Annotated in this window: 55 protein-coding genes, 1 tRNA gene and 1 other RNA gene (2 of these 57 running past the window's edge); 19 read left to right on the forward strand and 38 right to left on the reverse strand. The window is 42.7% G+C overall.

The annotated features are described in order from the left end of the window. Window positions 1-648, reverse strand: the start of a protein-coding gene (locus P255_RS08920; RefSeq protein WP_004900159.1) for a DUF445 domain-containing protein. The gene continues 669 nt to the left of window position 1, outside the view; the window shows 648 of its 1,317 coding nt (coding positions 1-648); the start codon lies at window positions 646-648; its stop codon lies beyond the left edge, outside the window. Window positions 649-964: 316 nt separating this feature from the next. On the opposite strand from P255_RS08920, the gene mrdA reads away from it, so the two are divergent. Both mrdA and rsmD read left to right on the forward strand, forming a co-directional pair. Further along, on the forward strand, window positions 965-2,989 hold the full coding sequence (gene mrdA, locus P255_RS08925; protein WP_004900155.1) for a penicillin-binding protein 2: 2,025 nt from the start codon (window positions 965-967) through the stop codon (window positions 2,987-2,989). A gap of 2 nt (window positions 2,990-2,991) precedes the next feature. Then, the gene (gene rsmD, locus P255_RS08930) at window positions 2,992-3,543 is read left to right on the forward strand and encodes a 16S rRNA (guanine(966)-N(2))-methyltransferase RsmD (protein WP_004900150.1); all 552 of its coding nucleotides are present in this window, start codon (window positions 2,992-2,994) and stop codon (window positions 3,541-3,543) included. Here rsmD and P255_RS08935 read toward each other — a convergent pair. From P255_RS08935 to P255_RS08980, 10 genes are all read right to left on the reverse strand, one after another. Next, the gene (locus P255_RS08935; protein ID WP_004900148.1) at window positions 3,538-3,774 is read right to left on the reverse strand and encodes a hypothetical protein; all 237 of its coding nucleotides are present in this window, start codon (window positions 3,772-3,774) and stop codon (window positions 3,538-3,540) included. The two genes, rsmD and P255_RS08935, sit on opposite strands and share 6 nt — an antisense overlap. Window positions 3,775-4,014: 240 nt before the next feature. Beyond that, window positions 4,015-4,590, reverse strand: a complete 576-nt coding sequence (locus tag P255_RS08940; RefSeq protein ID WP_004900142.1) for a HupE/UreJ family protein — start codon at window positions 4,588-4,590, stop codon at window positions 4,015-4,017. A gap of 10 nt (window positions 4,591-4,600) precedes the next feature. After that, on the reverse strand, window positions 4,601-5,215 hold the full coding sequence (ureG, locus tag P255_RS08945; protein ID WP_004900139.1) for an urease accessory protein UreG: 615 nt from the start codon (window positions 5,213-5,215) through the stop codon (window positions 4,601-4,603). A gap of 51 nt (window positions 5,216-5,266) precedes the next feature. Continuing rightward, the gene (locus P255_RS08950; protein ID WP_004900136.1) at window positions 5,267-5,932 is read right to left on the reverse strand and encodes an urease accessory protein UreF; all 666 of its coding nucleotides are present in this window, start codon (window positions 5,930-5,932) and stop codon (window positions 5,267-5,269) included. Next, window positions 5,919-6,401, reverse strand: coding sequence for an urease accessory protein UreE (gene ureE, locus P255_RS08955; protein ID WP_004900133.1), 483 nt, complete (start codon window positions 6,399-6,401; stop codon window positions 5,919-5,921). The genes P255_RS08950 and ureE overlap by 14 nt, the downstream gene beginning before the upstream one ends. A 67-nt stretch (window positions 6,402-6,468) precedes the next feature. Next, window positions 6,469-8,169: an urease subunit alpha gene (ureC, locus tag P255_RS08960; RefSeq protein ID WP_004900131.1), complete on the reverse strand. Its 1,701-nt coding sequence runs from the start codon at window positions 8,167-8,169 to the stop codon at window positions 6,469-6,471. Window positions 8,170-8,185: 16 nt separating this feature from the next. Continuing rightward, window positions 8,186-8,635, reverse strand: coding sequence for a GNAT family N-acetyltransferase (locus P255_RS08965; RefSeq protein WP_004900128.1), 450 nt, complete (start codon window positions 8,633-8,635; stop codon window positions 8,186-8,188). Continuing rightward, the gene (locus P255_RS08970; RefSeq protein WP_004900124.1) at window positions 8,632-8,943 is read right to left on the reverse strand and encodes an urease subunit beta; all 312 of its coding nucleotides are present in this window, start codon (window positions 8,941-8,943) and stop codon (window positions 8,632-8,634) included. The genes P255_RS08965 and P255_RS08970 overlap by 4 nt, the downstream gene beginning before the upstream one ends. A 14-nt stretch (window positions 8,944-8,957) precedes the next feature. Next, on the reverse strand, window positions 8,958-9,260 hold the full coding sequence (gene ureA, locus P255_RS08975; protein ID WP_004900122.1) for an urease subunit gamma: 303 nt from the start codon (window positions 9,258-9,260) through the stop codon (window positions 8,958-8,960). Window positions 9,261-9,359: 99 nt separating this feature from the next. Then, complete coding sequence (locus tag P255_RS08980) at window positions 9,360-10,241, reverse strand: urease accessory protein UreD (RefSeq protein ID WP_004900119.1); 882 nt, start codon at window positions 10,239-10,241, stop codon at window positions 9,360-9,362. A gap of 417 nt (window positions 10,242-10,658) precedes the next feature. Here P255_RS08980 and P255_RS08985 point away from each other — a divergent pair, with 417 nt between their 5' ends. Continuing rightward, window positions 10,659-11,885: a GGDEF domain-containing protein gene (locus P255_RS08985; protein WP_004900115.1), complete on the forward strand. Its 1,227-nt coding sequence runs from the start codon at window positions 10,659-10,661 to the stop codon at window positions 11,883-11,885. Window positions 11,886-11,894: 9 nt separating this feature from the next. Here P255_RS08985 and sthA read toward each other — a convergent pair whose 3' ends face one another. Next, window positions 11,895-13,310 carry a Si-specific NAD(P)(+) transhydrogenase gene (gene sthA, locus P255_RS08990; protein ID WP_004900113.1) on the reverse strand — a complete coding sequence of 472 codons (1,416 nt, stop codon included), beginning with the start codon at window positions 13,308-13,310 and terminating at the stop codon, window positions 11,895-11,897. 196 nt (window positions 13,311-13,506) lie between these two features. Here sthA and lipA point away from each other — a divergent pair, with 196 nt between their 5' ends. Continuing rightward, a complete protein-coding gene (lipA, locus tag P255_RS08995; RefSeq protein WP_004900111.1) occupies window positions 13,507-14,520 on the forward strand; it encodes a lipoyl synthase in 1,014 nt (337 codons plus the stop codon). Window positions 14,521-14,677: 157 nt separating this feature from the next. Here the strand turns inward: lipA and rapA are convergent, their stop codons facing one another. The 5 genes from rapA to P255_RS09020 all read right to left on the reverse strand — a co-directional run bounded on the left by rapA (window position 14,678) and on the right by P255_RS09020 (window position 21,252). Further along, complete coding sequence (gene rapA / locus P255_RS09000) at window positions 14,678-17,515, reverse strand: RNA polymerase-associated protein RapA (RefSeq protein WP_035365141.1); 2,838 nt, start codon at window positions 17,513-17,515, stop codon at window positions 14,678-14,680. Between the two features lie 102 nt (window positions 17,516-17,617). Further along, window positions 17,618-18,262, reverse strand: coding sequence for an RluA family pseudouridine synthase (locus tag P255_RS09005; protein WP_035365146.1), 645 nt, complete (start codon window positions 18,260-18,262; stop codon window positions 17,618-17,620). A 165-nt stretch (window positions 18,263-18,427) separates the two neighbouring features. Further along, entirely contained in the window at window positions 18,428-19,726 is a 1,299-nt protein-coding gene (gene hemL, locus P255_RS09010; protein ID WP_004900102.1) for a glutamate-1-semialdehyde 2,1-aminomutase, read from the reverse strand. 36 nt (window positions 19,727-19,762) lie between these two features. Then, the gene (thiE, locus tag P255_RS09015; protein WP_004900101.1) at window positions 19,763-20,374 is read right to left on the reverse strand and encodes a thiamine phosphate synthase; all 612 of its coding nucleotides are present in this window, start codon (window positions 20,372-20,374) and stop codon (window positions 19,763-19,765) included. A 122-nt stretch (window positions 20,375-20,496) separates the two neighbouring features. Next, on the reverse strand, window positions 20,497-21,252 hold the full coding sequence (locus P255_RS09020) for an OmpW/AlkL family protein (RefSeq protein WP_004900099.1): 756 nt from the start codon (window positions 21,250-21,252) through the stop codon (window positions 20,497-20,499). 420 nt (window positions 21,253-21,672) lie between these two features. Between P255_RS09020 and P255_RS09025 the strand changes: the two genes are divergently transcribed. After that, a complete protein-coding gene (locus P255_RS09025; RefSeq protein ID WP_004900098.1) occupies window positions 21,673-23,097 on the forward strand; it encodes a CYTH domain-containing protein in 1,425 nt (474 codons plus the stop codon). A 59-nt stretch (window positions 23,098-23,156) separates the two neighbouring features. Here P255_RS09025 and P255_RS09030 read toward each other — a convergent pair whose 3' ends face one another. Next, window positions 23,157-23,789, reverse strand: a complete 633-nt coding sequence (locus P255_RS09030) for a hypothetical protein (RefSeq protein WP_004900096.1) — start codon at window positions 23,787-23,789, stop codon at window positions 23,157-23,159. A gap of 107 nt (window positions 23,790-23,896) precedes the next feature. Between P255_RS09030 and P255_RS09035 the strand changes: the two genes are divergently transcribed. Further along, window positions 23,897-24,292, forward strand: coding sequence for a DUF3144 domain-containing protein (locus P255_RS09035; RefSeq protein ID WP_004900093.1), 396 nt, complete (start codon window positions 23,897-23,899; stop codon window positions 24,290-24,292). Between the two features lie 69 nt (window positions 24,293-24,361). Here P255_RS09035 and P255_RS09040 read toward each other — a convergent pair whose 3' ends face one another. The 9 genes from P255_RS09040 to P255_RS09080 all read right to left on the reverse strand — a co-directional run bounded on the left by P255_RS09040 (window position 24,362) and on the right by P255_RS09080 (window position 35,596). Then, entirely contained in the window at window positions 24,362-27,154 is a 2,793-nt protein-coding gene (locus P255_RS09040) for a M16 family metallopeptidase (protein ID WP_004900091.1), read from the reverse strand. 164 nt (window positions 27,155-27,318) lie between these two features. Continuing rightward, window positions 27,319-27,906 (reverse strand): nicotinamide riboside transporter PnuC, encoded by a 588-nt coding sequence (gene pnuC / locus P255_RS09045; protein ID WP_004900089.1) that lies wholly within the window; start codon window positions 27,904-27,906, stop codon window positions 27,319-27,321. 66 nt (window positions 27,907-27,972) lie between these two features. After that, entirely contained in the window at window positions 27,973-29,133 is a 1,161-nt protein-coding gene (locus P255_RS09050; protein WP_004900088.1) for an acyltransferase family protein, read from the reverse strand. A 79-nt stretch (window positions 29,134-29,212) separates the two neighbouring features. Then, the gene (pgaD, locus tag P255_RS09055) at window positions 29,213-29,626 is read right to left on the reverse strand and encodes a poly-beta-1,6-N-acetyl-D-glucosamine biosynthesis protein PgaD (protein ID WP_004900084.1); all 414 of its coding nucleotides are present in this window, start codon (window positions 29,624-29,626) and stop codon (window positions 29,213-29,215) included. Window positions 29,627-29,659: 33 nt separating this feature from the next. Then, window positions 29,660-30,916, reverse strand: coding sequence for a poly-beta-1,6-N-acetyl-D-glucosamine synthase (pgaC, locus tag P255_RS09060; RefSeq protein WP_004900079.1), 1,257 nt, complete (start codon window positions 30,914-30,916; stop codon window positions 29,660-29,662). 13 nt (window positions 30,917-30,929) lie between these two features. Beyond that, entirely contained in the window at window positions 30,930-32,924 is a 1,995-nt protein-coding gene (gene pgaB / locus P255_RS09065) for a poly-beta-1,6-N-acetyl-D-glucosamine N-deacetylase PgaB (RefSeq protein WP_004900077.1), read from the reverse strand. A gap of 457 nt (window positions 32,925-33,381) precedes the next feature. Next, window positions 33,382-33,720 (reverse strand): FKBP-type peptidyl-prolyl cis-trans isomerase, encoded by a 339-nt coding sequence (locus P255_RS09070; protein ID WP_004751143.1) that lies wholly within the window; start codon window positions 33,718-33,720, stop codon window positions 33,382-33,384. A 173-nt stretch (window positions 33,721-33,893) separates the two neighbouring features. Continuing rightward, a complete protein-coding gene (locus P255_RS09075) occupies window positions 33,894-34,421 on the reverse strand; it encodes an acyl-CoA thioesterase (RefSeq protein WP_004751141.1) in 528 nt (175 codons plus the stop codon). Window positions 34,422-34,603: 182 nt separating this feature from the next. Then, entirely contained in the window at window positions 34,604-35,596 is a 993-nt protein-coding gene (locus P255_RS09080; RefSeq protein ID WP_035365150.1) for a patatin-like phospholipase family protein, read from the reverse strand. Between the two features lie 133 nt (window positions 35,597-35,729). On the opposite strand from P255_RS09080, the gene P255_RS09085 reads away from it, so the two are divergent. Then, window positions 35,730-36,524 carry a YdcF family protein gene (locus tag P255_RS09085; RefSeq protein ID WP_004900072.1) on the forward strand — a complete coding sequence of 265 codons (795 nt, stop codon included), beginning with the start codon at window positions 35,730-35,732 and terminating at the stop codon, window positions 36,522-36,524. 151 nt (window positions 36,525-36,675) lie between these two features. On the opposite strand, the gene eat is transcribed toward P255_RS09085, so the two are convergent. Next, window positions 36,676-38,070 (reverse strand): ethanolamine permease, encoded by a 1,395-nt coding sequence (gene eat, locus P255_RS09090; protein WP_004900069.1) that lies wholly within the window; start codon window positions 38,068-38,070, stop codon window positions 36,676-36,678. A gap of 235 nt (window positions 38,071-38,305) precedes the next feature. Between eat and P255_RS09095 the strand changes: the two genes are divergently transcribed. After that, window positions 38,306-39,316: a phosphotransferase enzyme family protein gene (locus P255_RS09095; RefSeq protein WP_004900067.1), complete on the forward strand. Its 1,011-nt coding sequence runs from the start codon at window positions 38,306-38,308 to the stop codon at window positions 39,314-39,316. A 243-nt stretch (window positions 39,317-39,559) separates the two neighbouring features. After that, window positions 39,560-40,597, forward strand: a complete 1,038-nt coding sequence (gene qhpR, locus P255_RS09100) for an AraC-like transcriptional regulator QhpR (protein WP_155756916.1) — start codon at window positions 39,560-39,562, stop codon at window positions 40,595-40,597. Window positions 40,598-40,969: 372 nt separating this feature from the next. Here qhpR and P255_RS09105 read toward each other — a convergent pair whose 3' ends face one another. Further along, entirely contained in the window at window positions 40,970-41,983 is a 1,014-nt protein-coding gene (locus P255_RS09105) for a zinc-binding alcohol dehydrogenase family protein (RefSeq protein WP_004900062.1), read from the reverse strand. Window positions 41,984-42,079: 96 nt separating this feature from the next. On the opposite strand from P255_RS09105, the gene P255_RS09110 reads away from it, so the two are divergent. Then, a complete protein-coding gene (locus P255_RS09110) occupies window positions 42,080-42,469 on the forward strand; it encodes a winged helix-turn-helix transcriptional regulator (RefSeq protein ID WP_004900060.1) in 390 nt (129 codons plus the stop codon). A gap of 50 nt (window positions 42,470-42,519) precedes the next feature. On the opposite strand, the gene P255_RS09115 is transcribed toward P255_RS09110, so the two are convergent. Next, window positions 42,520-43,863 (reverse strand): aspartate aminotransferase family protein, encoded by a 1,344-nt coding sequence (locus P255_RS09115; RefSeq protein WP_004900058.1) that lies wholly within the window; start codon window positions 43,861-43,863, stop codon window positions 42,520-42,522. A 185-nt stretch (window positions 43,864-44,048) separates the two neighbouring features. On the opposite strand from P255_RS09115, the gene P255_RS09120 reads away from it, so the two are divergent. Next, window positions 44,049-44,825, forward strand: coding sequence for a DeoR/GlpR family DNA-binding transcription regulator (locus P255_RS09120; RefSeq protein WP_004900056.1), 777 nt, complete (start codon window positions 44,049-44,051; stop codon window positions 44,823-44,825). On the opposite strand, the gene P255_RS09125 is transcribed toward P255_RS09120, so the two are convergent. The 5 genes from P255_RS09125 to coaD all read right to left on the reverse strand — a co-directional run bounded on the left by P255_RS09125 (window position 44,822) and on the right by coaD (window position 47,702). After that, a complete protein-coding gene (locus P255_RS09125; RefSeq protein ID WP_004900052.1) occupies window positions 44,822-46,279 on the reverse strand; it encodes a sensor domain-containing diguanylate cyclase in 1,458 nt (485 codons plus the stop codon). The two genes, P255_RS09120 and P255_RS09125, sit on opposite strands and share 4 nt — an antisense overlap. Before the next feature lie 145 nt (window positions 46,280-46,424). Continuing rightward, window positions 46,425-46,501: transfer RNA gene (locus P255_RS09130), tRNA-Met, on the reverse strand. A 62-nt stretch (window positions 46,502-46,563) separates the two neighbouring features. Continuing rightward, an RNA gene (gene rnpB, locus P255_RS15080) (RNase P RNA component class A) lies at window positions 46,564-46,919 on the reverse strand. Between the two features lie 20 nt (window positions 46,920-46,939). Further along, complete coding sequence (locus tag P255_RS09135; RefSeq protein ID WP_004900047.1) at window positions 46,940-47,209, reverse strand: YfhL family 4Fe-4S dicluster ferredoxin; 270 nt, start codon at window positions 47,207-47,209, stop codon at window positions 46,940-46,942. Window position 47,210: 1 nt separating this feature from the next. Beyond that, window positions 47,211-47,702 carry a pantetheine-phosphate adenylyltransferase gene (coaD, locus tag P255_RS09140; protein ID WP_004900045.1) on the reverse strand — a complete coding sequence of 164 codons (492 nt, stop codon included), beginning with the start codon at window positions 47,700-47,702 and terminating at the stop codon, window positions 47,211-47,213. Between the two features lie 146 nt (window positions 47,703-47,848). Between coaD and smpB the strand changes: the two genes are divergently transcribed. The 8 genes from smpB to P255_RS09180 all read left to right on the forward strand — a co-directional run bounded on the left by smpB (window position 47,849) and on the right by P255_RS09180 (window position 55,862). Continuing rightward, window positions 47,849-48,325, forward strand: coding sequence for an SsrA-binding protein SmpB (gene smpB / locus P255_RS09145; protein ID WP_004751126.1), 477 nt, complete (start codon window positions 47,849-47,851; stop codon window positions 48,323-48,325). A 301-nt stretch (window positions 48,326-48,626) separates the two neighbouring features. Further along, on the forward strand, window positions 48,627-49,826 hold the full coding sequence (locus P255_RS09150; RefSeq protein WP_004900044.1) for an SfnB family sulfur acquisition oxidoreductase: 1,200 nt from the start codon (window positions 48,627-48,629) through the stop codon (window positions 49,824-49,826). Between the two features lie 10 nt (window positions 49,827-49,836). Continuing rightward, on the forward strand, window positions 49,837-51,060 hold the full coding sequence (locus tag P255_RS09155) for an SfnB family sulfur acquisition oxidoreductase (RefSeq protein WP_004900040.1): 1,224 nt from the start codon (window positions 49,837-49,839) through the stop codon (window positions 51,058-51,060). Then, entirely contained in the window at window positions 51,060-52,448 is a 1,389-nt protein-coding gene (locus P255_RS09160) for an LLM class flavin-dependent oxidoreductase (protein ID WP_004900039.1), read from the forward strand. The genes P255_RS09155 and P255_RS09160 overlap by 1 nt, the downstream gene beginning before the upstream one ends. Before the next feature lie 24 nt (window positions 52,449-52,472). Further along, entirely contained in the window at window positions 52,473-53,309 is an 837-nt protein-coding gene (locus tag P255_RS09165) for a MetQ/NlpA family ABC transporter substrate-binding protein (RefSeq protein WP_004900036.1), read from the forward strand. 2 nt (window positions 53,310-53,311) lie between these two features. Continuing rightward, on the forward strand, window positions 53,312-54,142 hold the full coding sequence (locus P255_RS09170; RefSeq protein WP_004900034.1) for a MetQ/NlpA family ABC transporter substrate-binding protein: 831 nt from the start codon (window positions 53,312-53,314) through the stop codon (window positions 54,140-54,142). 12 nt (window positions 54,143-54,154) lie between these two features. Beyond that, entirely contained in the window at window positions 54,155-55,222 is a 1,068-nt protein-coding gene (locus tag P255_RS09175) for a methionine ABC transporter ATP-binding protein (protein WP_004900032.1), read from the forward strand. Then, on the forward strand, window positions 55,203-55,862 hold the full coding sequence (locus tag P255_RS09180; protein WP_004900028.1) for a methionine ABC transporter permease: 660 nt from the start codon (window positions 55,203-55,205) through the stop codon (window positions 55,860-55,862). The genes P255_RS09175 and P255_RS09180 overlap by 20 nt, the downstream gene beginning before the upstream one ends. Window positions 55,863-55,975: 113 nt before the next feature. Here P255_RS09180 and P255_RS09185 read toward each other — a convergent pair whose 3' ends face one another. The 3 genes in view from P255_RS09185 to rluD are tightly spaced (at most 44 nt apart) and all read right to left on the reverse strand, a layout consistent with a single transcriptional unit that may run on beyond the window. Further along, entirely contained in the window at window positions 55,976-56,536 is a 561-nt protein-coding gene (locus P255_RS09185) for a flavodoxin family protein (RefSeq protein WP_004900025.1), read from the reverse strand. A gap of 44 nt (window positions 56,537-56,580) precedes the next feature. Then, on the reverse strand, window positions 56,581-57,321 hold the full coding sequence (pgeF, locus tag P255_RS09190) for a peptidoglycan editing factor PgeF (RefSeq protein WP_004900023.1): 741 nt from the start codon (window positions 57,319-57,321) through the stop codon (window positions 56,581-56,583). Between the two features lie 40 nt (window positions 57,322-57,361). Continuing rightward, on the reverse strand, window positions 57,362-57,671 hold the end of the coding sequence (rluD, locus tag P255_RS09195; protein WP_035365153.1) for a 23S rRNA pseudouridine(1911/1915/1917) synthase RluD. It continues 743 nt past the right edge of the window; only the last 310 of its 1,053 coding nucleotides appear in the window; its start codon lies off the right edge, out of view — the gene reads right to left on this strand; its stop codon occupies window positions 57,362-57,364.

Genomic DNA, 57,671 nt, shown 5'->3' on the forward strand with positions numbered 1-57,671 from the left:
CCAGACAATCATCTGAAATAGACCAAAGACACAGCCAATTAAGGCACTAATGTGCCAGATAAAATTAATCTCTTTTTGTCCAACTTTTAGGAACATACGCACCATGAGTTTGCGATCTGCTTCCATTTGGCGAACGACCATTTCTCGCATATCGACCAGCGATTCGACATTGTAGGTCAGCTCCGTGACCAAATGCTCAAGTACCGCAGGTAACTGTTTATGTGCCTGCTCATAAATACGGCGGCGAATTGAATACGGAATATTTTCCCAAAGTACGGGATTACGCTCCAGCATAATCTCATCAATCAGATTTTCCAGTTCATGGTTAACCTGTTCTCCAATGACTTTGGCCATTTCTTCAGGATCCATCGCCTCAAGAAATTCACTCAGAGAACCAATTTTTGTCAGGGTGTTGTCAGTAATAATTCCAGAAATACGTCCAGCTTTACGTGGCACAATGCCCTGCCAACCGATGGGCAGATTGCCGACATGAAAACCCCAAAACTGGATTGGATAGAACACCATTTTTAGTGCCATCCACACATGTGCCCATGTTACAAATGCAGTCACCGGGATAATACTTATTATCGCCCAATGATCTGGACGATGCATAAAAACTTGCCACAAATGACTAATAAATTCGAACATGAATGCTCTCGTACGCTATAACTTCAGGTGTTCAATAGAGAAAGGCTATTTTGAACGAATACAATTGCTTAAAATATACCAAATTTGTAAGACCGAGATTTGACTGCTTTACAAGGATGATTTTTTAATGTTGTTCTGCAATGCACTGTAGCAGATTTTCACTATTCACTGTAGCAACATTGAGCAAAAAAATTGCTGTCAAATCAGCCAAACTACAAGTTTTACACAGAATGCGTAAAATACTTGCGACTTTCATTCTCATGTTGAGTTAAAATAATCCGCCTTTATTCTCCCATGGCTCATTGACGACACGAATATGAAGCAGCATCTTCCCTTAAAGAATGTTCAAGAAGAAAAACGCCTTTTTCGTAGTCGCATTTTCATCGCCATCGGTATGGTGTTCTTATGTTTTGGAACATTGATTGCCCGCTACATCTATTTGCAGATTTTTCATTATCAAGAATTTCAAACCGCTTCTGATAATAACCGAATTCGCTTACAACCACTCCCTCCTGCACGTGGTTATATTTATGATCGCAATGGCATTTTACTTGCCGACAATTATCCCGTGTTTACTGCAACACTCAGTAAAGCAGATATTGACGATATTGACGGTACAGTCAAACGCCTGATTCCAGTTTTAAATCTAAATCAGGATGATATTGACCGTTTCAATAGCCGTATTAAAACTGCGAAAAAAACTGAACGGGTCGCACTGAAACTTAACCTCAATGAAAATGAAATTGCCAAATTCAGCGAAGTGAAATACATGTTCCCAGGCGTCAACATTGAAACGCAAATGACGCGTTACTATCCGTATGGGGAACTGTTTGCACATGTGATTGGCTATGTAGGACGAATTAACGATCGAGAATTGAAAAACATCAATAAAGATGTTTACGCAGGCACAAACCTGATCGGTAAAATCGGTATTGAAAAATCTTATGAAGATTTGCTGCATGGTATCCCAGGGAATGAATCGGTTGAAGCCGATGCACACGGTAATGTCCTGCGTCATTTAGGACGTAAAGACCCTGTTCGCGGGAATGATCTGTATTTATCGATTGATTATGGTCTGCAAATGGTTGCTTCTGAGCAACTGGCAGGTCGTCGTGGCGCAATCGTGGCGATGGATCCACATACTGGGGAAATTTTGGCCATGGTGTCTAGCCCGAGCTTCAATCCCAATTTGTTCGTATCGGGGATCAGTTCAAAAGATTATGTTGCTTTGCGTGACAACCTTGATCAGCCTCTTTATAACCGTTCTTTACAAGGGGTTTATCCGCCCGGTTCAACCATTAAACCTGTTGAAGGTTTAGGTGGCATTAATTATGGTGTAATTGACTGGTCAACTGCCATTAATGACCCTGGTTATTTCCATTTACCAGGTGACTCACATAAATTCCGTGACTGGAAAAAAACAGGACATGGGATTGTCGATCTGAATAAAGCCATTCAGGAATCGTGTGACACCTATTTTTATATCCTGTCGAGCCAGATGGGTATTGACCGCATGAATTCATGGATGCGCCAGTTTGGTTTTGGGGAAAAAACAGGTGTTGACTTGCCCAATGAAAGTACTGGTCTATACCCAAACCCAGAGTGGAAACTGCGCACCCGTAAGGCGAAATGGCTCAAGGGCGAAACTATTTCGGTGAGTATTGGACAAGGGGCATTTACCGCAACACCGATTCAGTTAGCAATGGCAACCTCGATTGTCTCCAATCACGGTTACCACCTTATCCCGCATGTGGTCAGCAATACTCGCGGTGCAAAACCGTTCCCCGTGCGTAATGCTCCTGATGGTCGCGTACAATTTAAAGGCACAGATGAGGACTGGGGAAAAATGCGCGATGCCATGGTCAATGTAATTAACTCAGGGACAGGACGTGGTATTCGTACCAATGCGTATCAAATTGCAGGTAAAACAGGGACAGCACAGGTTAAAAGTATTGCACAAGGTAAAAAATATAATGAAGCTTCACTGACGGATCGTCAGCTTGACCATGGTTTATTTGTGGGCTTTGCACCAGCGGACAACCCACAAATTGCGATTGCAGTCATTTTGGAAAATGGTCGGCACGGGGGCGCAGCAGCACAATTAGCACGCCCTGTGTTTGATTACTGGATGCTACAACGCAAAACCAATCCAATTCGCCCAACTACTCACCAGGTTACAGGTAGCCTAATGACCGCAGGGATTCAGCCAAGTCAATTACCAAGCGGTCAAAGCATTTTGCAGGCTGACCCAAATGCTGTACCGAACAAACAAAAACCACAGCAAGGGCAAAAAACCAAACCTGCTGCCACAGCTGCACAACCAGTAGATATTACGGAATAAGCATGAAAAATCAGTTACGTATTATTGGTGGAGAATGGAAACGACGTCAGTTGAGCTTTGCGCCAATTGATGGTTTACGTCCTACCCCTGACCGTGTGCGTGAAACGCTCTTTAACTGGTTAATGTGGGATATTCAAAATGCAGTCGTTCTGGATGTCTGCACGGGTTCAGGGGCGCTAGGTTTCGAAGCCTTATCGCGTGGTGCAGCGCAAGTGGTGATGATTGAACCTGATCGCAGTCAAGCCAAATTCCTTAAAGACAACATCCAGTTGCTCAAAGCTGAAAATTGCCAACTTTATAGCAATACGGCAGAAAATGTTTTACCTAAACTAACTCAAGAATTTGATCTAATTTTTCTAGACCCGCCATATAGCCTAGATTTGTGGCAAAACTTGGCAGAACTTGCGGATGTGCATTTGAAAAACCAAGGTTTGATTTATGTTGAAGCTGATCGTGCGCTAAACAATCTCAAACTACCTGCAACATGGCAACTCCTGAAACAAACCAAAGCAGGTCAGGTTCAGGCTGGTTTATTCCAAAAACAGGTTTCATAGCAGTTCAGTGGTTTCCTCCTGATCAGGCGGATCATCACGGCGTAAATCTTCTATATAGACTGCTTCAAGTCGTGTATGTTGCGGTTCATGCTCACGGTCATCATCGTCATGAAAACCATTATCAATATGTAAAGGTTTTGGCTTGAACGGTTCAGATACAAGATTGAACTGTCTGGGCAATGCTGCATGTGAGTGTGGCACCATACAGCTATTTAAATTCACTAGACACATCAAAACCAATCCAAAAATATTTCATGAGGTTTCACATTCTCTGCAACAACATTGCGCTATTGTTGGGAAAGGTCCGCTAAAAATCTTGATGGGTCATGTAATTTAAAACATGGTTGATCACGAATTTTGAAAGGAATTTATTGTGCTGTATGATGCAATGTGAAGATATGAATGGTTAGGTAAAAGAAGCTAAAGCAAATAAGTGACTTTAACTTCCTATTAATCTCTAAAACGGCTGAATTAAGCCAAGCCGAACAAGCCCACAAGAGCAACTACACCTGCCACAATTTTACGGCCTTGCTCTGGAATATAGCGCTCAAGCAATGCGCCAACACCCAACCCAATAGCATAAAGCAATGCCATTGCAGTCACCATGCCTAGCATCAACCCTGCCCAATGACCCTGTGAACTCAGTTCAGCGCCATGCGCCATGCCATGAAAAATCGCCAATCCCGCAGTTGCCACAGGCATTAAAACACTATGTTTACGCCATAAAGCCACAGCCAACACCAATAACGATGCCACAATGCCATATTCTGCAACCGAAGCACTCCATAGATTTTGCGCACCGACCACAAAACCAATCAGCAATGCCGCCATCAATGCAATTACACCTGACATTTGCCACTGGCGTTTGGTTTTCCATAGCAACACGCCTAAACCCGCTGCCATAGACATATGATCTAGCCCAGTGAATGGGTGGACAAAACCACTTAAAAAACCGAGCTGTGGAAATTCATGCCCTGAATGCGCCATCGCCAACACAGGCAAAGTACTAAGAACGAAGACACTGCTGAGTGTTTTTAAAATTTTCATACCACTCTCCTTATGATTTAAATAAACCTTGCTTTTCAATAAAACTAATAATCTCGGTTAAACCATCTTGGGTTTTCATATTGGAAAATAGGAAAGGCTTATCGCCACGCATACGCTTGGCATCCTGATCCATCACATCCAGATTTGCACCCACCATCGGTGCGAGGTCAGTTTTATTGATAATCAGCAAATCTGACTTGGTAATGCCAGGTCCACCTTTACGCGGAATTTTCTCACCACCTGCCACATCAATCACATATAAGGTCAAATCAGACAATTCTGGGCTAAAGGTTGCAGCCAAGTTATCACCACCACTTTCAATGATGATCAGCTCCAAGCCATCAAATTTCTCACACAAGTCATCGATTGCCGCGAGGTTAATTGACGCGTCTTCACGAATCGCGGTATGCGGACAACCACCCGTTTCCACCCCGACAATGCGCTCAGGATTCATGGCTTGATTGCGGGTTAAAAAATTGGAGTCTTCTTTGGTATAAATGTCATTGGTCACAACTGCCATGTTGTATTTATCACGTAAAGCACGGCATAAATTTAAAGTTAATGCGGTTTTGCCTGACCCTACTGGGCCACCAATTCCAACACGCAATGGGCTACGTTCTGACATCGTTGTTTCCTTCTAAATTTATGGCTCTCGCACTGAACGAGAGAATCTGTTTTATGATCTAAATAATCGTGAATACTGAGTTTCATGCTGCATACTCAGCATGGCATAGTTCGGCAAGGCACTACTTATGTCATGATCTTGTAATTGCATTGCACGTTGTATCGCATCAGGAATCAAGCCATGGATATGCCATAAAATCCGTTGTCCAGCAATCTGTCCAAGTGGCACGGTTTTCACGGCAGCTAACACCTGATTTTCCAGCACTGTAAACGTGTACGCTGTCAAAACATCAACCAGTTCAAGCTCCAAACGCCCGCACAACTGCGCATAGACAGGCACAAAACCAAACTGTTTTTTGACTTGCACTGGAATTTGCAGCACATCTTTAATCCAAGCATTTAAAGAAAATGCCAGTTGCTGCGACTCTGCCAGAAATTCTTTGGTCTCCCGACTGGCACGGTAGATATTTGCCCATACCTCAAACTGCTCTGTATCTGCATAACTCTGCATCAAACGTTGTAACATCGGTAGTTCAAAACGTACCAGCAGCATTTCCAGTACTTCTTCAAAGTACGCTTTACTACTGGCTTCATCCTGAATCAGCCCAACCTGAATCGCACTTTCTACACCTTGCGAATAACAGTACGCACCGACTGGCAGCGCAGTCGAAGACAGGGTCAATAATTTAAGCAGTTGCGCTGCATTAGTGATGGGCATGATGCAAAGCCTTAATCGAGCTTAAACGGTGGTCATGACTATGCTGTGCATATGCCCCACTTTCAGGTTCAAACGGATGCTCAACTTCATTCACTGCCAAGCCCAAACCTTCCACCATTTCCGCCAAGACATGGTCAGGCTCAAAATACAATGCTGTAGGTGTTAGCATCAATGGCACATGACGGTTACCTAAATGATAAGCAGCTTTAAGTAGATCGAACTGAGTGGGTGCAGTCACACACATCAAACGCTCAGCTTTGGCATCCACCCGTAAAATTTCACCATTTGGCGTGGCAATAAATGAACCACTGCGTAAAATGCCAGTCCGTGGCAAGTCTGCACCAATGTCTGTGCCATTGTTTAATGTGGCACGAAAACGTGATTTCTGACGAGTATCAAAACTCAGTTCCACCACCTCAAAAGGCTGTTCTACTGCGATATTGTCAAGACGTTGGGTATAAATTTTCATATCGTCATACTCACTTTCATGGCTTTTGTTCTTGCACAATATTGCAAAGGTTTTTATAAAATCTTTTTTAAAATAAGAAGTAACGCTGTGCCATCGGCAGCACATCAGCAGGCTCACAGGTAAGCAGTTCACCATCGGCACGTACTTCATAGGTTTCAGGATGCACATCCATCACAGGACAGTAACTGTTGTGTTTCATATCCTGTTTGCTGATATGGCGCGTGTTTTTACACGGACTAATCATTTTCTTCAGTTGAAGCTGTTCAGCCACACCCGCATCAATCGCTACCTGTGGCAAGAAAGTCAGGCAGGTACGATGTACACCTCGTGGAAATGCGCCAAACATCAGACGATAATGCACAGGCTGCGGCGTTGGAATCGAGGCATTAATATCACCCATTGGCGCAGCGGCAATCATGCCACCTTTAATGATCATGGACGGTTTTACCCCAAAAAAGGCAGGCTTCCACAACACTAGATCTGCCAGTTTGCCTTCTTCAACTGAACCAATTTCATGGCTTAGACCATGCGTGATTGCAGGGTTAATCGTGTATTTTGCGATATAGCGTTTCACTCGGTTGTTATCGTGCTGGGCATTGTCGCCTTCTAAGCTGCCACGTTGCACTTTCATTTTGTGTGCGGTTTGCCATGTGCGAATAATCACCTCACCGACACGCCCCATCGCTTGTGAGTCCGAAGACATCATGGCAATTGCACCCATATCCTGCAAAATATCTTCCGCTGCAATGGTTTCACGGCGAATACGGCTTTCCGCAAATGCCACATCTTCCGCAATTGAAGGGTCTAGGTGATGGCACACCATCAACATATCCAGATGTTCATCAATGGTATTGACTGTATAAGGACGGGTTGGGTTGGTCGAAGATGGCAAAACATTGCTTTGCCCAATAGCTTTTAAAATATCGGGTGCGTGTCCACCTCCTGCGCCTTCGGTATGGTAGGTATGAATGGTACGCCCTTTAAATGCCGCAAGAGTTTCTTCTAAAAATCCGCCTTCATTTAAAGTATCCGTATGAATCGCCACTTGCACATCATACTCATCGGCAACGCTTAAACAGTTATCAATCGCCGCAGGTGTTGAACCCCAATCCTCATGTAGTTTCAGCCCGATCACCCCTGCTTGAATCTGCTCACGAATCGGGTCAGGCAAACTCAAATTCCCTTTGCCAAGCAGACCAATATTCATTGGCAGGTCATCAATTGCTTGCAACATCGTGCCAATATGCCAGGGGCCTGGTGTCACAGTCGTTGCCGATGTTCCTGCAGCAGGCCCCGTTCCGCCACCGACCATGGTTGTCACACCAGACATCAGTGCAGTTTCTACTTGCTGCGGGCAAATCCAGTGAATATGGGTATCGACGCCGCCAGCTGTCAAAATCAGCCCTTCCCCTGCAATCACTTCTGTGGCTGCACCGAGTGGAATGGTAATATTCGGCTGAATGTCAGGATTGCCTGCCTTGCCAATTTTCCAGATGCGCCCATTTTTCAGCCCCACATCGGCTTTGACAATACCCCACCAATCCACAATCAAGGCATTGGTAATCACGGTGTCCGCTACGTCATCGGCAAGTAATTGAGATTGCCCCATACCATCTCGAATGACTTTACCACCACCAAATTTGACTTCTTCGCCATAAGTGGTGAAGTCTTGTTCAACTTCAATAAACAGCTCGGTATCGGCTAAACGAACCCGATCCCCCACCGTAGGGCCAAACATTTCCGCATAGGCACGACGTGACATTTTCATGATTTTCACCCTAATTTTATTGTGTTGTGGGATAAGTCTTTTTCATGGCAATAAAGCGTAGCCCATGTGCTTCTTTAACATCTTGTACGGTTTCAAAACCAAAACGGCGGTACACCTCTTGTGCAGCACAGCTCGAATTGACGGTAAATTCCTGAATCGGTTGCTGCAAGGCGTGCTGCTCGACCCATTGCCATAACTGCTTCCCAATCCCTTGCGACTGGTGCTGATGATCCACAAAGAAATGCAGCAGATGTGCAGGTTCACGATAAGCAATCACCCCTAAAATGGACTGATCTTGCTCGGCAACAAATGAATGCACTTCAGGATGATGAATAAAGTCCATCACCACTTGCTCAGTAAAATGTGCCAATCCTGATTCATCGACAACGAAATCCTGCATATAGGGCTGAATTAAGGCTTGTATCGCTGGAACATCTTGTGGAGTAGCCTGCCGAATCTGTATCATGAGTCCAGTTTCCCCATGACACGTCCTGCAAAGCCATAGACTTCACGCTTACCTGACAAAGCCACCAATTCGACATCACGGCGTTGTCCTGGCTCAAAACGCACAGCCGTTCCCGCAGCAATATTTAAACGGAAACCTTTGCTGGCTTCACGGTCAAACTGCAAGGCATCATTCGCCTCGTAAAAATGAAAATGTGAGCCGACTTGAATTGGACGATCACCCAGATTACTCACTGAAATTTTTAAAGTGGTACGTCCTGTATTCAGCTCAATGTCTGTGCCCGAGGTCAGTACTTCTCCAGGAATCATGTTTATTCTCCTGTTTAAACAATTGGTTGATGAACCGTAACCAGTTTTGAACCATCGGGAAAAGTCGCTTCAACCTGCACTTCGGCAATCATCTCTGCAATACCCTCCATAACATCATCGCGACTCAGTAAGGTCGTACCATAATGCATCAGTTCCGCTACACTCATGCCATCGCGTGCGCCTTCCAGCAAAGCTGCTGAAATATAAGCAATTGCTTCAGGGTAATTCAGTTTTAAACCACGCGCCTTACGACGCTCTGCCAGCAATCCAGCCGTAAAAATGAGTAACTTATCTTTTTCTGTGGGATTGAGTTCCATATCTCTTTCCTGATTTATTTGTCTTTGATTAAGCAAAATATGTGCTAAAACACAGCTTAACGGAATCGTATGTTTTGAAAATAAGCAATATGACGTAATTTAAGTACGCCAAATGCGCGGAAATTCTTCATCCAGATCAAACCAGTAGCGACGCAAACGTGCTCGAATTGCCGCAAAGGCGTCATGGCATTGCCGCACATCCTGCCCTAGATAACGCGCACTCAACACATCATTCAATAGAGTTAATGTGACAGGCACATTCATACGCACCATCAATTCTCGAATCAGTTCAATCTGCTCTTCTAAAATTACAGTCGCGCGAAACGCTTCAGGTGCAACTGCCCAAAAATTTCCAAGCACTGCTTGGCTGTTCATGCCCAAACACGAAGTTAACCAGCGGTCATTACCTTGAAACTGTAAGCTATCTGCAAGCAATAATTTCCCTGCACGCCATAAACGCAACTGATTATGGTACTGCCCAGTTGAAAAGCTTTCCTGACGTGCCTGACGCCCCAGTACCAGCATGTCCCACCCAATAAAACTTGCCGACTGTGCCAGATGAATGTGCGTTTCTGAATCAGCATTTGCTCCATTAAAGAGCATGGTTTCTTGAGGCAGCCATTCGAAGGTTGCATGCTCATCTACCTGTAAATGAATATGCTGGAAGGCTTGTTTTCCATTGGTTTTATACCACTTCCCTGCGCCAGGTGTGGTCACTAAAGCATGTGCCCGTGCTTGTACTTCAATGTCAAAAGTTAGATGATCACCCCCTGCAATACCCGCAGGTGGATGCACAATAATAGTATGACAAACGCCTGTTTTTTCTGGCCAGAGCATCTTTTGCACCCTAAGTGGGCCATAGTGTTTTCTGTGCACCAAAACGGTTCGTTGCGCTTGTGCAGAAAATTTTAATTCTAAACAGGCATACCAATGTTCAGGTCGCTTTAGTTTTGTAATTAAAGCATTTTGTATATGACTCATATATCTAACTTCATTTCATCTTCTATTTTATAGTGCTAAAACTACGCCAACTTTCAACATTAGACGTTGTTTATAAACTCATTTTTTATTTGTCTTGCATTTCATTAAAATACACGACAGTTTGCTTGAGAAGAAAACAGAGAGAATATAAATAATGATGCAAGACACCAATTAAAATTATGATATTCAACCAAATGGTAAATAGTTTTAATCGATTGATAAATTAAAATAAAGAAATTATTTTAAACCTCACATAATAGATGTTTTAAAATTTAAATGGAAATAAGATTTTATTATTGATACTCATCAGATTTTAAATAAAAAATAATTTATCCACGATTAAAAAAACTCTCATTTACGGCATTATTTTTGTACAATAGCAGTTGTGTAGTGGTTTAAGCTATAGAAATAATATCTATGTTCAATCTCCCTGAATGTAACAATGAAATCATCATTAGTGCAATGCAAGAATTAGAGCGCCGTGCTTTTATCAGTGCGTTCATTTATTTACCTTGCTGGCTCATTATCGCCTTAAACAATCAAGATAATGTTTTTATTCAGGAAACATTTTATAGTATTTCATTTTTCTTTCTCACAATACTCATCTTTCACATCATTTTACACTATCGTTTTAGTCGGCTTTTAGAAAATAATTTTCATCGCGCACGTTTATTGCTTGCCATATTAATTATTATTCCCTGTTTAATGCTTGGCTCAATTTGCTCATGGTGTATTTATCTTCATATTATCTACACCATTACTGTTCCCTTTATTATTATTACTGCGGTGTTATGCACAGCAACCTCATTACTTTTAACCATTGACCCTATATATAAAATCATGGTTCCGCTTGCCATGATTTTGCCTGCATTAACTGCTGTATTGGTGGAAAATTCTTCAGAAAATCTGGTTTTCTTACCTTTAGCAAGTCTGAATATTTTGTATATTATTCGCTCATCTCAACTTAAATGTCGGGATTACTGGCAGGCACTCATTACTTTTTCCTATTTTAAGCAAAAGTCGATCACTTTAGAAAATATGGCTTTTACCGATTTTCTGACTCAAAAACCCAATCGATTACATGCAGACAAACAGCTCAGCATATTATGGGATCAAGCCAAAGCTCAGCAGCAATGTCTTGCATGGATGATGATTGATATTGATAACTTTAAAAATATCAACGATACCTATGGGCACCCGTTTGGCGATATTTGTCTGATGCTGGTTGCAGATGCATTGGACAGTTATAGTCAAAAGGTCAATGGTTTTTTTGCGCGCTATGGCGGAGAAGAATTTGTTTTTATTAAGGTTTGTCGTTCAGGCGCAGAAATTCATCAACTGGCACAAGGCTTAATGCAGCAATCATCAAAAACCCGTATTTGCCATGATGACGTTACGATTAACATTACTTACAGTATTGGGGTATCCAGTTTATGCCCGCACATGACCAGCCAAAATTTCAATGATCTTATCGCGCAAGCCGATCTGGCACTTTATATTGCTAAGCATGAAGGAAAAAATCAGTATCGCTGCTATGGTGAAACACAAGATTATATTGAACAGCAACTAAAAACACCGAATCCGAATGCCACATGTTGTTCAATCGAAAATAAGCAGGGAAACTCCTGTTCCCCTGCTTCTTAAAGCACACGATTAGAATAGACGGTTTAAACCGTTCAATGCTGCAACGCGATAGGCTTCTGCCATAGTCGGATAGTTAAATGTCGTTTCAATAAAATATTTCAACGTATTGTTTGGGCTTTGCATAATCGCCTGTCCAATATGGATAATTTCAGAGGCATTGTTCCCAAAGCAATGAATTCCTAAAATTTCCAAGGTATCACGATGGAACAAAATTTTTAACTCACCAACCGTATCACCTGTAATTTGCGCACGTGCCAAGTGACGGAATGATGACTGCCCTACTTCATATGGAACTTTTTCCTCAGTCAATTGCTGCTCAGTTTTACCAAAGCAAGAAATTTCTGGAATGGTATAAATTCCTGTTGGAATATCAGTTACAGGTTTTACATTTTCTTCGCCGCTCATGTTCGCGCCCGCACAGCGCCCTTGGTCATAAGCTGCCGAAGCAAGCGATGGCCAACCCACCACGTCACCTGCTGCAAAAATGTTTTCAACTTCAGTCTGATATTTTTCGTTGACAGTCAACTGACCGCGGCTATTTGGGGTCAAGCCGACATTTTCCAAACCTAAGCCGTCTGTATTGCCTGAGCGTCCGTTACACCACAAAATTGCATCAGCTTTGATTTTTTTACCACTTTTCAGATGCAATACAATGTGATCATCAAATGTTTCCAAATGATCCATTTGTTCGTTATGGCGAATCAAAACCCCTTGTTCACGCAAGTGATAAGACAAGGCATCGGAAATTTCGGCATCTAAGTAGCTGAGTAATTTGGGTTGGGTATTGATCAGATCAACTTTATGATTCAAACCAATGAAAATAGAAGCATATTCACAACCAATCACCCCTGCACCATAAATAATGATTTTATTAATGGTGTAATCCAGATCAAGAATTTTGTCTGAATCAAACACACGGGGATGGCTAAAATCCAGACCTTGTGGCTGGTATGGGCGGCTACCTGTTGCAATGACCAATTCGTTAAAAACAATGGTTTCTTTAATCCCTTCTGGAGTGAAAACCAAGAGGGTGTTTCTGTCCTGAACATAAGCGCGACCATGAAAAACATCGATGTTATTGCGGTCATAAAAACGAGAGTGGGTTGCAACCTGCTGCTGAATCACACGGTGAGCATGACTGAGCACCTGTTTCATGGTAAATTTTTTCCATTCACCTACTTTTTGAAACATCGGATCACGTTGATAACGGATAATGCTCGATACTGTCTGACGTAATGCTTTACTTGGAATTGTTCCAACATGGGCACAGTTACCACCTAGCTGATCACGCATTTCAACAATCGCAACACGCTTGCCAGATTTGGCAAGTTTCATTGCAGAGCCTTCACCCGCAGGGCCTGAGCCAAGCACGACGGCATCGTATTTGATAAAACTCCCTCTCATGACCTCTTTTTTACGTGACATTCAATGCTCCTTTACTTTCATGTTTAGACCATAGTTTAGCTGAATTCCTAAAGATTTAGTTTATTTCGACCACATATATATTTAATGTCAACATTTATTTTATGAATATCTTTTTCACCCTAAAAGTTTTGCTTTCCGCTATAATTGTGAGCTTAAGCAGTAAAAAGTTCATCGTCAAACAGTGGAAAAGTTGAATATGACCAGTAGCCGTAAACCTGAACAGGGTGTCAAACTTCGTGGCGCAGAGAAAGTCGCTAGAATTCCTGTAAAAGTGATTCCTACTGCTGAAGTACCACGAAAGCCTGACTGGATTCGTGTCAAGATGACGGCACCAGATGAAGTTCAACGGATTAAAACCACATTACGCGCACAAAAACTACATACCGTATGTGAAGAGGCAGCCTGCCCGAACCTGCCTGAATGCTTTGGTGGTGGTACAGCAACCTTCATGATTATGGGTGATATTTGTACCCGTCGTTGTCCGTTCTGTGACGTTGCTCATGGTCGTCCAAATGCACTTGACCCAGATGAACCACGCCATATGGCAGAAACCATCGCCAACTTGGGTTTAAAGTACGCGGTGATTACCTCTGTTGACCGTGATGATCTACTCGATGGCGGTGCTCAGCATTTTGTTGACTGTATTAAAGAAGCCCGTGAGCTTAGCCCAAAAACTTTATTAGAGATTTTGGTGCCTGACTTCCGTGGTCGTATGGATATTGCTTTACGCATTATGACTGAATGTCCACCAGACGTCTTTAACCACAATATTGAAACTGTACCTCGCCTCTACAAAGCCATGCGCCCAGGTTCAGATTATCAACACTCTTTAAATTTGTTAAAAATGTTTAAAGAATACTGCCCAGATGTTCCAACCAAATGTGGTTTGATGGTGGGTATTGGCGAAACTGAAGAAGAAGTGATTTCACTACTTGATGATCTACGTGCGCATGATGTTGACTATGTCACCATCGGTCAATACTTGCAGCCTTCTAAAGAACATGCGCCAATTGACCGTTTTGTAACGCCAGAAGAGTTTGAACGCTATGCTGAGCATGGCCGTAAACTTGGCTTTAAAAATATCTGGTCTGCACCAATGGTACGTTCAAGCTACTTTGCTGACCGTCAATATTACGGCGAACCTGTTCCAGAAGTGCGTCGTAAAGTTGACCCTGCGAAAAAAATTACAGTAAAAACTATCGAAGCTTAAGCTTCGCTGGTTTTTATCTCTGTACAGCAATAAAAAAGCTGAGTCCTGTAAAATACAGAACTCAGCTTTTTTCTTTTAAAGAAAAAACACTTTATCCGACTATGCAATTTTTGAAGAGCAATCTCGAATAAAGAGCTTTTTATTTACAGCACTCATTTTATGGTTTTACAACCACCAAAACCTGAATGGCCTCTGGGCTAATCGACAAGCTATCGAGTAAGCTTAAACCTTCCTGTTGCAGTTTTTGCAAACGCTCAATTTCATCCTGACGGATACTTGGGTTGAACTGTTTCAAATAGCTTAAACGCTCAATTTCGTACTGCCATTGCTGACCATAGTTGCTTTTCGCCTGTTGCTGTAACTCAGGCAATACCGTTTTAGCAATATCAAGTGCTTGACGATAACGTGCTTCAATCACATCGCGACGAGCTTTCACCACTTGACGACAACTGTTGCCATCGAGATGATGCAAATGTGGTCTCAACATCATTGGATCAATCTTAGCTGACAAATCCTGACCAGTTTCACTCAGCAATACACGTACTAGCTGCTGCGGCAAGCTTGCAGGCAAGTTCAATGCCTTCGGTGCAATCACATCGACTTTAAACCAGACTTCAAGCAAGACTGAACCCTGTTTTAAAGCATTAGATTTCAACAACGCGACATTGGTGCTACCAAACGATTGGGTGTTGATCATCTCCATCATACTTTCAATGAATGGATGCTCAAGCGTCAAATACTGTGCATCTTCACGAATTTGCGCCTGATCCCGATAGAATGTCGCAGTCATGCCTTCTTCATCGAGCGTTAAACCTTGAACCTGCATTTGATCCGTTGGTTTAATGATCACTGTCCCATTGCTTTGTTCATCAAAATCAATATTGGTCGATGACATGAAACGCTTGACAAACATTGGTAATGTCGTGTTGTCATCATAGTCTTCAAGTGCCTGCACAATTTCCTGTGCAATCACTGGGCGGCAAGAATTGTACTCAAGCAAGCGATCACGACCAGCCTGTAGCTCAGCTTCAAGCGCTTCACGCTGTACATTGACTTCTTCAAGCAAGTCTTCAAACTTCTGCCCTAAATCTGCAAGTAGGCATTCTTTTAGGTCGACAATGAAGTTTTCTTGTAAAGTCTGCGCTGTCGGTGAAATATTGCTAAAAATATTTAAGGCTTCATTGTACCAGCGGAACATGCGCTCCTGCGCTGTACCTTGCAAATATGGCACATGAATCTGAATACGGTTCTGCTGACCAATACGGTCTAGACGACCAATACGCTGCTCCAGTACATCTGGGTTTGCAGGTAAGTCAAATAAAATCAGGTCACTGGCAAACTGGAAGTTACGCCCTTCTGAACCAATTTCAGAACACAGTAGAATCTGAGCACCATAGCTTTCTTCAGCAAAATAAGCAGCAGCTTGGTCACGCTCAAGCAAACTCATGCCTTCATGGAACATGGCTGTACGTACACCTGCGTGCAAACGTAAAGCACTTTCTAATGCTTCAACCACTGGGCCACTACGTGCAATCAGCAAGACTTTCTTGTGCTTCAAATCTTTACGCAAGATTTCCATGAGCCAAGCCACACGCGGATCAGTTTCCATCCAAGAACCATCGAGCTGATTCTCTTCTGGCCACATCTGTTCACGCAGTTTGCCATCGACAGACCAGTCAGCAGGTGCAACTAATGGTGCAGGCTGACAGTCACGCCCCGGGAAACCCTGAATCGCTTCACGGGTATTACGGAACAAAACGCGTCCTGTACCATGACGGTCCAGCAATTCATGAATGGCTTGATAACGTTGCTCAGGCTGATCTTCAATCCGATGTCCAAGCAAGCCTTCAAGCGCAGTTAAATGCTGCTCGGTCAAGGCTTCATCCGACATGAGTACTTCAGCAATTTTAGCAGTATGCTGATATTGCTCTTCTTCATCGAGGAAACGATCCAGACTGCTAAAACGCTGTGGGTCAAGTAAACGCAGACGAGCAAAATGGCTTTCCACACCCAACTGTTCAGGCGTTGCAGTTAGTAGTAATACACCTGCAGTCTTCTCTGCAAGCTCTTCAACCAGATCATAGCGGTCATTGCCGCCTTCTTCTTCACTCCACATCAAGTGGTGCGCTTCATCGACAACCAATAAATCAAAACCTGCTTCAACGGCCTGTTCACGCAAATCCTCATGGTCAATCATCAGATCGACACTGGCAATAATGCATTGCTCAGTCAAGAATGGATTGAGTTCAGGGTCATGCTCTTTAATAGATGCTGTACGAGTCAGATCAAACAACGAGAAATTCAGATTGAAACGGCGACGCATTTCAATCATCCATTGATACTGCAATGAATCAGGCACTAAAATCAGAATACGCTCGGCACGCCCTGTTTTGAGCTGCTGATGAATGATTAAACCCGCTTCGATAGTTTTACCCAAACCCACTTCATCGGCAAGTAAAACGCGCGGTGCAAAACGCTTACCCACTTCATGTGCGATATAAAGCTGATGCGGAATCAATCCTACACGCGCACCGAGCAAACCACGTAACCGACTGGTTTGCATACTGGCTTGTAACTGTAAGGCTTCAATACGCAAGTCATACCATGCCTTGATATCGACTTGACTGGCAAGTAAGCGATCAAGTGGCTTAGACAACTGAATCTGCGCGCCAATACGCGTTTCATTCAAGGTTTTACGTTCTTGTTCGCCATTGTCTAAAGTGCGTATAGCGTTGTAACGAATCACGCCAAAGCGTTCTTCCAATGATTCAACCAACCACAGGTTACCTTCCTGATCGTAGATTTCATCATTGATATTAAAAATAATTCGAGATAAAGGTGCATTGCTACGTGCATATACTCGTGTTTCGTCACTTTTTGGAAATAAAATGCTGAGGGAACGCTCATCTACATCTATGACAACGCCCAAACCAAGTTCCGTTTCAGTATCGGATAACCAACGTTGACCAATAGCAAACTGTTGCAATTTTTTCACCTTTATTTCAAGTTTGCACTAAAAGCACACTCTGGCTTTTAGCTTCAATCTAAATATTTTCGCACAAAGCATAACAAAACGTCAGGTTATGCTGATGATTTTTTAAAATGGTACAGCACATTCAAAGTTCAACAATTCATCTGTTTTGGGATGATGAAAACTGAGCTGCTGTGCGTGTAGACACAAACGATCAGTCAATTGCTGCTGTTGCTCTGTTGCATACAGGGTGTCTCCGACTATCGGATGTCCCAAGTATTGCATATGTACCCGAAGTTGATGTGAACGCCCAGTAATTGGGGTTAATTTGACACGTGTCACCACTTGACCTGCCAGTTCAAACTGCTCTAACGCCTGCCAATGCGTCAATGCTGGCTTGGAATGTTGTGGATCAACAATATGAAGTGGTGGTCGAGCTGGATCATACACTACAGGAATATCAATCGTTCCTTTACCTGAAAGCGAACCTGCGACCAAAGCCTGATAGGTTTTCTCGGTGTGGCGCTCCTGAAACTGGCGTGAAATTCGGTTTTGCCCCAAGCGGGATAAACCAAAGACCAAAATGCCAGAGGTGTCACGATCAAGACGATGAATCAGTAAAGTTTTCGGTTCTATCGCAAGCAAACGTGTCAGCACGCTATCTTGTAAGGCTTCGCCTTTACCTGGAACACTGAGTAAACCTGCGGGTTTATGGATGACCATAAAATCTTCATCTCGATGAATCAGATGATCGGTTAAAAAATTACTCAAAATTTAATCCCAAGCTGACCACGAAAACAAGCGGGCAATAATAAAAAGCTTACGCCTGAAATACAATAGACAATCTGCAACAAAAGCATAAATTCCTGTTATTTCATCCGAAAGCATCACCAAATAAAAAACGGAATCTCGTGATTCCGTTTTCTGAGCAATGATTTATACCTGTTTCATCTCGGCAAACACTTCTTTTGCTGCCGCAATGGTATAAGCAATATCTTCATCACTATGTGCAGATGAAATAAAACCAGCTTCAAATGCAGACGGTGCAAAATGAATCCCGCGATCTAACATGCCGTGGAAGAACTGTTTAAAGGCGTTTACATCACACTTCAAGATATCATCGAAGCTGGTGATTTCAGTTTGATCGGTAAAGTACAACCCGAACATGCCGCCAATTTGTTCAGTTTTAAGCGCAATGCCCTCTTCCTCAGCCACTTGCTGAAAACCTGCGAGTAATTTCGCCAACTTTGTAGACAAATCAGTGTAGAAATTTTCTTGGCGCAAATGTTTGAACATTTCAATACCTGCACGCATCGCAAGCGGATTACCAGACAATGTCCCTGCCTGATACACACCACCGAGTGGTGCGATACATTCCATAATTTCGCGCTTACCGCCAAATGCACCTACAGGTAAACCCGCACCAATAATTTTACCTAGCGTGGTTAAATCTGGTTTCACATTATAAACCGATTGTGCGCCGCCTAGCGCTACACGAAAACCTGTCATCACTTCATCAATAATAAAGACAGATTTGTGCTCATCGCACATTTCACGAATGGTTTCTAAGAACCCTGCAATCGGTTTCACCAAGTTCATGTTGCCCGCAACAGGCTCAACAATCACCCCTGCAATTTCACCACCAAATTTCGCAAAACAGGCCTTCACTGCTTCAATGTCATTGTATGGCAAGGTAATAGTGTGTTTGGCAAAATCGGCAGGTACACCTTTAGAGGTTGGCTCACCCAAAGTCAGCATGCCTGAACCCGCTTTGACCAACAGTGAATCTGAGTGCCCATGATAGCAACCTTCAAATTTCACGATTTTGTCACGTCCCGTATAGCCACGTGCCAAACGGATCGCTGACATGGTCGCTTCTGTACCTGAGTTGGTCATACGCACCATTTCAATTGATGGCATGATTTCGCAGATCACATCGGCCAATGTGGTTTCATGTACAGTCGGTGCGCCGAAACTTAAACCATCTTGTGCTGCGTCTTGAACAGCCTTCACAATACTTGGATGTGAATGCCCTAAAATCATCGGCCCCCATGAACCAATGTAGTCGACATAACGCTTACCATCGACATCCCATAAATATGCGCCTTGCGCTTTTTCAATAAAAACAGGCGTTCCACCAACACCATTAAATGCACGCACTGGTGAATTAACACCACCTGGAATATGTTTGCTGGCTTGCTTAAAAAGTTGCTGTTGTTTTGCGGAAAGGCTCATAGCATTACTCAAATAGACTGAATGATTTAGGAATGATTAAAATAAATTCGCCCATGCATTCACACGTGCAGGAATTTCAGCGACGGGTCGCGCTAATATATCACTAATCACTGCACATAGGTCTGCACCAGAATCAACCACGACCTGAGAATTTTCAACGGTTAAACCACCAATCGCACAGATCGGCACATTTTTAAACTGTGATGATGCTTGTTTTAAAGTCTCCAGACCAATATTTCCCGCTTCGGGTTTGGTTGATGTTGCGTAGATTGCACCGAATGCGACATAGGTTGCACCTTGAGCAATTGCTAACTCAGCCAGTTCAAGTGAATTGGCACAGGTTCGACCAATAATTGCACCTTCAGCAAGTTGAGCTTTAGCATCGGTAATTTCACCGTCTGTTTGCCCCAAATGTACACCTAAACCAAATTGGGCTGCCAGTTGCAAATTATCATTAATCACAAACGGCGTTTGGTATTTTTCACAAAGCTGCTTGATCTGTTCAACCTCAACAGGCTGATCGCTTCTAGCGACTTTTTTACGGCGATATTGCAAAATTGCCACCTGTCCTGTCGCCAGCGCAGCGTCTAATTTTTCAAGTAATATTTCTAAAGGGTCATCATTGGTAATGAGATATAAACCACGCATATAAACTCTAAATATCAAGCAAATTTGAGTTTAGTGTAACGCTCACATCTCTTAAGCTCAAACTTCCCATAAAAAAACCGAGAAGTTAACTTCTCGGTTTATTGTCTAAATCATGTTAGATATTAGAAACGGTAACCCACACCAAGGTAAGTCACGATTGGATTGATTTCGATTTTACTGCGACCTGTAACCAATGTAGCCCCTGTTGCATTACTAGCAACATCAAGTTTGGCATTAGTACTTAGATGAACATAGCTCACAGAAGCAGTTGCAAACCAGTTTTTCGTAATATTGTAGTCTGCACCGACGAAAGCAACAGGAGCGACAGCGTCATCGATTTTTACGTTACGGATACTTATACCTTTTGACGCAGTATCAGAAACCACTGCAGAGTCTAATTTAAAGTTACTAAAGTGCGCATACATAAGACCTGCACCAACATATGGACGCAATTTATTGTTTACAGCACCAAAAGTATATTTACCTGTTACAACTGGGCTATAAACTTTAACGTCGCCCACTTTACTAAATTTATCTAGATTTAACGCCCCACCTAATAATTGTCCTTTACCTTTAATATCAAAGGTTGGTGGCACGCCTACAATTAATCCCAAACTGACATTGTCATCGACTAAATAATCAAATTTAAACTCAGCAGTATCAGAATCTTTCAATTCAAAACCAGCAGAGGATGTAAATGGTAAATATGGGCCTGTGCTCCCCACTTGAGTAGACACACCTTGTTTAGTCCCTTGCGGCATAATATGTGCCCAACCTGCGGAAACAGCCAAGACTTTGCCCTCTGAAGTCTCAGCATGCGTTGCAAAGCTAACTGCAAATAAAGCAGCTGGAATGAGTGCTTTAGTTAATTTTTTCATAAATTAAGATTCCATCATCATGGTTAAACAGCGATCACGAGGCTTCCAAGCCTTCATCATTTGTTTTTAATATTAGAATAATTACTTTAAATAGCAATACGATAAAGTCAATATTTATTTACCAATAAATCTAAAAGTCATTTTAATTAAAAAAACATATATATTATCAATTGCTTATAAAAGAATACTCATCAGTCGCGATTCTTTTAAATGTTTATCTTTTAAACCTTTAAAAAACCATGTAAGTACTGAAAAAATATACAAAATTAAAATTAGTCTTATGATTTGAGCATAAGCTTATTACAAACGAGCTGAAGGAAGCATAAAAAAATTAGTGCAAATCTGATTTTTTAAATGTTCAACTGAAGCATCTCGGTCTATAGTGACATTATCTTCAAAAGAACTCATAGGGCTTAGCTCATGCATGAAATTGAATTAAAACTACAAATTCCTGAGCAGAAACGTGCTGCAATCGTTAAAGCGTTTGAAACAAAAACCACTCAGCATATTGAGTTACATGCGCGTTATTTTGACACTGCCGACTCAAAACTAGCAGCACATCAGATTGCAATCCGCATTCGTAAAGAAGGAAATTTCTGGGTTCAGACCCTCAAAGGTGCAGGTGAAAATCCATTACAGCGTTATGAACATGAAGTGAACTTGGGAGAATCAACCCAAGCTCCAGAACTGGATCTCAGTGTTTATAAAGAAGAACCACATGCATTAAAATTACTCAAAAATGCCTTGGGTGATGATTTTAATGGACTAATTTTAAAGTTTGAAACGATTGTGCAACGTGCTTACCGTGTTGTGCAATTTAACGACTCCAAGATTGAAATTTGCCTTGACCGAGGCGTTGTACAAAATATTGATGAACAACGTCAAATTTATGAAGTTGAGTTTGAACTCAAGCAAGGACAAATTTCCGACCTGATTCAGCTGACACAACAATGGGTTAAGAAGTATCACATTTGGCTTGATGTTCGCAGTAAAGCTGAACGTGGCAACTTATTGGCCCAAAAATTACAGGTCAGCCCAGCAACCACCGCCTCCCCTGTAAAATATGACAAGAAAGCTCAGCCCGATCTTATTTTAAAACAACTGATTGCGGCTGCGTTACGTCATGCTTTACCCAACTTTGCTGCAATTGCAGATCAGATTGCTGAACCCGCTCATTATTATCAGGCTTATTTGGCGCTGCGCCAACTCGCCAGCAGCTTGCAATTATTTCAGGATTTTGCTCCAGCCGCATTAATTCAACATGTTGCACAGTTACAGCACTTATTGAAGACCACTCATCAAGCATATTTGGCAACAACACTTTACCCTGCAATATTGTTACATGCTGAACATGCAGAGACTGCTGATTTAGAATTACATCACGCCAATCATGTCTTTACGCAAACCGGTTGTACATTATTGGTCTTGGAATTACTGGCATTTAGCTTAAACGGCGCTGATGCCGAGCCACCTCGCAAAGTCAAAAGCAGTATTAAAAAGCAATTTAAACAACAGATTGAACAGTTTACTGCGGATTTTGCAAACTTTGCACAACTCGATGTCGCTGAAAAATGTCAGGTCTTGAGCCATATTCAGTGTTGGGGTGATGCTCTGGCACTCTGCACACCATTTACCATCAAAAAGCACTTGGCGCTTTATGTAGAATTACAGCCTGAGCTGAATGAAAGTCTAGATATCTGGGTTGCGCAGCAACATGCTTATAAATATCTGGTTTCGGCAGAGCAGCAATATTTTGTGTTAGGTTGGCTCGCCAATCAAATTCCTTCACAACAGGCACATTTAGAAATAACCATCAAAAAACTGTTAAAAAAACTAGACGTTTAAAACCACATATTGTGGGTAACAGGCTATGCTGTTTAAATTTGAACAGCATAGTCTTTTGTTTAACGATACTTCCCAAATACTTTCCAGACACCATTATCGGCAAGCGGGTCGCTATAACTATCACTCCGCTGTTTACGTGGTTTTTCCCGTGCATCAAGCACTTTAAAGTGTTTTTCTCCACCGAGAACAATGCCATTGTTATAAAACCGCGTGCGTGTATATTCACTTTGCCCATGCTGAAATACGTAAGTTCTCAAGTCAATAAATTCGCGGTGTGCAACCAAAGCTGCGGTGTCATCACTTTCTAGCCATGTTTTCATTGCCAGCATCTGTTCAGGGTCAAACTGCCCGCATTTTTCTACCAGACTCAGTACTCCCCGAAAAGTTTTGGACTCTTTGGCACGAGTTTTATTAATTCGAATTCGGTCTACATGAAAGAAAAATAACGGTAAATTTAGATGGCTTGGTAAATGAATCGCATCCATCACTTCATCTTGTAAAAACGGTTGGCACAACTGCTGTGCCCGTTCAGTTAACTCACGCCACTGGCTAAAATAATGTTCTGCCTCGGCTTGCGATGCATAATAAATCGGCAAACCTTCAACATGCTCCAGCTGTTCAGGCGGCCAAATTTGCTGACGCAGAAGTTGGATATCTTGTTTTAGATTTTGTATCGCAATTGAATCTTGCATCCATTCGGCTCATCATGCTTAGGCTATTTAAAGATTAAGCCAACTGTTTAGTTTCTGCAAGGCTTTGCCTATAATAGAGGCTGTCATTTTTGTGTTGGAACTTCCCTATGACCCAAAAAATTCAAGCGACGGATATTACTGAAGAAGAAGCACAGAATGCAGTCTTTTTCGAGCGTACCGATGAATTTATCAAATTGGCAAACGATTTTTGTCGCCCTGAAAAAGGTCAAAAGCCTAAACCTGCTGAGTTGCGCGGACAAGTAAGCGCAGCGATGCTTTTCGCAACTGCTCGCTTTAATACATGGGTTGCTGCCAACAATTTTAAAGATGGCAATGAAATGCGTGATGCCAAAGACCAAGTTATGTCTTACTTGATGCAGCAGTTTCAAATGATGCTCGATGACAATTACGATGAGTATTGTGAGCAGTTTGAGAATTATCTACGTTTTCGTAAAAATGAAGATTTCCATACGCATAAACACGATCATGAACATGATCACTGATTAACCCTGTTCGAAATGCAAAAAAGAGCTTGAATTCAAGCTCTTTTTTTATCGAAAGATAGCGCTTTTTTATTTGCCCAATGCTGCTACTTTTAAGTCAGTTTGTTGCTGACCATATTGATCCGCCATGACTTCAACATAATGATCAAGCTGGATATATTTTTTAATGACGCTATCAACATCAGCTTTGTTGAGCCGTGCAATCGCCTGATCACGCTGTTCACGACTCAACATGGTTTTACCGCGTTCAAGTTGACTGTTGAGCATCTGATGAATAATGCGACTATCTTCAAGACTGGTAACACGTTGTTTTAAAATATTGGCTTTTGCAGCAGCAAGCTCCTGTGGAGTAATGCCATTTTGAATCAAGTCCTGCAATACGTGATGCACAGCTTGCGAAGTTTGTGCCGCTTTATTTGCCGTGTAATTTGCTTGAATGGTCAAAACACCTACTGAATCATGTAAATCCAGATTTAAGTCACTCGAAAAACCATAAACTAAATGGTTTTTCTCACGAAGCTCTTGCCCTAAACGAGATGAAAGCTGCGAGTCACCTAAAATATAACTCAAGACTTGCAAAGCAGGTGCATCGGCATCATCTATTCCCACAGGCAATACCAGTAAACCCTGATAATTGCCAAATTCACGCTGCTCTGCTAATGCATGGATTTGCGTTGCAGGATAGCTTTTATATTTAGATGATAAGCGCTGGTAACTCTGTTTCGATGACCATGTCGCAAACTGGCGAGTAATCAAGTCATGCATTTGCTTCGCATTAAACTCCCCAGTCATTGCCAATTCGGCATGATTAAATCCCATAAACTGTCGATACAGTTGTTGAACTTGAGGCTGCGTTACGGCCTGAAGTTGTTGTTTAACTTGTTCAGGCTCAAAGTGATAACGCAAATCCCCTGCCGCATACTGTTCCACTAATCGGGACATGGTTAAGGCTGCCACGGTTTCAGGTTCAGTATATGGTCTGTTCAGGCTAGCCAGACTTTGCGACTTGATCAGATCAAACTGGCTTTGCTCAAAACTCGGGTGCTGCATAATGCCAACAATATATTGAAAATAATCAGCAAAGTGCTGTTTATTGGCTTGAATCTGAATCAGCATCCCATTGTCTTGACTTACCGCAGTTGCCTGTCCATCTGCAGCAATGGATTGATCCATCACCTGCTGCAAGGTTTGCTGATCCGAACCGCGCAACAACAAATAAGCGGTTAAATCCAGTATTTGCCCTTTGTTCCATAACGATTTTTCTGTACCAAAGTTCAGGCTAATCGTGGCATAGACTTTGTTGTCATGCGTAGGCACTGAAAATAAGGCATAACGTAAACCATTCTTAAGCTTGCCACGCTGAATCTGCCGTTCAGTGGTTTGCAAGTGCTGTTTGGAGCGTGTCAGATAATCTTGGATTTCTTGTTGATACTGCTGGATATTTTTAACAGGCTCTGAGTCAGTACTTTGAGTTGCCTGCAAGGTTTTTTTCGGTTGTGATGGCTGAAGCTGCATCGCTTTTTTTTGCGAATCAGGCGTCGGCTGAATATCACCAGAAATACGATGTTGAGGTTGAAAAAATGTATTCAGGCTCTGATTGACCTGTTGTGTTGACAGATTTTGAACTGCCTGCACATCATTAAAATATTGTTCCCAATGTCCATGTGAAGACACTACATAGTCGCTCAGGCGATTGCCCAGTGCCACTGCATTGGTTGCAATACTGTCAGCCTGATTTTTAAATACACTTTTAACACGGTTCAAATCAGCATCATTAAAATGTGCTGGAGTTTCAATATCCTGTGCCAAGTTTTTGGAAATTTTTTGAGCATCTTGGGTTGGTGCATAAATCGCTCCCATAAATACCACATTAAAATCCTGATCAAGCCACGTCGTCGATTGTACCGTCGTGGTCATACCTGTTTCTACCATGGCTTTATACAACTGCCCACTTGGTTGTAACGTATACAAATATGGCGCGACAGTAAGTACAGGCTGGATTTTCAAATTGCGACCATTCAGGTACATATTGACTTTAGCCAGATCACTGCCCTTTTGTACGCTCAACTGGCGCTGCTGAATTTTACTGGCATCCAGTAAAGGGACTTTAGCCATGACAGGTACAGCATGTGCCTGAATTTTGCCAAAGTTTTGCTCAATACGCTGTAATACCTGTGCCTGATCAAATTTACCTGTAATCACCATCACCGCATTATTAGGTGCATACCATTTACGATAAAATTGATTGAGTTCCTTCATCTGAATAGATTTCAGTTCATTCAGATCGCCAATCGGCAAGCGCCCCAAATCGCGATTGCCATAAGCTGCTTTAAACATCTGATCCATGAGTACAGCAAAAGGTTGATCGAGACGCAACTCACGTTCACGGCGCACAGTTTCAATTTCTGAAGGTACAAATTTTTGCTGTAAAACCAGTTTGTCCATGCGCTGTGCTTCAAGATACAGTACTTGATCAATCGCTTTTTGGTCAGGACGAATAATGTTGGTATATTTGGTTGAATAGTAATCCGTGCTGGCATTGGTGGCTAAGGTATACTGATCGAGTCTGCGCTGAAATTCTTCACCTTGCACATCTTGTGTGCCTTTAAATGCCAGATGTTCCAACAAATGTGCTAACCCACCTTTACCCTGTGGGTCATTCAAAGAACCCGTCAAATAAACGGTGTTCATAAACACCTTATTTTCATTATTATTTGGAGCCAAAATCACCCGTAAGCCATTGTCTAGTTGGTACTCATTAATCTGATGCTGACTTCTCACCAATACAGTCTGGGCAAATGTTGCCGTGCTCACCCCAATCAAACACAAGGACCAAGTTAGTTTTTTCAGGCGTATTAACATAAAAAATTGTCCAATCAGGCGAAATGCTGCAGTTCAAGCTGGTTATAGTAGAAAATGTATTGGAAAAATTATAGTGAAGTTTTGCAAAATCAAAATCTTATTATTTTCTATAGATAAAAATTAAAAGCCTGCAAGTTGCAGGCTTTTTATCTAAATGGATTGATTTAGTTCTCAGTAGGCATAAGTTCAGTACGTTGCTGACTTTGTACACGCAACCACTGATGCCAGCCATATGCTGCCATGACGACAAATGCAGCATACAAGCCTGCGGTTAGATACAAGTCCTTGTAAATGAACATCCCCACATAAATAATGTCGACGACCACCCACAGTACCCATGTTGCAATATGTTTACGACTCGTCCAGTACGTTGCAAGCAAACTAAACGCTGCAAGTTGTGCATCCAGCATTGGAACTGCCGCATTGGTAAAATTTTTCAAGATCAGGCCAAAAGCCAGACCCGCAATTGCCGAGATCATCAGTTGTAAAATAATTTTAGAAAAAGCTAATGGCTCAATTTTAATGTCATGATCGACTTGCTTACCTTTCATCCAGACATAGAAGCCATACAAATTCATCACAGAAAAGAAAATTTGCAGAATGACTTCACCATAAAGCTGGTAGGTAAAGAACAAATAGCCATATAAAATATAAGCAAGCATATTAAACGGCCAACACCACATATTGCGAAGAATCGTTAATCCAACGCCAATCAAGCTAATAATGACCGAAAAAATTTCTAGATTTGACATAAACAAACATCACTATACAGCCGAGTTTCGCCAATAAAAGTCTGGGCTAAAAAACGGACACAAAACTCAAGATTTCATGGCCCATTTCGCCAACTTATTACTGATCTTAACAGCCAAACTATCGACGTATTCACTATAAAATGCAGAAGCCAGTAAAATACTGCTCAGGCAAGTCAGCACGGCTAACAGTACAGAAAGATCATAGTTGAATCCCATGCCCATCAACCAATTAAATGCAGGAATACACACCAAATAAATCAGCATCATGTGTAATAAGTAAATTGAAAATGATAATTTACCTAAATAAACCAATGGCTTTTTATCGAAAATATCGGACAGTTGGGTAGACAGTAAAATGCTATAGACAATCAAAATGCCTGAAAAGAAATTACTATAGTCGTAGGTTCTCCAACCTAGGATCTTATATAACCAGTGATAAGCATGACTACTATTATGTGCCCCTGCAAAATATAACCCTGCAAAAAACATTGACCATGCAAAAACAGGTTTAATTTGCCGTCCATACAAGTACATATAAGAGCCAATCACAAAGCTCAGCAAGCCTAAGAAAAAGCGCTCATCATCCCATAAGCCAAGCAGAGGCAAAAGTATTGAGGAAATATAAAACAACGATTTTTTATAATGATAGAGTAGCAATAAAACAAACAAGAGGATTGAGCCAAACAGCTCAATTTGCATGGTCCACAAAACCCAGTTAGTGCTACTTTCAGCAAACAAAAATGCACCTATACTGCCTTCATAAGCTGCTTGTTTCAGGCTAACTTGCTGTGTTGCATAGGCTTGTAACCAATCATTGACTAGATCACTGTTGATATTGGTATAACTGAGTGCTAACCACGCCAAAATACAGGAAAAAAATGCAGGAATTGCCAACCGTGGATAACGCTTGATCGCCATTTCAGTGACTTTTCTGGGAACATCGTCATGTCTTAAAATGGCATAACTTAATACGAAACCACTTAATACAAAAAAGACAAAAACCGCAGCAGTACCCGAATACCAAAAAGCAAATGGCGAGTGGTGCATAAAATAGTCCCAATGACCATGTGCTCGATCATCTGGACTGAAGTGATGTAGGTATGGGTAAAAGCTTAAGGAGAGGTGTGAAAACACCACAGCCAAACATGCCAAACCACGAATACTTTCTGCTGCGTTTAATTTTGCCATAGTGGGAGCAATCAAGAATTTTTTAAACGTGCCAAGCATAGGACTGAATCCACGCTCATGCAAGAATAAATCAAAAAAAGCCCCTGATTTAGGGGCTTCATGTCACGATTTCAATATTTTATTCTACGCGAATAATTTGACCTTGTTCATTATGATGTACCACGGTCACTTTTTGCTGACGACCTTGTACAATTTCTTGCTCAGGCAAATCAAAATGACGTGCATAATCATTGGTCGATTTCACTTTGGCGTGTTTCACGCTATGTGCAGGGATTAACTTACACCATAAGCACAAAATCGCAGCGCAGGTCAGCAAAGTGATCATATCCATTTGCAAACCAAACCAGAAGGCATTAAACAAGCGATGGAATCCATATGGCTTGTTATAACTCATAAGGGTAAACAACACTAGCATTGGGCGCCAAAGCAAGAACCACGCACCCCACAGGACTGCTGTTGAGGTTGTAGACATATAGCGTCTATGCCAAGGTAACTGTGCACGCAAGTCAATAATTAACGAATTTGTACTCATGAGAATCTATATACACCTAAGTTATCGACGATTTTAGCGAATACCGCGATCCGGGCTTACCCAGCGCGCACGTTTACCATCCCCTCTTATCAATACTTTTGGAAAGGCAATAATGCTAGCAGTCACGGTGATTAGCCAAAATACGAATGGATACCAAATCATCCAGTAATAATTTTTCAGTAGACCTGGTTCATAACGGCTATCCATCCATTTACTAATCATGAATTGGAACAAGCAGGTCGCACCTAACAAAATACCTGTACCGTATGGGAGAAATGGTGAGCTCATGACAGGTAAGAAATGATTAGGGACGATGAGATCCACTAACCAAATACAAGCTACCAATAACATTAAATATGACCATACTAATGTTAGTAGTAATTCTATCATGAGTGGCCATAAAAAGTTCAAACTTGGTCGAAATATTACATCAAAATTTTTGATTAGAACTTGTGCACCACCCATTGCCCAGCGCAAACGCTGCTTGTACAAACCTTTTAAGGTTTCAGGCATCAAGATCCAAACCAATGCATTAGGTTCAAACTCTACATCCCAACCAGCACGTTGCAATTTCCAAGTAATGTCAATATCTTCAGTCAGCATATTGGGAGACCAATAGCCAACTTCATGTACTGCACTTTTACGAAAAGCAGTAATTACACCAGAAACCGTAAATAAGCGTCCAAATACTCGCTGGGCACGTTTAATCATACCAACAATAGATGAAAACTCACCCACCTGAATCCGTCCAAGCAATGTTGAACGGGTACGGATACGTGGATTACCTGTTACGGCTGCAATTTTTTCATCAGCAAGGAAATGACGAATCATCCACTTTGCCGCATGTGGGTCAAGCAAGGCATCGCCATCAATCCCGATCAGGAATTCGGCGTCAGTCATTAAACTACCTGCCTGAAGCCCCATAGCTTTGCCTTGGTTTTGCGCCAAATGCACTACGCGTAATTTATCAAATTTTTCCGCTAGTCGATCTAACACTTCGCCCGTATTGTCTGAACTACCATCGTTAATCGCAATCACTTCAAAGTCTGGATAATCCAGTTTTAGTGCATGGCTGATAGTTTCTTCAGCATTTTCACCTTCATTAAAACAAGGAACAAGAACAGCTACCTTTGGATATGAAGGCAAATCCTTTGGCTGATTGTACGCAGGCTCTTTGCGCTCTTTCAGATAGAACACAATCGCCCCGATCATCCACAAATAGGACATAAATAACGGGTAATAAAACACGAACTCTAAGGCAGATCGCCAAAAGTGCTGTAGCGCAGACATAATGCTCAAACTCCTACGGCACTATGCGATCTGGTTTAGAATCGAAAGCTTTACGCATAATATCGACATCAGGATGTTGCTTAACTGGATCATCTGGGTAATACGCAATATGTAAAGCACCTTGCTTATACAAAGACTGAATCGTATCGCCCAACTCTTCTGAAGGTACAGGTTCATTGGTACGCCAATTTTCTGCCTGTAGTTCAAATACTGTTTTGTGCAAACCGTTTGGATAAGATTTAACACGATTCACAATATCTTGATAGAACTTGTCTTTATCTGGTGCCTGTTCCATGTATGGCATTGCCATAATGGCAGTAAAGTCATAGCGTTTTAAAGATTGCTCTAATGACTGTGCATACCAGTTTTCAGCATATGGATTCAATGCCACTTGTGCATACAAATTACGGGCAGTAACTAAAAATGGCTGATACTGGCGAACTTCACCTGCCAACTGTAAAGCAAAGTTGTCAATATAGTTGGTTTTGAATTTCGTCCATTTTTCCATTTCAGCATCATTATTTCGCATTTTTTCCAAATCAGTTGGAAGACCTGCTTTTGCGTATGCCTTCAAAGCATATGGGCTCGCATCTTCATAATCTGACAACGTCGTATCATCATGGAACAAGATACCGTTGAAAGTTGAAGACTTCGCCAAATCCTGATACAAGCCTTCAATCACACGACGTGCTGGAGCAGAGAACGGACTTAAACGGATATACCCCATGTTCAGGTGATCACTGCTTTTAGGCTGCTGTGTTACCACCAAGTCTTGAGATACAGGGTTAGATTTTGGCAATTCCCATGCTAAAAGCGGCATCCACGCATATAAACGCGTTACCTGAGTACGACTTTGAATTTGCCAAGATACACGGTTAAACAGGTCAGCACGCACTGGAAGATAACGGTTCGGGAAATACACCATATCGGCTGAACCATTAGCATCAGGATCAGAGAATGCTTGCAAATACACAGTCGTAATGTGCATTTTTTGAATACGGTCAAGCAAATCACCCAAGTTACGTTCTTGCTGCTCAGGATCTGGATCGTAGATATAATCTAGGTCAACATGCATGATTTTTTGTGGACGATAATTATCACCCAAGTTTTTATCACGTATAGATATCTCTTTTGACAAACTGTCTAGGGTCATGTCATGTTCAACCAAAATACGGTTGATTGCACCCAATGACTTTTTCAAATATACAGGCCCGTCATCAAGACTAACGGTAATCGGCATACCGAGTTCTTTTGCGATACGAACTGTTTCTAGGTTATAACGCCCATACGGCCAAACCATGACACGTGGTGACGGAATCCCGTGCGCCTTGATCAAATCATTATTTTTCTTTAAATCATCATAAATACGCTTAGAATATGCACCATCACCCTCATAAGTTTTGGTTTCTGGGTCATATAAACGTGTAGTAGCAGCAGGTTCAGAGTTACCTTGTGGGTTACCTAAGATACCATGGTGTAAATCGTAACTGTGGCTTGCAATTTCAACATAACCACTTTTGCTCATTTCTTTAAGCTGTGGCCAAGTCACAATTTTACTACGAGGAATTTTATCATCACCAAAATTTACCATCTCATCCGCTTTTGGCTCTAACCATGAACCAACAACAGCCAAAACGATAGGAATTTTGTTCGCTTTTACAAATGGATAAACATTGGTGTAAAAATTTTCATATCCATCATCAACTGTTAATAAAACAGGTTTTTCTGGCAATACGGTTTTGCCTTGATGGGCTTTTAATAACTGATCAACACTAATAAAGTGAAAACCACTTTTTTGTAACCAACGAACTTGTTCTTCAAAGCGTGCAGTACTAACCGAATACATCGGGATCAACGCTTCTTTATCGTCGGTAACTTCATGGTAACCAATCACTGTAAGCGTTGCTGGATTAATTTTTGGCTTCTTTGCGGAAACGGCTTGAGTCATACCCACGGCTGCCATACCAACGCACGTTGCAAGCACTGAACTTAAAAAGCGATTAAACATAATATGCCTGTTTTATAAATCGTGATGTAACCAATCTGACATTACACTTCAAACACTCAAGTCGTGAAAACAATCTTTTATATTGCATGACTATTCAGATTAGTAATTACAATATATTTTCAAAAAGTAAACTGAAAACTAGCTTAAAAGCTTGGCTCTTTCCATGTCACTGATTTAGATATTTCCATCACAAGAACTGTGTTTAGTTAACCGATAAAATAACTTAGAATTATACATTAAATTCAAATAAAATCAAAAACTTAGTAAAAATTTACATGATTTTATCTAAAGGTTAAAACACAAGAAATCATAACCATCCTTGTCGTACACTTACATGATACTGCATATTTTTACAATTTAGTACATCTTCGACGCTAAATAGTAATAGGCAAACATGTCAATTCTTTGACAATGATCATTCAACTTCAGCACTGAATGATCATCACCTCAAGTTAGGTTATTGATCTCGGGTTTTAACATCAAACAATTCAATTTCAAAAATCAAGTTAGAATTGGCAGGAATAACTTTACCCATTTTGCGTTCACCATAAGCTAAATGTGCAGGCACTTTCAATTTTCGCTTACCTCCCACACGCATTCCCATAATCCCCTGATCCCAGCCCTTAATTACTCGCCCTGTACCAATCACACATTCAAAATACTGACCACGATCAATTGAGGAATCGAATTTCGTTCCATCTTCCAACCAGCCTGTATAATGCGTGGTAATGAGCGCACCTTTCACAGCTTCTTTACCTTCACCGACTTTTAGATCAATAATCTCTAACTCTTGCATGACAATCCAGATCTTAAATAAAAGAAGCCCTATTTTACGGGCTTCTTAGCAACAAGCCGATGGCTAGTTTTTTATTTTTAGTAAAAAATTAAATCCACTGTATTTGCACTCTAGGTGCAATAAAAAAGACCGTCGCGTTAAACACTGACAGTCTTTTTTTACACAAACAGGATTCATTCGCCCTGTTTAGCGCTTTCTTTATAGATGCTACAAGAAGGATGATGATTTTCATGTAAACGTAATTTCTTACGCTGTTCAGCAGCTTCAAAACGGCAACGCTTCCACTCGTTGTCTAATTTTAATGGAGGGACTGCTTGAGGTTGACCATGTTCATCAACCGCGACCATGGTAAAGAAGCAACTATTGGTATGACGCATACTGCGGCTACGAATATTTTGAGCTTCAACGCGAATCCCAATTTCCATAGAAGTACGACCAACATGGTTGACACTTGCAAGGAATGTGACCAGTTCACCTACATAAATCGGTTCTTTAAAAGTTACCTTATCGACAGATAAAGTCACGACATAGCTACCTGAATAGCGGCTTGCACATGCATACGCCACTTGGTCAAGTAATTTTAAGATAGCTCCACCATGTACATTCCCTGAGAAATTTGCCATATCAGGTGTCATAAGAACCGTCATGGTTAATTCAGATTGGTCATCCGCTGACTGTAGAACTTGATCTAAAGGTGACATTAAAACACTCTTCGACTAAAGAATAATTGACAGTTAATAATTATAGCCGATTTTTTTATAATTATTGTTCTAATTATTTATCAGTATTTCAGATAGAAACGCTCAAGATTATACAGCGTATCTTATCACGATGCGCTGCGTTTTTAATATTTTCACAAAATCAATGCCTTAATCTTGATCAGTTAAGACCGAGCAACCACAAGTAGTTGCTCTTCTTTATCACGAATGACTTGCTCAATGTCTTCAAGCTTAGCCTGAGTGGCATAAACTCCAGCTAAACGGGTGCGGTCTCGTTCAGTAACATCAAAAATATGGGCTTTTTCTCGCAGATCAGGTTGAATGATCACATCAGCATGACTCAGCTCAACACGAGATAGCTGTTGCTGCATAATATTAATATTTTGGTTAAACAGCCCCCACATATTGGTTGTTTCGGTATATTGTGGTTGCGCCAGAATATCTACGGCAATCACAATATCCGCACCAAGCTGACGGGCAACATCAACAGGGACAGGACTAACCAGACCACCATCGACATATTCTTTATTCTGAATCATTGTTGGAATGAACATACTCGGAATAGCCGAGGAAGCACGCACAGCCTGCCCCGTATTGCCATAATTAAAGACAACTTTTTTGCCTTCTTTGAGTTCGGTTGCAACGACAAACAACGGAATTTTCATCTTTTCTAAAGGTAGATGATCAATCTGATCGTTAATAAAACGTTCAACTTTACTGCCATCTAAAAACCCGTTTTTGCGCAAGGTAATCTCACGCACATCCTGAACTTTCATATTTAGAGCAATGTCTTTAATTTGTTCAGGAGACTTTCCACTAGCGTACAATGCTCCCACTATGCTGCCTGCACTGGTTCCAACAATAAAATCAGGATGAATACCATGTTCTTCAAGCACCTGTATTGCCCCGATATGCGCATAGCCACGCGCTCCTCCGCTGCCAAGTACAAGCGCTACCACTGGACGATGCTGTTTTTGTTTGATCTGCTCAAAGTTAATCAGATTTGGGCGTGATTGTGCTTCTTCTTCATTTGCAATAACCGTAGTGGTCTCTATAGGTAAAGCAACAGGCTGGGCTGTACTATGAGGAACACTTTGGCACCCCACCAATACACCCAAACAAGTTGCAGTCAGAATCCAGTATTTCATAGGCAGCATCTTTAAAATTACAATAAAAAAGATAATCCACGGCATCTTACTGTGAAAAAACAAACTGATTTAAACTGTTTCTTTACAGTATTGTTTCAATATAATTAATCGTTGCATTTTGCAAAAAAACAACTGAGCATCTATGACAATTCTTCTAACAATATGTTTTCGAATTATTTTATTTTTTATTGGCAGCGTTTTTCTGGCTGACAGCATCTATTTATTGTTACAAGGCAAAATTCATATTGGGATTGTATTGCCCTTCCTGATGGGAAGTGGCTTTGTCTTTATTGCTTTGGCATGGCAGTTTTTACATGGCTATTTGGGACAGCACCCTATACTGCAATCTGCCTACTTCATTCTTTGGGGATTATTTGCCATCTGGCTGATTTCTTTTGCAGTTTTCATTTACCAGCTCAAAATCCATATGCAAGCGCAAACAAACATTACATCGCCTGTACGAGCAATTATCGTCTTGGGCAGTGGTGTGATTCAGGGACAGCCTAGCCCAACATTGGCACTGCGTCTTGACCGCGCAGCAGAACTTGCCAAGCAACAACCTCAAGCATGGATTGTACTGTCGGGTGGATTGGATTTTGCAGAAACCGTGACGGAGGCACAGGTAATGGCAACTTATTTACAGCAGAAGTATGGACTATCTAGACAGCATATGATTTTGGAAGATCAAAGTACCAGCACCGAACTCAATCTGAAAAATAGCGCAGTCTTGCTGGCACAACATCAAATTGATAAAGATATGCCAATTGCGATTGTGACCAGTGATTTTCATACTATTCGTGCGCAAGCGATTGCCCGTAAACAGCAATATCGTCATAGCATCATGTTTGCAGCCGAAACGCCATTACAAACGCGCTATAACGCATGGCTTCGAGAATATTTTGCTTTTATTAGTGGCAAGATCTTACGTGAGTATTAACGTCTAGTTTGCCAATATTTTAACTCTTAGCTGTGCTAATGACCTTGTCGAACTCGCCATTTCATTCATTTTTAGCACAAGAATCAAATCTCAATCCGCGCAAAAATAAAGCCCGAAAAATCGGGCTTTATGCTCTAAACATCAAACTCAATTATGAATGCTCAGGTAATTGCTGAACATCAACTTGATTGAGGAGTTGTTGATTTTCCTCGCTAAATTGGCGTTGTGTTTTGGTCGCCAAGAAATAGATATACCCCACAACAAGAAAACCGATGAAAATCGCGCCAATTGTAGCGTTGTAATAGAACATCGCTACAAAACAAACCACAGCAATCACCAAAGCAATTCCAGGGATAACAGGATAACCTGGTGCCATAAATGAACGGTTTAAGTCTGGTTCAGAACGGCGGAGTTTAAACAAGCTGAGCATGCTCATGATGTACATCAACAACGCACCGAAACATGCCATGGTCACAATTGCCGCAGTTAAACTCATCCCTTGAATATTAATAACGCTGTCACTAAAAATGGCTGCAATTCCGACGACACCACCTGCAATGATGGCACGATGCGGTGTGTTGAAACGAGACAGTTTCGCTAAGCTTTTTGGCAAGAACCCAGCACGACCCAAAGCAAAAATTTGACGTGAATATCCTAAAATAATGCCATGAAAACTTGCCACCAAACCAAATAAACCAATCCACACCAACATATGCATCCAAGATGAATTGTTGCCCACAACCGCTTTCATGGCTTGTGGTAATGGATCATTAATATTAGATAGTTTGCTCCAGTCACCCACACCGCCCGCAAAAACCATCACCAAGAAAGCCAAAACAACCAGTGTTAGAATTCCTGTGATATAGGCACGTGGAATGGTGCGTTTCGGATCTTTGGCTTCTTCTGCTGCCATGGCGGCGCCTTCAATTGCCAAAAAGAACCAGATCGCAAATGGAATGGCTGCAAAAATACCTGATATTGCAGTGCCACTAAAATGATTTGAACCCGCCCAACCATTCAGTACGAAATTTGAGAAACTAAAGCCTGGTTGAACCACACCGATAAAAACCAGTAGCTCAATTACTGCCAACACGGTGACGATGAGTTCAAAAGTTGCAGCGATCTGAACTCCAACAATATTCAGCCCCATAAACACAACATAGGCACCGAGTGCAATCATTTTGGGATTGATGTCGGGAAATTGCACATTGAGATAGGCCCCGATAGCCATGGCAATTGCAGGTGGTGCAAATACAAATTCGATTAATGTAGCAATTCCTGCAATAAAACCACCTGTTTCGCCAAAGGCTTTACGACTATAGGCGAATGGCCCTCCTGCATGCGGAATTGCAGTGGTTAACTCAGTAAAACTAAAAATAAAACAGGTATACATAGTCGCAACGATGAGCGTTGTGACTAAAAAGCCCAGTGTCCCCGCGACGCCCCAACCGTAACTCCAGCCGAAATACTCACCTGAAATCACGAGTCCAACGGCAATCCCCCACAAGTGAAAGGTTCCTAATGTCGGTTTTAGCTGATGACTCATTGCAGCACTCCTCTCAACAGAAGAATAGAAATTGTTTGATGCAACACCCCTGTTGCACATCCTTGTTTAGATAATGCGTCGGGCAACAAGCAGAAAACTTGACTTTAAATGACGAGTTTTATCGGTTTATTGTCAAGTCGACAAAAATCAATCTCGCATACGCTGTATACAAATCATGGAAATCTTCCCATGCCACATTCAACGCGACATGGTGAACAGACGAGGTCAGCACAGTATGAATCACGTAGAACAAAACGAATATTTAGATGCAAATACGCTCTTAATGCTTGCTGAACAAGCAATTTTACAATACCCCAAAGCCTACCAAGGACAGGTCAAACTGCTTTGCCAATCTGAAAATGCCACTTTTTTAGTGCGTACCGATAAAGCTCGCTATGCTTTACGTATTCATCGCCCGAACTACCACAGCAAACAAGATATTGAGAGCGAGTTACACTGGCTTGATGCGCTCACCGAAAGTGGAATTGCTGTACCTCAAGCCATTTTGAATGAGCACGGCGAACGCGTCCTGACACTAGCACTTAGTGATGGTACAACCCGTTATGCAGCCCTGTTTAACTGGGTTGAAGGTGATATGCCAACCACAGAAGTCGATCCGACTGCATTTCAGCAACTTGGACAAATCACGGCGAAACTGCACCGTCACAGCAAAACTTGGCAAATGCCTGACAGTTTCCAACGCATTATCTGGAATCACGACACCATGTTGGGTGCAGAGGGTCACTGGGGTGACTGGCGCAATGCACCGTATTTAAAAAAATCAGATCATGAGATTATTGAAGAAGCGGTAGCACGTATCGGCAGTGACTTGGCTACATTTGGTCAATCAGCCGATCGTTATGGTCTGATTCATGCGGACTTACGCCTGACCAACCTACTGCTACAAAATGACCGAATTGGCGTGATTGATTTTGATGACTGCGGTATGAGCTGGTTTATGCACGACTTGGCAGCCGCGATTAGTTTCAACGAACATCATGCCGCTGCACCAGAATGGGTAGACAACTGGATTGAAGGTTACGAACGTGAGGCACATATCAGCCATGAAGAATATGCGCTGATTCCAACGTTCATTATGCAACGCCGCATCCAAATGATGGCATGGGTTGGCTCACATGCTCAAACCGAAATGGCACTCAGTTTAGGGACAGACTGGGCAGATCATACGGTTCGTCTTTGCAAAAAATATATGAATCAACAACAACTGCCTGTTGGCGCAGCATAATTCTTGTTTTATGAAACTTCTTTCATCAAGCCTCTATTTTCTCCTTCTGGGAGAAAGATAAAGAGGGTGTCAACAAGGATGAAAGAAGTCTGTTATATTTTCATATTGAATATTTGATCACCATGGACAGGTGATTTCCCTTTTAAGCAAATGCATCCCTCTGCCATTTCAGGATTCCTCAGTTGGTATGCATTTTGCTTAATTTAATGAATATGTGATATATGGAGATTTCATATGATTCAGATGCGTCACATCGCCAGTTCTTCGCAACTTTTTCAGTCTAATATGGGTAATCAAGGCGTGTTGTCGGCTGCGGCATCAGGTTTGAGCGATTTTATTGTACAAAAAGGTGCCGATGTAGACCGTGTCTTTGGAATCAGTGGAATCAATCCAGAACTACTCGCAAGCCCCACCTTAAGCTTGCAACTTCCTAATTATTGCAAGGTTTTAGAACAAGCTGCGCAGATTTCAGGCTGCGACAACTTTGGCTTGCATTATGGGCAACAGTTTCAGCCAAAAGAACTGGGGTTGATTGGCTATATTGGCTTATGTTCGTCCACACTGGAAACCGCACTTCGCAATATGGTGAGTTATTTTCACCTGCATCAAAAAGATACCTTAACCCGCATGCTCGAACAGCAAGATTGCTGGCGACTGGATTATCAAGTCCAACATGGTGCAATTTTAACACGCCGCCAAGACGCCGAACTGACCATTGGCATGTTTATGAATGTAATCCGAGGCGTATTGGGTTCGCACTATTCACCACGTGAAATTCACTTTGAACACACTCGCCCCGAATATTGGCAAGAACACAGCAAACTACTAAATACATCGGTGTACTTTGATCAACCGTTTAACTCGATTGTGATTCCCAAAAAAGATCTGGCGCGTGATATGCCAAGTAGTGACCCTCTGCTACTCACCATGATGCAAGATACGTTGCAGCTACTTAACCAGTCCAATACAACGCAAGGTTTAAGCGACCAAGTTCGCTCGCAAATCCAACTGGCACTTAGCGAAGGTGAACCCAACTTGGAGCATATTGCCGATGATTTGGGTATGTCGAGCTGTTCACTCACCCGCCGCCTCAAATCCGAAGGCATGACCTTTTCTTCACTGGTCGATGGTGTTCGCTGTGAACTGGCAGAACATTATATGAAACAGAAAAATATCCCGATTTCAGAAATGGCTTTGTTACTTGGCTACTCCGAAGTCAGTGCTTTTTCGCGCGCCTTTAAACGCTGGTTTGGGATTAATCCAAGACAGTGGCGCAATTAATATTAAGCTCGGAACTTATGTATGTTGAGATCACCTCAACAAAATGCAGCTTTCTCTTGCCTATTTATATCCCATCAATATTCATCTTGAAATTTCACTGCAAGATTTCACTTTCTATTGCGCATTAAGCAATCTGGATATTTTTGGAATGAGCAGCTTACAGAAGCTATAAAAGCTAATTTAACCCAACACTATTTTCAGATTTTGGCGCAATCTATCGATATTCAGTCTTCTTCAGACCGATTTGTCTTGTATCTCAAAGTCTTGCCTACCCAGCTTAAATTGGATTTATCTGATTACAGAGACCTTGCAGCAGCATTCCGCGCTATTAAACGACCAAATGCACGACTACTGCCCTGCCTTGTCAAAAGCTTAAAAGCCTTCTAAAACAATTTTGCCTTTCACCACACCTTGTTCAAGCAAGGCATGCACTTTTTTCAGGTTTTCTGCATCAATCTTGCCAAACACGTCAGTCAATGTGGTGCTGATCTTGCCTGCATCGACTAATGCTGCCACTTCATTCAGCAATTTAGACTGTTGGCTGATATCCGCAGTTTGGAAGGTCGAACGCGTGAACATCGATTCCCAATGAATCGACACCGATTTGCGTTTAAATGGCATCACATTTAAATGCTCAGGGTCATCAATCAAACCAAAACGCCCTTGCGGTGCAATCAGCTCGGCAATCTGTACCACATAATCGTGGCTATGCTGAATCGAAAATACAAAACTTGGTGCAGGCAGCCCAAGTTGTTCAAGCTGTGGTTGTAACGGCTGATGATGACTCAGCACCGCATCTGCTCCCAGTTGTTTTACCCATGCTTCGGTTTCAGGGCGCGAGGCTGTGGCAATAATTTGTAAATTGGTTTTGGCTTTCAGCAATTGTAAAGTGACTGAACCCACGCCACCCGCTGCGCCAATAATCAGAATACTCGGTGCAGCACCTGCCACAGGCTCCTGAACGCGCAAACGGTCAAATAACATTTCCCATGCAGTAATGGCAGTCAGTGGCAAAGCAGCAGCTTCCGCAAAGGATAATGACTGCGGTTTATGCCCGACAATCCGCTCATCGACCACATGGTACTCGGCATTGGTGCCTGCACGGGTAATATCGCCTGCATACCAAACTGCATCGCCCACTTTAAAGTGACGAACTTTCTCTCCAACGGCAACGACTGTACCTGTTGCATCCCACCCGAGGACTTTCCATTGTCCTGCTTCGGCAGACACATTGCGGCGCACTTTGGTATCGACAGGGTTGACTGAAATCGCTGTGACTTTGACAAGCAGGTCATAGCCTTTTGCTTCAGGGATTGGAAGCTCAACATCTACCAAGGCATCGGTACGCTCAATTGCCCCTTGTTGCTGATACGCGACTGCTTTCATTTTTTATCTCCACTTGCGAAAGACTACAGCATATCCTATGCTCATTTTTTAGTTATACAGACAAATTTCGCACATAGTGTCAAAAAGGATACTGTCATGAGTAAAGTCAAACATTCCCGTTTTAATTGTAGCCCGGGCTGTTCGGTTGAAGCTGCGATTGGGTTATTAGATGGTAAATGGAAATGTATTGTGCTGTGGCATTTACTCAAATTGAAGGTAATGCGATTTAATGAAATTCGTAAAAGTATTCCAAATGTGACACAACGTATGCTGACCAATCAGTTACGTGAACTTGAACAAGATGGTTTAATTATTCGCACAGTTTACCCACAGGTTCCGCCCAAAGTGGAATATCAACTTTCAGAATTAGGACAAAGTTTGGAACCTATTTTAGTTGCTTTAAAAGAATGGGGGGATACACATATCGGGTTATACGGCAAACCGCATCAGCAAGATGTAATTGAACTAGAAGCCGAAGTGAAATAAAAAAGCCCTATCTGCTGACAGGACATTTTTGTGATTACATGGTTTGATGATTAACCTTTGAGTTTGGTAATGGCTTGATCTAGAGCATTCACTAACCAGTCGATGTCATGTGCTTGAAAAGCCAATGGTGGGCGAAGTTTCAATACATTGCCATAAGGACCCGCCACCGAAGTCAATACACGGTGCGTATTGCGCAATTCTTCAATCAAATCCAAAGCCAAAGTTTTATCAGGTGTTTTGCTGTCACGATCTTTGACCAGTTCAAAACCGATAAACAGACCTGCACCACGTACATCACCAACACATTCGTGCTTGTCCATCAGTTTTGCAAGTTCAGCTTGTAACAATGCACCCACTTTTTGGCTATGTGCTTGCAACTCTTCTTCCTGAATCACTTTCAATACTGCTTGTGCCGCAGCCATCGCAACTGGATTACCACCAAACGTATTGAAATATGGAATCTGGTCACTAAATGCAGCCAAAACATCGCCTTTTGCCAACAACCCAGACACTGGAATACCATTCCCCATTGGTTTACCTGTGGTAATCACATCAGGAACAATGCCATGACGAGCAAAACCCCAAAAAGCATCACCTGTACGGGCAAAACCAGGTTGAACTTCATCGGCAATGAAAATCCCGCCATTGGCATGCACCACATCAACCGCTTTTTTCAAGAAACCGACCGGGTTCGGCATAACACCATCAGACGAGAAAATTGAGTCTGCAAGGAAGCCTGCAAACTTAATCCCGTGCGCGTTCATGTCATCAATTTGCTGTTGGATTTGTGCGGCAAACCAGTCACCCAAATCTTCAGTTTGAATCCGATAATGATCGGGTGCAGGGACTAAACGCGTGGTCGCATCTAACGCCTGACCTGTACCCAGCGCAGGTGAACAACCTGAAGTTAGGCTACTGGTTCCATGGTACGCTTCTTGCGACACAATAATCCCTGTACCGCCGCTATATTCGCGGGCAATCCGAATTGCCAAGTCATTGGCTTCCGAACCTGTACACATATACATGGCACGATCCACTTCGCTTGGCACGGTTTTAAGCAATTCTTCAGTGTAATCCAAAATATTTTCATGCAAATAACGCGTGTGGGTATTGAGCATTTTCATTTGCGCATTGACCGCTTCAATCACCGCAGGGTGACAGTGCCCAATGCTCGCCACATTGTTATACACATCCAGATACTGATTGCCTGCGGCATCCCACAAATACTGCCCTTCACCTCGAACCAAATGCACAGGGTTACGGTAAAAAAGACGATACGAATCACCCAAAATCTTGCTGCGTTTATCAGTAAGTTTACGGGTTTCAGTGTCCAGCGCATCCGCATGTTCAGCACGGAAGCTGTTGGTGTCCATAATGGTTGAGCGTGTATTCATGGGTATTCTCCTAAAACAAGCCTCATGCTGACCGAGGTTAATTTTTCTGCATGTTTTGATCATAATCGGCTTCTTTTAAAAATGCAATAAAATACACAAATACTTTTTTATACACATTTTCGACTCGATTTTCTCCTCAATACTCAGTAAGATGAGCACTAGAAAAACCATGATTGAGAACAGGCATGTTGCAGCAAGAACGCTTACACCGAATTCAGGCGTTACTCAAAAAAATACAACGCATCAGCACCGAACGTGTGATGCAAGAGCTGGATATTTCTCGGGAAACTGCACGGCGTGACATTATTGAACTTGAAGCGTTGGGCGTTGCCAAACGGGTACATGGCGGGATTGTTGCAGTAGATAGTGTCGCGGTTGAAGCTCCGCTCAATGTTCGCCACACCCAAATGGCCAAAGAAAAACGCGCCATTGCACGGGCAGCACTGCAACATTTACACACAGGGCAAACCATCTTTTTAGATGCAGGCAGCACCACTTCAATATTGGCGGAAGAATTACGAACGCTATCAGGGCTGACCATCATCACCAACAGCTTACAGGCAGTATTTAACTTAACCGTTGGATATGAGCATGATGCCCCACAACATGAAATTATTTTACTTGGCGGACGCGTACAGCAGCGCCCACAAACCCAAGGCGATTTGGTGATTTCAGAGATTTATCGTTATCAGGCAGATGTGGCTTTACTCTCACCTGTTGGAATTGAACCTATACATGGTGCAAGCAGTTTCTATAGTGAAGAAGCCAATATCGCCCAAGCCATGGTCAAGCAAGCCAAACAAACCTTTATTTTGGCAGATCAGAGTAAACTCGGCGTGATCAGTCGTGTGCGTTATGCACAAAGTCATGAGGTTTCCATGCTGATTAGCAATCAGGAAGCCAAATCAGAGATTGACCTTGCCAGTTACCAGCAACATTTTCAGCAGATCATTTGGGCTTAAAGGCTTAAAACTGCTGAGTTTTTAGCATAGTAACGGTTTTTATCCAGATACATTTGATGATCGGCACGCTTAAGCATATCTTCCAGAGTTTCATGTGGTTCACTGGTTGCTGTTCCGATTGCGATGCTCATCGGCAAGCTGGCATGGTACTGGTTATCCAAGTGAAATAGTTCTCTCAAAGTCACGACCAGTTTGGCTGCAGCCTGCTGATCTGCGCGTGGCAGCAGCAAAACGAATTCATCACCACCGATACGTGAACCTGAATATGGCGGACTGATTGCCTGTTGCAGAATTTCACCTGTTCGCCGCAAAATATCATCGCCAGCATCATGTCCAAAATCATCATTGACTGTCTTTAAGGCATTAAGATCCAGATAAATTGCAGACACAGGGAAAACTTTGTGTCGGGTTAAACGCTTCAGTTCTTCATGAAAAAATGCCCGATTATACAGTTTGGTCAACACATCATGTTTACCCAGATATTCAAGATAAGACTCCGCTTTTTTACGTGCAGTAATATCCGTCATCGCCAGTTGTACCATTGACCAGTCATGTTCATAGCTTGGAAAAATGGAAAACTGGAGGAGTACATGTCGCTCTGAACCATCCAGTGCATGGTTGACTACTTCACGCTGATGAAACAGATTGCCTTCCCAAAGTTCCAGTAACTGCTCACGAAATGAATTGAGCATTTCTGGGCAACCCAAAACTTTATCAATATTTTCCAGCAGAACGTGTTTATTAGGTGCTAAAAATAAATCTAGTGTTTTCTGATTCACATCAAGTACCCGAATCCCTGCAATACTGTCACTTATGAATTCTGGGTGTACATCCAAAAAAGTCCGTAAATCCTCAATACCAATATATTTCAGATGATCGAGCTTTTTCTTGATCACACTAAAATCCTCCACCCACAATGCCGCAGGTGAATACACAAACCGTGCCTCTGCCAAAGCACGATTTTTAAATTCCTGACGGCGTGCATTTTGATAAGCGGTAATATCTTCCGTTGTGACTAAAATGCGACTTAAATCTTGCTCAGCCTCAGGCAAAATTTGCCCACGCAGTTGAATATCAATCCGTTTTCCAGAAATTGAATAATTGACCTGCTCACTGGCAAAATGCAGATTCCCCTTCCATACGGCAACCAAACCCTCTATTTGTAGGTTGTACATTTCACCGCGAAAAATATCAGATAAATGGGCTGACAAATGTGCAAAATCACGCGCTTCAAATAGCGTTAAGGTTGCCTGATTGACGTCTAAAATTTGAATCTGCTCGACACACTGACGAATACGCTGGGGATCTTGTTGTAAAAAATGACGTAAATCGGTAACGCCCTGTTCACGCCACTGGGCAAACTGCTTTGCAATACCACTCCAGTCTTCAATCCACATGGCAATCGGAGCAAGCTGAAAAATATGGAAAGAATCCATGGCACCAATATGTGGCATAGTTTGTCCTTATTGTTATAAATGTGAAATATATAGCGTTATTTCCTGTAATAGCATAATCACAACATCAAGAAAAACCAAAACTTAGATTTAAATGTAAAAATTATTCAAAAAAAAACCATGCAGTGATGCATGGTTTATAAAATGGTGGCTATGACGAGACTTGAACTTGTGACCCCCGCATTATGAGTGCGGTGCTCTAACCAACTGAGCTACATAGCCAAAAACTGTGCGCGCATTATCTTTACTTTTTGTTACAGCGTCAAGCATTTTTTCAAAAAAATAAGGGAAGTGAGCCTGTAAGCCGGGTTCTGTCGAGGACGATCATTCCTCTAGGCGTACAATCACTCATACGCTCAAGCGACCTACCCGAATCCAGTACGGGCCGTACCTCAGGATTCCTATTTGGTCTTGCTTCTGGTGGGGTTTGCCATGCCGTGAACTGTTACCAGACACGCGGTGCGCTCTTACCGCACCCTTTCACCCTTACCTCACGAATGAGGCGGTCTACTCTCTGCTGCACTTTCCGTCGGCTTGCGCCGCCCAGGCGTTACCTGGCACCCTGCCCTTTGAAGCCCGGACTTTCCTCCCCTGCTTCAGTCACGAAGACCTCCACAGCAGCGACCGTCCAGCTCACTTCGGCGCGTATAGTAGCAAATCTTATTCAGAAATGCTTGCGTTTTTTTGCGCAGTCAGTCGTTGATATTTCTCAAGCAGCTGTTCTTGACTCTCGACATGCTGAGGATCAAGGGGAATACAGTCGACAGGGCAAAATAACTGGCACTGTGGTTGATCATAATGCCCCACACATTCGGTGCATAAATCAGGATTGATCTCGTAAATCAGTTCCCCAAAGAAAATCGCTTCATTGGGGCATACTGGTTCACAAACATCACAGTTAATACATTCTTCAGTAATATATAATGACACGCTACCAACCTTGCTGATGTTTACGTTTAAATGCTTCAACCACATGCTTAGGTACAAATTTGGATACATCGCCATTGAGACGTGCAATTTCACGCACCATGGTGGATGAAATAAAAGAATACTGCTCGGCAGGTGTTAAAAATACGGTTTCAAAGCTGGCATCTAACGTACGGTTCATATTCGCGAGCTGAAACTCGTATTCAAAATCCGAAACTGCACGTAAACCACGCAACACCGCTGTAGCTTTTTGCTCATTAAAAAAATTGACCAACAAGCCATCGAAACCCATAAATTCAACATTATCGAGATGACTCAGCGAGTGCTGTGCCAGTTCCACGCGCTCTTCAAGGGAAAAAAGCGGATTTTTATGATGCCCCACAGCAATCGCAACCACAACTTCGTCAAACATTTTGGCTGCACGCACAACTAAATCAATATGACCTCTGGTAAATGGATCAAACGTCCCCGGGTAAATGATGCGTGATTTCGACATCCTAATCTTCTCTAGTTTCCGCTTTGGTGCAGCTATTCTAGCAAAAAGTTGTTTTTTAGCGAAGGAACTGCTTTGTTTTCTGTAGAAAAGCTTCACCTTGGGAAAAGTTTGCGGCACAATAGATACAGTTTTGGAATGATTTAATTATGGCGAAAGCAACTGTAGTCAAGAAAAATAATGGCGGAACTATTGCACAAAATAAGCGTGCCCGTCATGATTATTTTATCGAAGAAAAATTTGAAGCGGGTCTTTCCCTACAGGGTTGGGAAGTCAAATCCTTGCGTGCTGGGCGTATGAGTCTGGTTGAGAGCTATATTATTTTTAAAAATAATGAAGCGTTTTTATTTGGCGCACAGATTCAGCCACTCTTGTCTGCCTCAACTCATGTCGTACCCGAAGCCACTCGCACTCGCAAACTATTACTGTCACGCCGTGAACTGGAACAGCTCACAGGCGCAGTAAATCAAAAAGGTTACACTTGTGTACCTTTAGCATGTTACTGGAAAGGACATTTGGCGAAACTGGAAATTGCGCTGGTAAAAGGTAAGCAACTCCATGATAAACGCGCTACTGAAAAAGACCGCGACTGGCAACGTGATAAAGCCCGTATTTTTCACCGCTAAACCTGATTCTTTTAAAAGCGAAACCACTAGTTTCGCTTTTTTTATGCCTATAACTACAGCCTCTATGCTGATGCATTTAGCTCGATTTCTGCATTACTTAGCAGTTTTTCTGTATTCCGGTTTTACATTCAGCAGAAACAAAATAAAAATACAAACAATATCAACAACTTAAATTTTTAATTCCATTCTTATCTTATTTTTGGCTTTTTATGCAGTTTTTTACATAAGGTTTGCAATAAGCCTTATTTCTCAACAGCTTTTTTTCTGATTACGGTGTGACGATGCAATCAAGGGGCTTGTCATGTCTACTATTCAGCCAAATGCCAATATTATTCAAAACGATCAAGAAGCGATTAATGCTGCCTATCAATTGGCAGATTTTGCTTTAGAACAACGCAATCTACGTGATCAACAACGCGTTTTACCTACCGATGTCATTCAGCAACTCACTCAAAAAGGGCTGACTGGCATTCGTATTCCCAAAAACTATGGCGGCGCTTTTGTTTCAAATAAAACCTTAAGCCACGTGTTTCGTATCTTGGCGAAAGCCGATGCCAATGTTGGTCAAATTCCACAGAACCAGTTTGGGGTGCTCAATCTGATCGAGATTATGGGCACTGAAAAACAAAAAAAATGGGTTTATCAACAAATCTTGGCAGGTCGATTCTTGGCCAATGCAGGGCCTGAACGACATAGTAAAGACACCAAGACCTTGCATACCACACTCAATCTGGTCAATGGTCAATACGTCCTGACAGGTGAAAAGTTTTATTCGACAGGCAGCAGCTTTGCAGACTTACTGGCAGTCAAGGCACTGCATCCTGAAGGTCATGTGGTGTTGGTCTTGGTTGAAAGACAACAACACGGCGTGGAAGTGATTGATGACTGGAATGGTTTTGGGCAACGTACCACATCCAGTGGCACAGTCAAACTGCATCAGGTACAGGTTGACCCCGAACTGATTTTTGATGAACGTAAGCTTAGTGAAAGTGCAAATTATCGTGGTGCATATTCACAACTGCTACAAGTCTCAATTGATGTCGGAATTGCCGAAGCCGCTTTGCAAGATACGCTCAGTTCGGTACGCAAAGCCCGTCCAATCGTCGATGCTCAGGTGGAACGTGCCAATCAGGAATTATTTACCTTACAGGAAATTGGCAAGCTGGACATTTTACTCAATGCCAGTGTGCTCCTACTCAATAATGCTGCTGAACTCCTCGATGAGCTGGATCAGCTATCCAGTATAAGTGACGCTCAGGCTGCTCAAGCCTCGATTGCCGTTGCCGAAGCCAAAATTTATGCGCATCGTGCCGCACTGACCATTTCCGAAAAACTGTTTGAACTCGGTGGCAGCCGCTCTTCTTTAAGCCAATACAACCTCGACCAGCACTGGCGCAATGCACGCGTGCATACCCTGCATGACCCAGTACGTTGGAAATATCATGCCTTGGGCAATTATTACTTAAACGGCGTTTACCCTGCACGCCACGCATGGATTTAAGGAGAAAATCATGACCTCCTATCAAGATTTTTGGGCGCAGCAGCCACAAGCACATACCACAGCGCATATTATCCGTTCAGATGCCGAAGCTTTGGCAATTGCTCGACAGCTCAGTCAGGAATTTAAGCAACTGGCCGTTGAGCGTGATCAAGAGCGTCGCTTGCCTTTTGAAGAAATTCAGAAATTTAGTCAGTCTGGGTTATGGGCAATCACCGTGCCGAAACAATACGGTGGTGCAGAAGTCTCAAGTTGGACAGTCGCTCAGATTGTGGCGTTATTTAGTGGTGTAGATGGCTCAATCGGGCAAATTCCACAAAACCATTTTTATGCTTTAGAAGTGCTACGCAACACGGGCACAGAACAGCAAAAACAGCAGCTTTACCGTGAAGTCTTACAAGGTGCTCGTTTTGGCAATGCACTTGCCGAATTTAAAACCCGAAATGCAGCCCAGAAACATAGCCAGATTCAGACCGTTGAAGGTGGCTATCTCATTCAGGGTGAAAAGTTTTACTGCACAGGCAGTTTGTTTGCCCATCGTATTCCCACTTTAGTGAAAGATGCGCAAGAACGTGAGTTTTTGGCCTTTGTACCACGACATAGTGAAGGTCTAGAACTGATTGATGACTGGTCAGGTTTTGGACAACGCACCACAGGCAGCGGCACAGTCAAATTTAATCAGGTTTTTGTCGCAAAAGACGATGTGATTCCATTTGATTCGGCATTTACACAACCAACCTTGGTCGGGCCTTTTGCCCAACTGATTCATGCCTCGATTGAAGTCGGGATTGCCCGCGCAGCTTTTGAAGAAACTCTGCAACGCGTCAAGCAAGCCCGCCCGTGGATTGATGCAGGAGTCGACTATGCAAGTCAAGACCCACTGACCTTGTATGAACTGGGTCAAGTTGCAGTCGATGTCAAAGCCAGTGAACTACTCCTGAAACAGGCTGCCTATGCAGTCGATACTGCCAAACCGAAACCGACCGTAGACAATGTTGCCCATGCTTCGATTCAGGTGGCCAAGGTACGTGCGCATAGCACCGATATTGCCCTGTTGGCGTCATCCAAACTGATTGAACTGGCAGGTAGCCGCGGCAGTCAGCGTAATGATGGTCTTGACCTGTACTGGCGTAATGCACGGGTACATACCCTGCACGATGCGGCTCGCTGGAAATATTATTTTATTGGCAATTATGCATTGAACCACATTTTGCCACCGCGCCGAGGAACACTGTAATGTCCAAGCAGATTTTACTGAATGCCTTTGACATGAACAGTGTTGGGCACATCAATCATGGTTTATGGACACATCCACGCGATCAATCCTACCGTTTTGATGAGCTGAGCTACTGGACAGATTTAGCCAAAACCCTTGAAAAAGGCTTGTTTGATGGCTTATTTATTGCCGACATTACAGGGGTTTATGATGTTTATCAGAACAACCTCGATGTGACTTTACGCGAATCGGTACAACTGCCGAGCAATGACCCTGCCACCCTGATTTCTGCAATGGCAAGTGTCACTGAGCATTTGGGGTTTGGCTTAACGGTAAATTTAAGCTATGAACATCCCTATCAACTGGCACGGCGCTTTGCCAGTCTAGACCACCTGACGCGTGGACGAATTGGCTGGAATATCGTCACAGGCTACCTCGACAGTGCCGAACGCCTGATTGGTCAGTCAGAGCTGAAAGATCATGACTTACGTTATGAGCAAGCTGAAGAATTTTTAGAGCTATCTTACAAGTTCTGGCAAGACTCATGGGAAGATGATGCTGTCCTGAAAGACAAGCAGCAACGCATCTTTACCGATCCAAGCAAGGTTCATGCGATTCAGCATCACGGGCGCTTCTTCCAAAGTGAAGGCGTGTTTCAGGTTGCCCCATCTCCGCAGCGCACCCCTGTGTTGTTTCAGGCAGGCGCATCGCCACGTGGCATGCAGTTTGCCACACGCCATGCCGAATGTGTGTTTATCGGTGGTGATCGCCCTGAGAAAATTCGTCAGCAAGTGCAGCGCCTGCGTCAACTGGCACAAGAGCAAGGACGCGATCCTCATTCGATTAAAGTCTTTGTCGGTATTACCGTAGTGACTGCGGCAACATCTGCCGAAGCGCAGGAAAAATTTAAAGAATATCAGCACTACGCCAGCCCTGAAGCAGGTTTGGCACATTATTCCAGTTCGGTTGGCATCGACCTTGCCCAATTTGCCAATGATGAAGCCATTCCTTATCAACACACCAACAGCATTGCTTCGGTCAATCAGAAATTTAAAGAACAGCGCATCACCCCACAGGATTTGAAACAACAGCATGTTTTGGGTGGGCGTTATCCGCTCTTTGTCGGCAGTGGTGCCGAAGTTGCCGAGCAACTGATTGAACTGCTAGATCAAACCGACATTGATGGCTTTAACCTGACCCGCACCATCACCCCCGAATCACATGAAGATTTTATTCAGTATGTGATTCCTGAGTGGCAGCAGCGCGGACGTTACAAAACTGCTTATGCCGATGGCACGTTGCGTCACAAGATTTTTGCACAAGGCAATCAACTGCCTACTCAACATCCTGCACGTCAGGGCAAAACGCAAACACAGACATTATCAAATGCTGTCGCATTCGGCGGCTAAACACACAATTTTGAGATATTTTTCATGGGACAAACACAGACATTATCGGGTAAGAAAATCGCCAGCATTGGCGTAGTGGTAGTTGCCGTTATCGCAGGCTTATTTGCATGGAATCAGCACCGTCAGGCGCAAAGTAAAGAACTGGTGATCGGGATTACCCCTGCTTTTGCCAATACCTTGCAAGTCGCAGCCAATGAAGCCAAGAAACAAGGGCTAAATGTCAAACTGGTGGAGTTTTCCGACTGGAACACCCCGAACATTACCCTGAATCATGGCGATATTGATGCCAACTTTTTCCAGCACCAACCGTTTTTAAATAATGCGATTAAAGAAGGTAAATACGAACTCAAACCTTTTGCCGCGGGCGCTGCATCACGCGTTGGGCTTTATTCGAAAAAATACACGAGCCTTGATGCCTTGCCGAACAAAGCGCGTGTTGCTGTGCCGAATGACCCAGTCAACGAAGGTCGTGCCTTATTGTTATTACAACAAGCCAAACTGATTACCTTAAAAGACCCAAGCAATTATTTATCAAATTTAAAAGATATTGTGGCAAATCCAAAAGACTTACAATTCGTTGAAATGGAAGGCCCACAAACTGCCCGTGCAGTCGATGATGTCGATTTGGCATTCAGCTATCCGCATTATTTAAACCTTGCCAAGACCATCGATCCGAAAAAAGCCTTGCTACTGAATAATCAAGAAGACAAACGCTATGCAATTTTATTTGTAGTACGTAAAGACTATAAAGATGAAGGTGGTCGCTTACAAAAATTTGTCGATATTTATCAACACTCGCCACAAGTCAAAGCATCACTCAATGCAGAAATTGGCTCTGGGCTGTGGTATGCAGGGTGGTAACAATGTCAGGACTATTAAAATCTCGCCCTTTAATTATAAGTTTTGTCGTAGTTTTGGCTATTTTTGGCTTGGCAGGCTATCGGTATATTCAGCAAAAAAATCAGGACAATGTGCTCACCATCGGCATTAGCCCACCCTATAAAGATCTACTTCAAAGCGTTGCAGATGATGTTGAAAAACAAGGCATTCATGTCAAACTGGTCGAATTTTCTGATTGGCAAGCCCCCAATATTGCAGTGCAAAATGGTGATATTGATGCCAACTTTTTTCAGCAAAGTGTTTATCTAAAAAATGCGATTCGCCAAACTCATTTTAATTTACATGCTTTCGCTGTTGGAACTGGTAGCCATGTTGGGCTTTATTCAAAGAAATACCATTCGCTCGCAGAGTTACCTGAACATGCCCGAATTGTCATTCCAAGTGACCCAGTCAATTTGGCTCGCGCATTAATTTTATTAGATAAAGCGAAACTCATTCAGTTAAAAGATGCCAAAAATGAGCTTTCTACCCGACAAGATATTATTTCCAATCCTAAACAATTTCAATTTGTTGAAGTTGAAGGTCCTCAAACTGCACGTGCCATTGATGATGCTGATTTAATTTTTGGTTATCCACATTATTTAAAAATGGCAAAAACAGCAAACCCTAAAGATGCTCTTTTCTTAGATCCAATTGATAAAAAATATGCCATTCTTTTTGTAACACGCGGCGATTATCAAGATAAAAATCAAAAACTTGCCACCTTTGTTCAAACATTCCAACACTCAGCAAAAGTTCAACAAATTTTAGATAAAGATTTTGGTCAAGGTCTCTGGTTTAAAGGTTGGCAATAGGAGATAAGCAATATGGTTAGTTTTGGGACATCGCTCGAATTTAGTACACCGCATATCAAAATTCGCAACCTGAATAAATATTATGCGGGACAAAGCCAACAGGTTCATGCCTTAAAAGACATTCAGCTGGATATTCCGCAAGGGCATATTTTTGGCATTATCGGTAAAAGTGGTGCAGGAAAATCTTCTCTAATACGCAGCCTGAATGGTCTGGAACAGCCATCGAGTGGTCAAATCCTGATTCATCAACAGGATTTGACCCAGCTCAAACATGCCGAGCTGATTCAACTGCGTCAGAAACTCGGCATGATTTTTCAGCATTTCAATTTAATGTCTGCCAAAACCGTTTGGGAAAATGTCGCCTTGCCACTAAAAATTGCAGGCGTTGCCAAAGCCGAAATTGCTTCACGTGTCGATCACGTGCTGGAGTTGGTCGGGCTCAGTGAAAAAGCCGAGCACTACCCTGCCCAACTTTCAGGTGGACAAAAACAGCGTGTCGGCATTGCCCGTGCCTTGGTGCATCAACCTGAAATCTTGCTCTGTGATGAAGCCACTTCAGCACTCGATCCAGAAAGCACCGCAACCATTTTGGCTTTGCTGAAAAAAATCAATCAGGAACTGGGTATTACCATTGTGTTGATTACCCATGAAATGCAGGTCATTCGTGACATTTGCGATGAAGTGGTGGTGATTGATCATGGTGAAATTGTCGAGTCTGGTGCAGTCTGGTCGGTATTTTCCAATCCTCAACAGCAGATTACCCAAGAACTGCTGAACTTGGAACAACTGGATTTTGGTATTGCCTTAACTGCTGATGCCAGCCCTGAACATACCCAAAAAATTCTGCAAATCGAATATGCACACCGTGCCGATCAGGCATTTGACTTTAACCAACTTCTGCAACAGTTTCAGTCACCTATACAGGTTCTGCAAAGCCATATTGATCAGATCCAGCACTATATCGTGGCACGTTTGGTGATTGCAGTTGCCACAGATAGTCAAACACCTGATTTACAAGATTGGCAGCATATTCAGCATTTACAACTCAAGGAGCTTGGTTATGCAAGATCAGCTATTTGATTTATTACTGACAGGCACACTCGACACTTTAGTCATGGTCGGCTTATCGGCACTGATTGCCTTGCTGATCGGTTTACCACTTGCGGTCATCTTGGTCAGCACATCTTCTCAAGGCATTTTTCCTTCCACCAGAATCAATCAACCGATTGGCTGGGTCATCAACATTACCCGTTCTGTGCCTTTCCTGATTTTAATGGTGGCACTGATTCCAATTACCCGCTGGATTGTCGGGACGAGTTACGGTGTTTGGGCAGCGATTGTGCCTTTATCATTGGCAGCTACGCCATTTTTCGCGCGGATTGCTGAAGTGAGTTTAAGAGAAGTCGATCATGGTCTGATTGAAGCTGCGCAAGCTATGGGCTGTAACCATAAGCAGATTATCTGGCATGTGCTGTTGCCTGAAGCTTTACCTGGAATTGTCGCGGGATTTACCGTAACCATTGTCACCATGATTAACTCATCGGCCATTGCAGGCGCGATTGGCGCAGGCGGTTTGGGCGATGTGGCTTATCGTTATGGTTATCAGCGTTTTGATTTACAGATTATGTTTGCGGTGATTGTGGTGTTGGTGATTCTAGTGATGCTGATTCAAGCCACTGGCGATCAACTGGCACGCCAACTGGATAAACGTAAATTGTGATTGACGATTGAATTGATTTTTCAACATACGCTGACTGGATTCACTCTCAAGTCAGCGTTTTTTAATGATTATTTTTTCGATGATTTTTAGCTTTGAATGCTGAAAAAGCAAATTTAGGCTGAATGATTCAGGCGATTCAACATGAGCGCGATATATTCACCAAACCAGATGGCTGTATCCAAATCACCTTGCGGTGGGGTAATTTCGACAGGTGCATTGTTGGATTGGGTCATGAGTCCCAAATGGCTGGCCAAACGGTTTAAATCGGTGTCTTTTTGCCCTGTCGATAACAACGGTAAACCTGTCCAAAGCATGCCATGCTGCATGGCAAACAAGTTAATTTGCTGCAACACAGAAAGTTTGTCACCGCTTAAACCACCCGAATTGGTAAAGCCTGCGGCAAGTTTGCCTTGCCACAAACGGTTAATCCAGCGCTTTGAGGTTGAGTCCATAAACATTTTGAACTGCCCCGTAACACTGCCCATATAAGTCGGACAGCCTAGAACAATGCCATGTGCCTGATCCAGCTTGTCCCAATCCACATGCTCAATCGACATGACATGCGTGGTCACGCCAATTTGCGCTGCGCCTTTGGCAATGTATTGGGCAACTTTTGCGGTATGCCCATACGGGCTGTGGTAAACAATAGCAAGGGATTTAGGCAACGTCGTCATTATTGAGAATCAATAGCAAAAAATCCCGAGCAGTTTAGCATGAATTATTCCTGCATAAACACGAATGTCGCCATACGACCTGTTTTCGCATTGCGGCGATAGGAGAAATAATCATCGGTTTGGGTGTAGGTACATTGATCCCCACCCGACACCAAAGCTACACCATGCTGCTCTAAAATATAACGCGCAATCGCATACAGATCAGCATAATATTTCCCTGCCTGCTCGCCTGCTTTAAAGGCAAACTCTAACGGGTATTTTTCACAAAATGCCTGTTTGACTTCTGCGCCAATCTCAAAACAAGGCTGGCTAATACACGCACCAAGCCATGCCCATGTGGGTTGGGTCTGCATGGTAGCAATGGTATTTTCAATAATTCCGCCTGCCAGACCACGCCAGCCCGCATGCAGATTTGCCACTTCAGTACCATCAGCATTACCTAAAACCACAGGCAAACAGTCTGCGGTCATCATCAAGATCGCATGCCCTTTTTGCTGGGTGACTAAACCATCCCCCACCAACGGCTCAAAGTAGACTTGTTGATTGACTGTGTGGCAAATCGTGCTATGAGTTTGTGTCATCCACGTCAACTTGTTGACGCCATGTGGGGCAAACTCTTTCAATAATGCCATACGATGCTGCTGTACACGCACTGGATCATCCTGCACATGCAATGCCAGATTAAACCCTGACAGTTCGGCACGTTCACTGGAAAGGCTTTCTGGATGCTGAACATGAGTTTGCCCAACATACACACCTTGAGGTAAACCTTGAACAAATTGCATGACTAAATTCTCCGATTGCGGTGTAGCAAATACGACCTGATTAGTAGGCTGCATTTTCTTCGCGTAATACTTGTACCAGATTTTTAAAGTCTTCTGGCCACGGTGCTTCAAAAAGCATTTCTTCTTGCGTGCGTGGATGAATCAAGCCCAGCTTTGCTGCATGTAAGGCTTGACGACGGAAACCACGTAGCGTCTCGGCTAAACGCTCTGAAGCTCCAGCAGGCACACGAACACGACTCATATACACAGAATCGCCCACCAAACTATAGCCAATATAGGTAAAATGCACCCGAATCTGATGAGTACGACCTGTTTCAAGCTGTGCCTGTACACGGGTAAAGTTCTGGAAG

It is taken from the genome of Acinetobacter brisouii CIP 110357 (assembly GCF_000488275.1).
Taxonomy (GTDB): Bacteria; Pseudomonadota; Gammaproteobacteria; order Pseudomonadales; family Moraxellaceae; genus Acinetobacter; species Acinetobacter brisouii.

Bases quoted from the DNA above. Each gene is read 5' to 3' on its own strand.
- P255_RS08970 (WP_004900124.1), bottom strand. From the start codon at position 8,943: ATGATTCCTGGAGAAGTACTGACCTCGGGCACAGACATTGAGCTGAAT.
- P255_RS09075 (WP_004751141.1), bottom strand. From the start codon at position 34,421: ATGTCACCTTTAGATCAAGTTCTACAGTCAGCGGATGACCAATCTGAA.
- coaD (WP_004900045.1), bottom strand. From the start codon at position 47,702: ATGTCGAAATCACGCATCATTTACCCGGGGACGTTTGATCCATTTACC.
- hemL (WP_004900102.1), bottom strand. From the start codon at position 19,726: ATGAGCCTTTCCGCAAAACAACAGCAACTTTTTAAGCAAGCCAGCAAA.
- smpB (WP_004751126.1), top strand. From the start codon at position 47,849: ATGGCGAAAGCAACTGTAGTCAAGAAAAATAATGGCGGAACTATTGCA.
- P255_RS09160 (WP_004900039.1), top strand. From the start codon at position 51,060: ATGTCCAAGCAGATTTTACTGAATGCCTTTGACATGAACAGTGTTGGG.
- P255_RS08980 (WP_004900119.1), bottom strand. From the start codon at position 10,241: ATGAGTCATATACAAAATGCTTTAATTACAAAACTAAAGCGACCTGAA.
- P255_RS08935 (WP_004900148.1), bottom strand. From the start codon at position 3,774: ATGTGTCTAGTGAATTTAAATAGCTGTATGGTGCCACACTCACATGCA.
- P255_RS09070 (WP_004751143.1), bottom strand. From the start codon at position 33,720: ATGCAAGAGTTAGAGATTATTGATCTAAAAGTCGGTGAAGGTAAAGAA.
- mrdA (WP_004900155.1), top strand. From the start codon at position 965: ATGAAGCAGCATCTTCCCTTAAAGAATGTTCAAGAAGAAAAACGCCTT.
- ureC (WP_004900131.1), bottom strand. From the start codon at position 8,169: ATGAAAATGTCACGTCGTGCCTATGCGGAAATGTTTGGCCCTACGGTG.
- qhpR (WP_155756916.1), top strand. From the start codon at position 39,560: ATGCGTCACATCGCCAGTTCTTCGCAACTTTTTCAGTCTAATATGGGT.
- P255_RS09020 (WP_004900099.1), bottom strand. From the start codon at position 21,252: ATGAAAAAATTAACTAAAGCACTCATTCCAGCTGCTTTATTTGCAGTT.
- thiE (WP_004900101.1), bottom strand. From the start codon at position 20,374: ATGCGTGGTTTATATCTCATTACCAATGATGACCCTTTAGAAATATTA.
- P255_RS09025 (WP_004900098.1), top strand. From the start codon at position 21,673: ATGCATGAAATTGAATTAAAACTACAAATTCCTGAGCAGAAACGTGCT.
- P255_RS09050 (WP_004900088.1), bottom strand. From the start codon at position 29,133: ATGCTTGGCACGTTTAAAAAATTCTTGATTGCTCCCACTATGGCAAAA.
- P255_RS09085 (WP_004900072.1), top strand. From the start codon at position 35,730: ATGACAATTCTTCTAACAATATGTTTTCGAATTATTTTATTTTTTATT.
- ureG (WP_004900139.1), bottom strand. From the start codon at position 5,215: ATGTCAGAACGTAGCCCATTGCGTGTTGGAATTGGTGGCCCAGTAGGG.
- P255_RS09095 (WP_004900067.1), top strand. From the start codon at position 38,306: ATGAATCACGTAGAACAAAACGAATATTTAGATGCAAATACGCTCTTA.
- P255_RS08965 (WP_004900128.1), bottom strand. From the start codon at position 8,635: ATGATACAGATTCGGCAGGCTACTCCACAAGATGTTCCAGCGATACAA.
- P255_RS09165 (WP_004900036.1), top strand. From the start codon at position 52,473: ATGGGACAAACACAGACATTATCGGGTAAGAAAATCGCCAGCATTGGC.
- P255_RS09115 (WP_004900058.1), bottom strand. From the start codon at position 43,863: ATGAATACACGCTCAACCATTATGGACACCAACAGCTTCCGTGCTGAA.
- ureE (WP_004900133.1), bottom strand. From the start codon at position 6,401: ATGAAAATTTATACCCAACGTCTTGACAATATCGCAGTAGAACAGCCT.
- P255_RS08950 (WP_004900136.1), bottom strand. From the start codon at position 5,932: ATGCCCATCACTAATGCAGCGCAACTGCTTAAATTATTGACCCTGTCT.
- P255_RS09030 (WP_004900096.1), bottom strand. From the start codon at position 23,789: ATGCAAGATTCAATTGCGATACAAAATCTAAAACAAGATATCCAACTT.
- P255_RS09180 (WP_004900028.1), top strand. From the start codon at position 55,203: ATGCAAGATCAGCTATTTGATTTATTACTGACAGGCACACTCGACACT.
- P255_RS09040 (WP_004900091.1), bottom strand. From the start codon at position 27,154: ATGTTAATACGCCTGAAAAAACTAACTTGGTCCTTGTGTTTGATTGGG.
- P255_RS09035 (WP_004900093.1), top strand. From the start codon at position 23,897: ATGACCCAAAAAATTCAAGCGACGGATATTACTGAAGAAGAAGCACAG.
- pgaD (WP_004900084.1), bottom strand. From the start codon at position 29,626: ATGAGTACAAATTCGTTAATTATTGACTTGCGTGCACAGTTACCTTGG.
- P255_RS08985 (WP_004900115.1), top strand. From the start codon at position 10,659: ATGTTCAATCTCCCTGAATGTAACAATGAAATCATCATTAGTGCAATG.
- pgeF (WP_004900023.1), bottom strand. From the start codon at position 57,321: ATGCAATTTGTTCAAGGTTTACCTCAAGGTGTGTATGTTGGGCAAACT.
- pgaB (WP_004900077.1), bottom strand. From the start codon at position 32,924: ATGTTTAATCGCTTTTTAAGTTCAGTGCTTGCAACGTGCGTTGGTATG.
- P255_RS09110 (WP_004900060.1), top strand. From the start codon at position 42,080: ATGAGTAAAGTCAAACATTCCCGTTTTAATTGTAGCCCGGGCTGTTCG.
- P255_RS09120 (WP_004900056.1), top strand. From the start codon at position 44,049: ATGTTGCAGCAAGAACGCTTACACCGAATTCAGGCGTTACTCAAAAAA.
- P255_RS09170 (WP_004900034.1), top strand. From the start codon at position 53,312: ATGTCAGGACTATTAAAATCTCGCCCTTTAATTATAAGTTTTGTCGTA.
- P255_RS09155 (WP_004900040.1), top strand. From the start codon at position 49,837: ATGACCTCCTATCAAGATTTTTGGGCGCAGCAGCCACAAGCACATACC.
- sthA (WP_004900113.1), bottom strand. From the start codon at position 13,310: ATGTCACGTAAAAAAGAGGTCATGAGAGGGAGTTTTATCAAATACGAT.
- rsmD (WP_004900150.1), top strand. From the start codon at position 2,992: ATGAAAAATCAGTTACGTATTATTGGTGGAGAATGGAAACGACGTCAG.
- ureA (WP_004900122.1), bottom strand. From the start codon at position 9,260: ATGGAACTCAATCCCACAGAAAAAGATAAGTTACTCATTTTTACGGCT.
- P255_RS09150 (WP_004900044.1), top strand. From the start codon at position 48,627: ATGTCTACTATTCAGCCAAATGCCAATATTATTCAAAACGATCAAGAA.
- P255_RS09175 (WP_004900032.1), top strand. From the start codon at position 54,155: ATGGTTAGTTTTGGGACATCGCTCGAATTTAGTACACCGCATATCAAA.
- P255_RS09080 (WP_035365150.1), bottom strand. From the start codon at position 35,596: ATGCTGCCTATGAAATACTGGATTCTGACTGCAACTTGTTTGGGTGTA.
- pnuC (WP_004900089.1), bottom strand. From the start codon at position 27,906: ATGTCAAATCTAGAAATTTTTTCGGTCATTATTAGCTTGATTGGCGTT.
- P255_RS09125 (WP_004900052.1), bottom strand. From the start codon at position 46,279: ATGCCACATATTGGTGCCATGGATTCTTTCCATATTTTTCAGCTTGCT.
- lipA (WP_004900111.1), top strand. From the start codon at position 13,507: ATGACCAGTAGCCGTAAACCTGAACAGGGTGTCAAACTTCGTGGCGCA.
- P255_RS09185 (WP_004900025.1), bottom strand. From the start codon at position 56,536: ATGACGACGTTGCCTAAATCCCTTGCTATTGTTTACCACAGCCCGTAT.
- P255_RS09105 (WP_004900062.1), bottom strand. From the start codon at position 41,983: ATGAAAGCAGTCGCGTATCAGCAACAAGGGGCAATTGAGCGTACCGAT.
- pgaC (WP_004900079.1), bottom strand. From the start codon at position 30,916: ATGTCTGCGCTACAGCACTTTTGGCGATCTGCCTTAGAGTTCGTGTTT.
- eat (WP_004900069.1), bottom strand. From the start codon at position 38,070: ATGAGTCATCAGCTAAAACCGACATTAGGAACCTTTCACTTGTGGGGG.
- P255_RS08940 (WP_004900142.1), bottom strand. From the start codon at position 4,590: ATGAAAATTTTAAAAACACTCAGCAGTGTCTTCGTTCTTAGTACTTTG.